Raw genomic sequence first — 57,671 nt, 5'->3', positions numbered from 1 at the left:
GCTATCTCTTTGACCACTTCTGGATCAATTCCATAGCCCATGTTGCCCATCAAGGCTTCACCGCTCAGTTTAAGTAAAACCCGTCGGTAATTCGTTCCCATGAAGTTACGCTTTATCGAAAAAGTTGCAATTGCCTCCAATTTAAGATAACAGTACTGTGACTATCTATGTCTAGTTGCGCCAAATCAATGAGGTTCCAATCGGCTCTGTTTCTGGCAGCATAATTGCTTGATTTTTGAATAAACAGGCGATCGCATTTCGCAAATATTCTTCGCTCATAGCTGATGGGGCTTGGGGGTGGCTGTCAATTTTACCCTTATAGCGCAGCACACCATTACTATCGATCAAAAACGCCATTGGAGTTTTAATCGCGCCAAAACTCCGCGTCACATCTTGAGTAGAATCCCACAGGTAAGGAAAATTTAGCTGATGATGTTTGGCAAAAGCTTTCATATGTTCAAAGCTTTCTGTCGGGTATCGGTTAACATCACAGCCATTCATGCCAATCAGGGTAAAACCACTCCCCGAAAATTCCGCTTGAATTTTTTTGAGCTTGTCTAAATAGAAACTGACATAAGGACAGTGGTTGCACATAAAAACAACGCCAACTGCACGGTACATCTCTAAATAACGTCTAAGATGATGTACTCGCTCGTCAATTCCTGGCAGTTCAAAATCCGGAGCGTAGCCGCCAACAGGGGTATCAATTGTTTCTAGTATATTCATCGCCGCCATCCAGAAGGAACTAGGAACAAAAATCTAGGTGAATTTCAGCGTCATTTTTTTAGTGCCAACCACCTTCACGCCGATGCGAGATACCAAATGATTGTAGAGACATACGGAGAAACAGTAAATTGTAAAACTACTGAATATTGATCCGAAGTTAATTTTATTACAATATCCTATAAATAAGTAATTTTTCCAGATATCTAATAGCTTTAGATTACATAGTTTATTAAGAAAAATAAAACAGTCTTAATACTTATAATTTCAGTAAATAGAGTTACTAAGTTTGCTCTGTCTAGCAAAAGATATTTTGTCCAGTCTTTACAATAGGCTTTTACAATTTAAAATAAATTGCAGAAATTATTAATTTTTATTAACTTTTCTAAAAAAATAAATGGCAATGACTAATTCGACAACTACATTGACAGCAAAAACTTGGATGTGGCAAGGATTCCCTATTTCTTATCACACTCAAGGAACTACTGGGCCAGCAGTTGTTCTCGTACATGGTTTTGGAGCTTCTTGGTGGCACTGGCGTAAAAATATACCTATATTAGCGCAAAAAAACCGTGTTTTTGCAATAGATTTAATTGGCTTTGGTGGTTCTGCGAAGCCGCAACCAGGCGAAAAAATTGCCTACACTTTAGAAACTTGGGGACAGCAGGTAGCAGATTTTTGTCGTGAAGTTGTGGGTGGGCCAGCTTTTTTCGTCGGAAATTCCATTGGCTGTATTGTGGCGATGCAAGCTGCTGTGACTGCGCCAGATATGGCTTTAGGAGTTGCTTTGCTAAATTGCTCTTTGAGATTACTGCACGATCGCAAACGCGCAACCCTACCTTGGTCTCGTCGTGCTGGCGCACCAATTTTACAGCGTTTGTTATCTGTTAAACCGATTGGGCAATTCTTTTTTAAGCAACTGGCCCAACCAAAAACAGTGCGGAAAATCTTGCTACAAGCTTATGCTAATTCAGACACAGTTACCGACGAGTTAGTAGATATTCTGACTGCACCTGCAAAAGATCCTGGGGCGGTGGCTGTGTTTTTAGCTTTTACTTCTTACTCTACAGGCCCGTTACCAGAAGATTTGCTACCCATACTACCCTGTCCGGCAATTATTTTATGGGGAACAGCAGACCCTTGGGAGCCATTGCAGCTAGGTCGAGAGTTAGCTAATTACCCAACAGTAGAAAAGTTTATTCCCTTAGAAGGAGTGGGACATTGCCCGCAAGATGAAGCTCCTGAGCTAGTCAACCCAATTTTACAGGATTGGATTGAGGAGCGAGCAGGGATAAGATAAAGAAAAAGAATGGGCGAATTCTATTCGCCCAAAACTTTTAAAACAACCTCTAAAAGGCTTGTGGTCTCACTATTGTTTCTTTTTCCTTTTGACCTTTTACTTTTGCCTTGTTGTACTAGTCTTTAATTACCCCCACAATCTTCTACCAGATTTACCTTTTAATTTTTCATGAGCATCTTTTAATAAAGCGGGAATCTGTAATTGTTCTGGACACCTTGGTAAACAATCACCACATTCTGTACATCTGCTAGCTTTCATTCCGGGGAACCAATGACCAGCATTTTCAAACATTCCATAACGATATTGACCATAGTCTGTCATGTCATATGCTACAGCCAGATTACGTAACCGTAATACTTCGGGAATATTAATATTTTCTGGGCAAGGTAAACAAGCATAGCACTGACTACAATTTTCAGTTTCTAAAACTTTTTTTTGATGATTTTCTAACTGTTGAAACACCAAAATTTCTGTTGATGTTAACTCACTAATACTGTCAGCTACTTTTAAAGGTTCAATTAATTCTTCTGGTTTGCTTGGCCCGATACTTAATGTAGTAATGCGGCTATCACTTAGCAAAAATCGATAGTTTAATGTCAAGGGTGAGTAGGGCTGACATAGGTCTTTAAGGGCTTGTGGCGGGTTGTAAAGTCGCCCTCCTTTGTCAGCCGGAGAAATGATAAATACACCCATATCTTTTTGAGCAGCGAGTTGAATTGCTGGGGCGTTGTGTTGAAAAAAATAATAGTAATGCAGATTGACAAATTCAAAAAAATCTGTATTGATTGCCGCCAAAATCAATTCTAATGGGCCGTGGGTGGAAAAGCCAACGTGCCGTACTCGACCATCAGTAATTGCTGCTTGTACAGCTTGCATACAGCCATTTTTAGCTTGCACCCACTGTAAATGCTCCCAATTATTTAAACCATGAATTCCCAAACAATCTAAATAATCTAGATGTAATCGTTCTAAAGATTCATCAATGAACCGACGCATACTATCAGCGTCAGAGGTGGGGGGAATTTTTGTGGTGATGTGCAGTTGGGAACGCGGGACAGATAAGCCGCTTTTCACCGCCAGACCAAAGTATTCTTCGCTTCTGCCGTAACCTCTGGCTGTTTCTATATGATTAATTCCTAGAGCTAAGGCTTGAGCGATGGTTTGCTGTGCATTTTCAGCATCAGCTAAGTAACGCATTGTCCCCAAAGAAAAAACAGAAAGGCGGAGATTGGTTTTTCCAAAGCGGCGGTATTGCATTAGTTAAAGTTCTAAAAATTCAGTGCTAGATTCTGAGTATAAATACAAGAAATAATGTCTATACTGAGAATGAAGTGCGAAAAAGAAAGAAAAATTTTTGCTAGTTTTATTTTTGGACTCTTTCTTTTTCATCACTCCGCACTCATGAATTAGTACTTTTCTAGCTATCGCCATTACCGAATCGCTTAATCAAATCTTCGGGACGGAGATTAGAGATAAATTCACGAAAGGCTTCTTGTTCTGCTTCGTCTGCATCCCGATCTACAGGGATTGAGGCATCAGCGATGACTTCTTCCATTACCCAAATAGGTGAATTTGTCCGCAGGGCAACTGCGATCGCATCGCTGGGACGTGCGTCAATTTCTTTTTTCACCTCGCCTTGCTGAACAATTAAGGCTGCATAAAATGTATCTTTCTGTAAGGAATGAATAATAACTTTTTCTAGGGTCATATTCCAAGCCTCTAGAATGTTGACAATCAAGTCATGGGTTAATGGTCTGGGTGGCTTTTGATTCTCTAGCGCACCCATAATTGCCCTTGCTTGTTCTTGACCAATGTAAATTGGTAAAGCGCGCCGATCTGACGCATCTTTCAAAAGTACAATTGGGCTACGAGTTATGGCATCTAATGCTATGCCAGCGACTTTCATTTCAATCATTGGCGAAGCCTCTACAATCCTGGGATAGCGTGAGACATGAGTAACATTTTATACTTTTTGTTGGGTCAAATGGAAAACGAATAAACATAGGCAGGTTCTCTATAATTGCTTCTATTAAACCCCTAACTTGCTGTGAAAACCAGAGTAAGTTAAAGGAGTCTACCTAGACAATAACCTTATTAAACAAGTATGCCTTGAGAAAGATATAAATGTGTGATCCACCTTATAATAAAAGGAGTCAGAAATTATACTCAAAATATCTTGCATTCTTGTCAGAAATACCAGTTGATTTTAGTCAGAATTAGGCAATAAATAGAAATAGTTTCAAAGAACAGCCGTGTTTACAGGATTAATCCAAACTTTAGGAACGATAAAACCCTTAGGGGGTGATTCTTGGCAAGTTACTTGTTTGAGTCAGCCATCTAATGTAATTATGCAGGATTTAGCCTACGGTGACAGCATTGCCGTAGATGGGGTTTGTCTGACAGTTGAAGAAATTTTAAAAGACGGGTTTATTGCCACTGCTTCTCCAGAAACTCTGCGCCGTACTACTCTAGGGCTAGAGGAAACACAACAAAGATATGTCAACCTAGAAGCTTCGCTGCGAGTGGGTAGCAAAGTCGGCGGTCATTTTGTCATGGGACATGTAGATGGTGTAGGTCGATTATTAACCGCTCAACAGACGGCGACTTCTTGGGAAATGACTTTTACTGCACCTGAAGCGATCGCGCGGTACATTGTCCCTAAAGGTAGCATTGCGGTAAATGGTATTAGTCTGACTGTTGCTGCCTACGAGCCAGAACTTTCACAGTTTACGGTGGCTGTCATTCCCCTTACCTATGCTGACACCAATCTGCGCTATCTTGTCTCTGGTAGTTGGGTGAATTTAGAAGGGGATATTCTTGGCAAATATGTAGAAAAATTTCTTTACCCTGGTAAACATCCAGCAACATCGACAGATGATGACGGATTTAATGAGATTACACCCACATTTTTAGCAGAACACGGATATTTGTAAAATTCTGAATGATGAAGTATGAAGTCTGAAAGGTAAATTTCAGACTTCATATTTTTTAAGGTACTTGGGCTGTACGTAGGGGATTTAACAATTGGTTAAGACCAGCTTGTAATTCTCCATTGGGGTCAACTGCCACCCATCCATCTTGTGTGAGGCGGCGGGCTTCAAAGTGTAGGTGTGGCCCTGTAGAATTACCTGTGCTACCAACTCGTCCAATCATCATCCCTGGTTCGACGATTTGGCCTGGTTGCACAAAGATTTCCGACATATGCCCATAAAGAGTTTGCTGTGTCGAACTATGATTGAGGATGACTGTTAAACCATATCCACCAACCCAGCCAGCAGTTTCTACTTGACCTTTAGCAGCTGCCAAAATTGGTGTACCCATAGGCGCACCTAAATCTGTACCAGCGTGGAAGCGACGATTACCTGTGATGGGATGTATTCGCCAACCAAACAAGGAAGTAATGGGCGCAGGTACAGCCAAGGGATACATGATTCCTGAGGTACTACCACTATAAGCGATCGCACCGCTAAAAGGTATTTGGGGTAAAACTGATGCTAGGGGAATATCGTAAGCCACAATACCAGGGCGAGGAGCCAAATTCCCCTCAATCATCGGCGGAGGTAAAGTACCTGCACTAGGGGCAACAGGAGTTGCACTGACTTTTGTCGTGACAAACTCGCTAGGGCTGGGGATAAATCGATTCGGACGAAAAGCCGTCTTGACTTCACCACCAGAAACAACACGAGGAGCGCGCCAGTTAGTTTCATTACTAGTGCTAGCCAAAGGCCTAATTGGTTGGACGTTGGCTAACTGAGTATTTTGACTTTTCTTGAGCCAATTTGGGGCTGATTTGCTTTCAGAGTTAGCTACGCGTTGATTCGAGGTAGGCTGGCTTTGCTCACAAAAACTAGTTGATATGACTTGTCCTGAGGGCAAAATTGTGCGGCAACCACTAGTCCGATTTGTCAAGATGACAGAATCGGGTGCTTTGTAGGTATTGGTGGTTGATGTGCCGTAATCGTTCGGGTCAATGTAGGCATTGTTGTAATCTGTTGTTGACCCACCATTAACCGCGCCCACAGAGGTATGATTATTTGCTGGTTGAGCAACTTCTGGCAGCTTTTCGGGTGTGACGCGAGGCACAACAGGTTTGGCTACTTCAATTTTTGGTTCTTCTCGAACGCTGGCAGTTGGCTGAGAAACTTCCAGTTTGGGTTTGGCTGTGCGGACGCTAACTGGTTTTTTTGGCAAAGTTTCAGCACTGCTGCGCCTGGGAGTGAAAACTGGCTCAACAGCTGTTTCTGTTTGGGGTTGAGACTGCCTCAGTGGCTCTTGTGATTGGGCAACTTGGGGCTTGCGGAGTCTTTGTGTGAGGTTAGCGCGGCGTTGCGAAAATTCTGGTTGCGCCTTTGGTGCTTCAGGGATAACAATATCTTTTTTTATGTAATTTGTTCTGCCTGTGGGTTGGGAGTTTTCCACAGGCACAATGTTATCTATTGATGTATCTGTTTGGGCAAACACGAAGCCACCACTGAGCAGGCTAACGCTACTCAGTAAGCAGAGACTCTGGGCTGGCAGGGTAGATACAAAACGTTTTTTTGCTAAACCTTGCTGCTTAGAGTTTTGATCAGGATTATGGGCAGATGTATTGCGCTGCGTCATTGTTTCTCTCAGTTATTTTAAATTTGCCTAAAGAGATGATGCCAGTGGTTTGTCTTGCCCAAAGAGCGAATTTAATAACAAACCTATAATGGGACAGAAGAATTACGGTATCCCAAACTGATTGTACCGGGTTCAATATAAAGTTCTGTTGTTTTTATGTCTGTTGTATCATAAGTTTCCAGAGAAACACGTAAATTACCCTGAGAATTAACGCCGACTACAGTGCCTGCCAAATCATTGATGTATACTTTGTCACCTAGATTAGAAAGAAATTCCAGATAGCGAGACAAGAGTATGTTTACTCCTTCTTGAGCAAGGCACTCCATACCGGATTCTATTCCCCGTAAAACGGCCCAAGTGAGAATTTCTAGACAAGAAATCGGTTTGGTAGCGTAGGAGGCTTGCCACATTTCTAAATTTATTCCCGTTTCGGGTACGGGGTTTGTCCAGTTAATGCCAACTCCAATTACTGCTTGGGTAATATATCCATGATGGATTTTGGTTTCTGTCAGAATGCCGCCTAATTTGCGGCCATTGATGACGAGATCGTTGGGCCATTTAATCCCTACATTTACACCTAGCTGATGCAGTTGGGATGCAATGCCCCAAGCACTTGCAAGAGTTAGTTGATAACTGGCACTAGCTTCTAGTTTAGGCGCGATCGCTACTGAAAGGTATAATCCCCCAGTATGAGAAATCCACTGTCTGCCCCACTGTCCTCTACCCGCAGTTTGTTGTTTGGCAATGACTACAGACCAAGGTTTTGCTCCCTCGGCGAGCATTTTCCAAAGTGTTTGGTTAGTGGAAGGAACGCTGTCAAATACATGTAGCGAAAACGGAGAATTTTCCCTGTTTGTTGCTTTTTTTAGGGCTATTTCAAATTTTTGGCAATCAAATTCCACAGACATTAACCCAAATCCCGTTGTTCAAGTTAGCATTAATTGGTTGATTTTGATAAAAGGGACTAGGGGCTAGAGATGAGAGGCAGAAAATATTTTTTCCTGCCTAATTCCTCAAACCCAATATTCAATACCCTCTAATTAGGTTTAGTTTGAAGATGTACACTTGGCACTGGCGCAATTGGGAAGGACTGCCATACCTTACTTGTAGTCTTTTAGAAAATTGGCAACACGGCTTTTTTACTCATCAGTTCTGGCCGCGATCTCCTCAAGATTTAACACAAGTGCTGCACCCAGAAGCATCAGCTTATCGCTTGAAGCAGGTACATGGTAATACAGTTCTGACTCCGCAAGAAGTTGAATCGCAAATCAGCGAAATCGCCGGAGATGAAGAATCTGCTTTTGCCTTAGCTGATGGTTTAATTACCGAACAACCTTTACAAGCGGTGTGGGTAGCCAGTGCAGATTGTACACCTGTATTAATTGGGGATGTGCGAACCGGACAGGTAGCTGCATTACACGCGGGTTGGCGGGGTACAGCCGCGAAAATTGTCCCGCAAGCTTTCGCCCGATTACAAGCCCAAGGTAGCCAACTAGAAGACTTGAGAATTGCAATGGGGCCAGCGATCGCTGGTGAAGTTTACCAAGTTTCTGTTGAGGTAGCTGCGGAAATCGGATGCAGTATTCTACCATATAATGACGCACAAAAAACTGTCCAGGCGTTACATGAATTACCCAATTCTCCCTTATTAGCCGACCCAGAACCAGGAAAGGTGAGAGTTGATGTGCGGCGAGTGAATGCTTTGCAAATGGAAAACTTAGGAATTAGTGTTGAACAAATTGCGATCGCACCTTATTGTACTTACCAAACTCCAGAGCATTTCTTCTCTTACCGCCGAGAACAACAGAAAAAAGTTCAATGGTCAGGAATTGTCAGTAATTAGTTTTAGGTTTTTATTACTGGATAGTTAGCATAAATGCTTATTTTTCTCGCGCAAAGACGCAAAGGCGCAAAGCAAAGCTCGCAAATAAGAATTTGACAAACGCTTCTATTCTCTAAAAGAGAAACTTAGAGAATAGAAAGCCTTTTTAATTATTCATTTAACTTTATTTAATTGGACTATACAGTTTAATTTTATTTCACTATTTCCAGCGTTAATATTCCGTTTGGTTTATTAACAATTAATTGCATAATATCTAGCCACAATACTCGCAAAACTGTATCAGGAATTTCATCCCCGATATGGACAGGAATTGTAAATTCAATCCCGTCGATAATAACTATGCCTTCGTAGATATCAAATAGTGCATTTCCTCTGGCTGTCTGCATTTCAATCTGTGCTGCTATTAATGGCCACGCCAATACTTCCCTGAGTATTAATAGCTAACCATCCATCTGTAAAACCAGTATCGAGTAAAGCTTCAACAGTAAAGCTCTCATCATTATTAGCAACAAGCTGAATTTCAAATAATAGCTCACCATTATTTCCAAATGAACCTGCAATCATAATCTACCGCAGGTTCCTGTTTCATTTAATCTAAAAATGGTGAGTTTTACTTCGTGAGTTATGCCATAAATTTCACGGATTTTTTGTGTTATTCCTAAAAGAGTTGGATCAATTATGTACTGTTCTGTTTCAGGCTCAATCGCAATATGCCAGTTATAATATGTCTCGATGAGATTTGGACGTAATCGCTCAAAGATATGACGACAACGCACAGCAAGAGCATCTCTTTGTTCTCGATGGTGGTGGATGTCTTCAGGTATTAATTTTGATTCTGGTAAAATGCGGGTGCGTTTTGGCTGTGATACCTGTGTCATATTGATTTATCCGCGCTCGTCTAATTTTGTTATGGCGTAACTCTAAAGAATTTTTAATTTATAATTATTGTAAATTTTTATCATTTACTTTTTATTTATGAATTCACTATATAAAATTTATCTGAAACTTTCATTAACATATAGCTAATACTCATAAAATGCTAATATTTAACTCAAAGCTTCAATCAACAATTCGCGGTGCATTAAGGCTCTATCTACTAAAGATTGAATTTTTTCTGATGATAATGCTTCGCCATTGGCGTAATGTTCAACCCAAGTTTTACTAATTACATTTACATCATCTGGTAAATCAACTAAATCCCAACCAGGTATGGCTAAATCTTCCATCAAGCGATTGACTTTTGGGTCATAACTTAAAGCAAAACAGCGACAACCTTCAGCAGCAGCCATAATTAAACTGTGCAGGCGCATTCCTATCGCCATGTCTACACCACGATACACACCTTTTAAAAGTTGTGGATCTTCTAAACACAATATTTGGCTAACTTCGGGTAAATAAGGTTGGATTGTTTGAGCAATACCTAAATCTTCACTTTTTTGAAATGGCAGTAGTAAAATAAATGCTTGAGTAGCTTTTTGAAAATCAACTAATGCCTTGGTTAGGTTAGCTAGACGGGTGTCGGTAAGTTGAGGATGCGATCGCAATGTTACAGCTACCCTCGGCGCAGGTAAATCTGCTAGTCCTGGTACGGGTTTACCTTGCAACGCCCAAACCGGATCAGGTGCAATAATATGCGGAATTTGCCAATTTGATAATAAAGCAGCACTGGCGCGATCGCGTACACTAACTTTGGTGCAGCCTGCAAAGTTGCGTCTGGCTAACCACTGAGTTTGCGGACGCACCAAGGGGCCAATACCTTGCGCCCAAGCAATGGTTTTTAAACCCATTGTTTGCGCCAATGTCATTAATCCACCATAATACAAAGGGCTAATTGTACTAGTAACATCTTGAATTAAACTACCACCGCCCCAAATAAAAGCATCACAGGAACGCATTGCTTTCATTACAGGTAGCATCGCCATCCGGTTGTGAGTTTCTACATTGTAGCGATTGTGTGTTTCTTCGGGATTACCAGACAGCACTACAGGCGTAACATGAGATGGCAACATTTGTAAAAGCGTCGCCAGTAAAGCTTCATCGCCACCATTACCTTTGCCGTAATATCCAGATAATAACGCCCGCATATTTCCCATCTTGAGATTTTGGATTTAAGATTATCAACTTTTCCTCAGCGTTCCTAGGATGTCAGCCATCTGGGACACAAAAGATGAATTTCCTTGTGGGAAGATGAAATGAGTGCTGAAGAACGAGAGTTCATAGCATTCTTTACCAGCCCCTTTCATACTTCACACTTCATACTTCAGCCTTTCTTTATGCACGTCCTATCAATTCCCACTTGGATTATTCATATTTCTAGCGTTATTGAGTGGATTGCCGCGATTTGGTTAATCTGGACTTACGGTGAACTCACTGGTAATCGTAGTTGGTGGGGATTGTCCCTAGCCATGTTACCAGCTTTAGTTAGTGCTATGTGTGCTTGCACCTGGCATTATTTTGACAATGCTGAATCTTTAGAATGGCTGGTAACGCTGCAAGCTACTATGACTTTAGTTGGTAATTTTACGTTATGGGCAGCTGCGGTGTGGATTTGGCGTTCTGCTAAGTCTGCCAAAAATGCTTCTAATTCTATTGCAGTTCCATCTATTAAATCAGAACGATGATTTCAAAAGAAACCCTGTTTGCCCTTTCTCTATTTCCCTATTTGGGTTTCTTGTGGTTTATTAGCCGCAGTCAGCAAATGCCGCGTTTAGCACTGTATGGATTTTACGGTACGCTGGTGTTTGTTGGCGTTACCATCCCCGCAGGTATTTACGCCAAAGTTCATTATGGAGAGTCTCTGGCAAATGTTGACTGGTTACATGGTGGTGCGGAAGTATTTTTAACGTTAGCCAACATCTTGATTGTGATTGGTTTTCGCCAAGCGGTGAAGGAGAAGCTAGAGGCTAGGGACTAGAGGCGAGTATTTTTACTCAACACTCACACTTCGACTTCTCCTGTTGGAGACGCTGCGCGAACGCTCAGTGAACAGCACTCAGCACTCAGCACGAGCTAAACGCCCCGCTACCGCTAACAGCACTCAGCACTTTTAAAAAGGAAAGTTAAATGGACGTAATTCCAGCAATTGATTTATTAGAAGGTCGATGTGTGCGATTGTATCAGGGAGACTATGAGCGATCGCAAGTTTTTAGTGAAAATCCGGTTGATGTGGCTAAACAATGGGTAGATGAAGGTGCAACTCGCTTGCATTTAGTAGATTTAGATGGAGCAAAAGCAGGTAAAGTAGTAAACTTGAAAGCTATTGCAGCGATCGCTCAAGCAATATCCGTACCGATTGAAGTTGGTGGTGGTTTGCGCGATCGCTCTAGTGTGCAGCAAGTGTTTAACTTGGGTGTACAATGGGCCATCTTGGGAACTGTCGCCGTCGAACAACCGCAGCTAGTCCAAGAACTCTGTCAAGAATTTCCCCAGCAGATTATTATCGGCATTGATGCGCGCAATGGCAAAGTAGCCACCCGTGGTTGGTTAGAAACCTCGGAAGTTTTGGCAACGCAACTGGCTGTGCGAATGCAAGAGTTAGGTGCAGCTGCTATTATCTACACTGATATTCACCGTGATGGCACTTTGAGTGGCCCCAATATTGAAGCGTTGCGCGAACTTGCCAATGCTATTTCTATTCCTGTCATTGCTTCTGGTGGTGTGAGTTCTGTGACTGATTTGTTGAGTTTGTTAGCTTTAGAACCACAAGGTGTCACAGGTGCAATTGTGGGACGTGCTTTGTATACTGGCGATATTTTACTCAAAGAAGCACTGCGAGCGATCGGGCCGGGACGCATTCAAGATATTCCCCCAAATCTTGGCTTTTCATCCTTCGCCTAAAATTGGCTGTATCCAAAATCGCGGCTAAATCAATAGGTTGTCTAAATTTAGCCGCAGATAATTTCCGGAATAGTTATTTCTACTGCTGTAGTTCAAATAGTAAAGATTTTACAAACAGTGAGTATATTTTTATGTCTCGTCCAACACCCCCCAAAAAAGGTAAGCCATTGAAAACAGAACCAGGTTTGGTTCAGCCTATCAATAGAAATGACAAAACTGATAAATCACAAACCAATCAACCTGATCAGATGAAATAACTAAGCAAATTTAATCAATATCAAATAACATTTACAATATTTTCTCATATTTTTACAGTAATGGGTTTCTTCTGTAACAGAGGCGCGAACAAAATAGCGTCTCTTTTTATTTGTACTTGTAAATTTTTTAACTAATTTCTGGATTAAGTAATATCCTTGTTGTATATCAACTTATAGTTAATTACTGAAGTCTCATGTCTAACCAACAACCAAACTCCAAGCCCCAACCTAATCAACAATCCAACACAACTAGCACTAATCGCAAAAAACCTCTGAATAATGGTAAACCAAATAAAACAGACCACTAATTCTCAGCATTAGCATGAGCTTATACAACAGTGGGTTAAGTGCCAAATTACATCTAAATATCAGCACCTAACCCACCTGAAAATATTGAATTAAACCTAACTATTTATTTTTTACCTGGCTTTTGGCCTGTTCTAAGGCTATTTCTTTAATTGCTTGGTATGAGTTCACATTTGCAGTCCCTTCAATTGCTTTAACTGCTAAATCTTGAACTTGTTGTAATGCAGATTCTAGTTGTTTAGACAAGTTTTGTATTCGCGTTTCTTGATTAGTAATAGTCTGTTCTAAAGATTGTAATCTCTGCTCATAAAATCGCTTTTGTCCTTCTACCTCTTTAGCATATAAGTCTGCTTTCACTTTTGCTTGATAGTGGGCAATACCTTTGCCTTCTTCTGTCGCTTTTTTCATAGCAGCTTCCTTCTCTTTTGGGAAAGCCTCTACTTTAGCTTTTGCTTCTTCAAATTGCTTTTCTCTTTCAGCAATTTGCTTTTCTCGTTCCGCCCACTGTTTTTCTGTTGCTGCTTGCGATTCTTCTAATTGTTTATATAATCCTTTTTGTGTTTGTTCATATTCATCTGCTGCCAATTTTCGTTGGAGTTCTAAATCATATTTATACTCTGCTGTATCTCTTTGGCGTGATTTATTTAAGTTCTCATTGCGTTCTTTAATTGTCTTTTTATATTCTTCTTGTTCTTTTTGCCAAACAATGCGTTGTTCGAGAATTTCTTGAGATAAAACTTCATAGCGTTGACTATATTCTTCTTGATATGCCTTAGAATTATCGTCATAGGCTGTAATCAGTGTATCTAAGGTATCGTCAGCAATCTCTAAGTTATGTAATTGTTTTAATTCGGTAATTTCAGTTTCTACATCTTTTCTAATTTCTCCTAATTTAGAAGCTTGGGTAGTTAACTGTTCTGATAATTCATTTGCCGCACTACCAAAACCCAATTGAATTTTAGCTAAACTTTCAATTGTATAGTTCATTTTTTGCTGGATAGTAGCTGGCTTATTCATAGTTGTAGTTGGTTCTACCTTGGGCTTATCTTTATTAACAGTCTGGCTATCTTTTTGTATTTGAGTTAGTTGAGTTTTTAATCCTGCGCTTTCTTTAGCTAACTCTTCATACGCTTGCAAAATTTCAGCTTTTGTATTTTTATCGGTAAGTTTTTTACCAGCCACACGCAACCTCCAAATATTTCAAATTAGTCAGATATAGCAATCTTCAAATAGTGGCGAACATATCTACTACCTGTTCCCACTCTTCTATTGAAAATTCCACCAGGATTGCTATTTAAATTTATTTAGCAGCAGAATTGCCAAAGGCTCTCATAGCCAAATCTTGTGCTTGTTTTAAGGTTGTTTGTAATTGCGTAGAAATGCTTTCTATTTGTTCTGCTTGCTTCTTAATTGTTTCTTCTAAACCTTGAATTTTTAATTCATAGCTTTGTTTGGTTGCTTCCCATTCCTTTTCAAATAAATCAGCTTCAATTTTGGCTTTTTGGCTAGTATCTTTAATGGCTTCTTCTCTAGCTTTCTTCACTGCTTCTTCTAACTCCGCAGGGAAGGATGCCACTTTTTGCTGATATTCTGTAAATAAAGCTTGATTGCTAGTTAAGATTTGTTCTCGTTCTATCCAGTCTTTTGCTTTTTGTTGAGTTTTTTCTTGAATTTCTCTTTGTAAGTTACGTTGCTTGGCTTCGTAAGCATCTGTATTAAGTTTGCGTGTGGTTTCTAACTTATATTGATATTCTTCCTGCTCTTGCTGACGTTCTTTAGCAGTGGCATCATTGTAGATTTTTACAGCTTCTTCATGCTCAGATTCTTCTTTTTGCCATTCTTTCCGCTTGACAACAATTTCTTTATCAATTGCGTCTTTTTTACTGGTTATATCTTGTTCCAGTATTTTTAATTTTTCTTGATGTTCTTGAGTGAGTATATCTAAAATATCTGCTACAATTCTGATCCTTTTAAGTTCTTGCAGATGTTGTGTTTCAATGTCTATGGCTCGGTTTAATTCATCTAATTTGGAATTTTCTTTAGCTAATTTTTCTGATAGGGAATTAACAACACTACCAAATTCTAGTTGTAAGTCTGCTAAACCTTTAACAATGCTATCAACGGTGTAGGCAGAAGCCGCAGTTAAAATTTCTTGGTTTTTTGCTTTTTCTGCTCCTTCTTGTTTAGTGGCAATTTTTGATTCTATTTTTTTTCGCTCTGCTAAAATTTGCTGAAATGCTTGTACTAGTTGCTGTTGGCTTTCTTTAACTGCAACTGAAGTCATACTCAAACTCCCTTAATGATTTAATGAATTTAACAGGTAGCAAGACATACCCGTGGCTACCCTATGCAGACATCAGCGTAACCTCTAGAACATTGGTTTTTGTTCAGTACAACTACTAAAGTGAAGAAATACTAAAGCTTGAGTCAGTCGTAAATTCAACGTACTCAATTTCTAGGTATGGTTTGTATTTGTAAGTTTAATAGTATTTTTGTACTATAAATATACTAAAGTCAATCTGCTATTGTCAATAGCAAATGCAATGTATTTCTAAGGATGAGCGTAAAAACCAAATAAAAGTTGGTTTTATGCTTGATATTCAGCCAAAAGAATCAAAAAGCAGTCTAGTAAGTAAGATAGTTGGTTAAAATTTTTATGTCTAAAATTTTTGCAAATGTGCAGCCACTTTGATTTATAATCTAGATACTACTGTCATATATGTTACTTTTTGCAAATTAATTTGCTCCAGCGCAACCATAAATGCACCGCAAAGTTAGATAATTGACTCAATTCTCATATTGATACAAGCACAGGGCAGACTTTTGTGATATCAATGTACACCAGTGAATCGACCAAGTATTCTGCTAGAGCAGATATCGGACACACTAACCAGATTCTAGTGGTAGAAGACGAAGAGTTAATCCAAGAGATGCTAGCTGTAGCATTGGAAGAAGAAGGTTATGGGGTGGTAACAGCACCAGATGGACGGGCGGCTGTTGAGTATCTCAAAAGTTTTGAACCGAATTCAGGCGAATTTCCCTTTGATTTGATTATTCTTGATTTGATGTTGCCGCAAATCAATGGGCTAGATATCTGCCGCTTGCTGCGTCATCAAGGTAATCCAGTGCCAATTTTGATGTTAAGTGCCAAGGGTAGTGAAACCGATCGCGTGTTAGGTTTAGAAGTTGGCGCAGATGACTATCTCACCAAACCCTTTAGTATGCGGGAATTAGTGGCACGCTGTCGGGCTTTGTTGCGTAGACAACGTTTAAGTACTTTACAGCAGCTACCAGTTCTCAAATATAAAGATGTGACCTTAAATCCTCAAGAATGTCGCGTGTTAGTGCGGGGTCAAGAAGTGAATCTTTCACCGAAAGAATTTCGCTTGTTGGAATTGTTTATGAGTTATGCGCGGCGAGTTTGGTCGCGGGAACAATTGCTAGATCAAGTTTGGGGGCCAGATTTTGTTGGCGATAGCAAAACTGTGGATGTTCACATCCGCTGGTTGCGTGAGAAGTTAGAGTTAGACCCCAGCCACCCTGAATATATTGTGACTGTAAGAGGATTTGGCTATCGTTTCGGATAATTTGTGAAGATAGTTGTTAGTTTTGATTAATCACGACGCAACTAACAACTCTGACTCACATGGTCTTATTGGGATTTATTTTGGGTTTGGCGGTAGGTATCGGGTTTTGGATTTGGCAACAAGTTCAACTAAACCGTTACCTAGGACGAGTTTTACAACCATTATCTGACTCTGCTAAGGTAACTTTGCCACTGTTACCACGGGTGCGTCAGGAAATCTCAACATTAAAACAGCAGCGTCAGGATTTGCAAAAATCCCTGCAAACTTACCAAGACATATTGGATTTTGCACCAATGGGATATTTACAGGTTGATGAAGAAAATCAACTGCTGTGGTGCAATCAACAAGCGCGGGAAATTTTATATCTGCAAAGATGGCAACCAGGACAGGTGCGTTTGTTGCTAGAGTTGGTGCGTTCTTATGAATTGGATCGATTGATTGAGCAAACACGCGATCGCCAAAAACCTCAAACTAAAGAATGGCTATTTCATCCTTCTTGTGATAATGCAGCAGAATTACCGACAATTAAATCCTTAGCTTTACGCGCTTCGGGTTTGCCTTTACCCAATGGCCAAGTCGGAGTTTTTCTGGAAAATCGCCAACCACTGTTAGATATGAATCAGGAACGCGATCGCTCTTTTTCTGATTTAGCCCACGAACTAAGAACACCTTTAACTTCGATTCGGTTGGTGGTCGAAACTTTACAACATCGCCTAGAACCGCCCCTAAGCCGTTGGGTTGACCGTTTGATGCAAGAAGTGGATAGATTAATTAGCTTGGTTCAAGGCTGGTTAGAACTGACGCAAATCGAAGCTAACCCGAATATGCAGTTGCAACTTGAACCAGTGGAAGTGCGATCGCTCATCGCCTCAGTTTGGGAAACTTTAGAACCATTAGCGCAACGACAACACTTATCTCTTAGCTATTCTGGCCCAGAAGACATTTGGGTAAAAGCAGATAAAGCACGCATTTATCAAGTTTTTCTCAATTTACTAGACAATAGCATTAAGTACAGTTGTCCTAATACAAACATTCGCGTAGAAGCAAAAATTAGATTTCCCGAAGAGAACCATCAACATATTTCTATCCCTTCCATCTTAGAAATAAATTTAATTGATTCGGGTACAGGTTTTTCCGAAGCAGATTTACCCCATGTTTTTGAGCGATTTTATCGAGGAGACAAGGCCCGGACACATTCTGCCTTAACAGAAACTAATTCTTTAGGATCAATTGTGGGTAATGGTTTAGGTTTAGCGATTGTCAGGCAAATTCTTTTAGCGCATAGCGGTTCAATTAAAGCCATGAACCATCCAGATACTGGTGGGGCTTGGATGCAGGTGATACTTCCCGAAGTTGTGGCGAACTCTCAAAGCCAAGACTATAGTTAATAGTATCTTCAGTTTTGAGAATACCAGTGTGGAAGCTGTCTTTTATAATTCCAATCCCGACAGTTCTCAGTTAACACGCGCCATCAGGCGTTTAGAACGGGATGTTTTACGAATGGGTGCTTTGGTAGAACAATCTTGTCGCCTTAGCCACCAAGCTTTATTTGCCCGTAACCTAACTGCTGCTGAAGAACTCCCCCGATTAGATAAAAAAATCGATCGCTTTTATAGACAGATAGAATCAGACTGTACAACAATTATGACCCAAGCACCAACAGCCCAAGATTTGCGCTGTTTGAGTGCTTTTATGCAATTAGTACGAGATTTAGAACGTATTGGTGATTATGCCAAAGATTTAGGCAAAATTGCAGTCAAACTTTTTCCTTATCCGCCTCATGCATCTTTGCCAGAAATTGAAGTGATGTCGCACCATGCACAAGCAATGTTAGCGACTAGCTTAGTAGCTTTGGCAGATTTAGATGAAGCCGGCGGACGCGGAATTAAACATTTAGATGATGCTGTCGATAATGCTTACGATCGCCTTTATCAAACCTTAGCCCAACAACGAGATGTTCCTGGTGTGGTAGAGCCAATTATCTTGCTAGCTTTAGCAATTCGTTGTTTAGAGCGTATGGCAGATCACGCGACAAATATTGGTCAGAGAGTTGCATATATTGTGACTGGCCAACGCAGTTAAATCCTCGGTAAAAGTCTTGGAAAATCCAACTTATTCATTGTTACCAAATACAGCTTTGCCCATATTTTTTGTCAGTTATGAAATAGATTTGTCAGAGCATTTTTTGTGACTAAATCCCAATTTAAAAATCGAGAATGGTACATCTATACACGCCATTCTCGATTTTTTATTTTTCATCAAACTTCTGCGAATATAAATATAACTAGGACTTACGCAAAATATCTCTCAAACTCTCATTTCTCCGTGAACTCTGCGCCTCTGTGGTAGCCTGCGGCAAGCCGCTATCGCGTCTACGATTTTCAGTAGCTTGTGCGTAAGTCCTGATAACCCAATACGGTTCAGTTAAGAGAATAGTAGGTTGGGTGTAGCGATAGCGTAACCCAACAAAGTATGCCTGAATGTTGGGTTCCGTTCCTCCACCCAACCTACACCAGTCTAAGTTGTTGCCTTAACTTAACTGTATTGAAATATAACCCGACTTTTTAAAGAAGTCGGGTATCTGATTTTCCAAAAGTAGAAAGTTAAAAATTGCTTAACTAAGTTAGATTTCACTAAAATTTAACCTAATCTTAATTTTACATATTTAGAGTGTCTAAAAGCACAATAAAAACTGCTGTAATCAGCAAGCTGATGTAATCAAATAATGAGTATCAAGCGTCGAGATTTCTTACTGTTAATGGGTAGTAGCGTCAGTGCATTAGCACTAAGTAATCTTGTAGGGTGCGAACAAAATAGTACGACGCAAACAACCAGCAAATCAAAAGTTATAGGGTCAAAGTTTTCATTTACACCAATTAAAGGCCCAATTCCCTTAGAAACAGCCGGACTGAATCTAGAAGAACAACAAGCTCAATATAGCTCCTATGAAGTAGCAGATGATGTTGTATTACCCGAAGGATTTAAATATCAAGTAATTGCGGCTTGGGGCGATCAAGTCGGTGATTCGCGGTTTGGTTACAACAACGATTATTTATCTTTTATCCCGACAGCAGAAAAAACTGGTTATTTGACAGTTAATTTTGAGTACATCAGTGCTGTTCCTTGGGTGGAAACATATCAGCAAGTTATTGGTAAATCGTTGCCATTTACTGAAGTGAAGGTCGCTTTGGAAATGGCAGAATCAGGCAAAAATGAAATTAATGCTTATGCTTTGCCAGAAACTAATCCTCTCAAAGCGCAAATTCGAGAAATTTGCCAAGAAGCATTATTAGACCAAGGTTTAGGGGTAATTTCGCTGCGTCAAACAGGCGATGGTAATTGGGAAAGAACCAACTCTACAGCAGATAGACGTATTAGTGGCATATCTGGGTTAAGCGATGGGCGTTATTTGCAAGCGACTGGCCCGGCTGTGGCGGTATTTCGCAAGCAACAGGGACAGGGTTATATAGATAATTTAGCCGATCGCATTATTGGGACTTTCGCTAATTGTGCCGGGGGGACAACGCCTTGGGGTACGGTTTTAAGTGCAGAAGAAAACTTTCAAGCCCAAGTACCAGAACCGGTTCACGCTGATGGGACAGCATTTGACCCTGAGACACTGCCTTTTGCCTTTGGTGAGGAAGAACTTTTCGGACAAGGTAATGTGTTTGGTTTAGCAGGGAATAAATATGGTTGGATTGTGGAAATTGATCCGGCGAACCCCAAAGACCAGGGAACTAAACACACTTGGTTAGGACGTTATCGCCATGAAGCTGTAGGTGTGCGCGTCGCTGCAGGAAAACCCCTAGCTTTTTATTCAGGATGCGATCGCCGGGGTGGACATATCTATAAATTTGTTAGTAGAGATCCAGTCACAAATCCCCAAGATAAAGCTAATTCTCAGTTGTTGCAACAGGGAATGCTATATGCAGCCAAATTTAATCCTGATGGTACGGGTAGTTGGATAGCCCTCAAAGCCGAAACGCCAGTTAATCCCGATGTTCCTAGTCAAATCGGTGGTAATATCATCCTCTTACCCTTGGGGCCACAACCTGAAAAAGCAGACTCCAAAGCAGCTTATTTACAAGTTACCAAAGATGAGGCGATCGCCCAATTTAAACAAAAATATCGCACCATCGGCGATTTATATCTAGGTAACGCCGACGAAAAGCAAGGCGCAATTTTAATTGATGCCCACTACGCCGCTAATGCTGCTGGTGCTACCTGCACAGCACGTCCAGAAGATACAGAAATTGCCCCCAATGGTGATTTATACATCAGCTTTACCTCTGGGACACCTGATAAACAAGGTGGTGCTGATTTACGCATCTTTAAAAGTGCCAAAGGGGAAGCGCCCTATGAATATGGCTGGGTGATGCGCCTAACAGAAGATAATAACGACCCAGCAGCAATGAATTTTCGTTGGCAAATGTTAGCTACAGGTGGTGAACCAGCCGCAGGTGGAATGGGTTTTGCTAACCCAGATAATTTATTCCTCGACCCTCAAGGTGATGTCTGGATGGTGACAGATATTTCTACCACAAAACTAAATAATCCTGTCGCTAGCCGCAATGCAACAGCAGGTAAATCTGTCAGTTTATCTGGTGTGTTTGGTAATAATTCTATGTGGTTTATTCCTACTAGTGGTGCAGATGCAGGTAAAGCCTTTTTATTTGCGATCGCACCAATGGAATGCGAAGCGACTGGCCCTTGTTTTACAACCGATCAACAAACTTTGTTTTTATCCATACAACACCCAGGAGAAACAAATGGTGCGAGAAAAAGCCAAGCTTTAGAAATGAGACAATATTTAATTACTGCTACTACAGGCGAAGAATTTTGGCAAACCCGCAAAGTTCCTGTGGGTTCTAATTGGCCTGATAACAAGCCTGATTCCCCGCCAAAACCAGCGGTGATTGCGATCGCCAAGGCTTAAATCAATCTCGAATTACTGACAATTAACATTCAAATTTTTAATTAGTTATATCAAATAAAATCTATTAATTATTCGCTCCAATTTATCAAGCAATTAGCTGTAAAAAAAGCAATAAATTCTTTTAAATGATTAGCATAATTGTGGCGATCGCTGACAAAATAATTCAAATTTCCACTAGATACCATAGAATTCATAATGGCTACCAGCAGCTTGACACCGACATTATCACCTGCACCTCTGAGCGAACAACAATCAATCAAAATATTTGCTCGCAAAGAAACAATTCCTGTCCGTAACGATATATTATGGCGTATAGAGCGCGGTGCAGTTCGCACTCTCACTTGGGCGGAAGATGGAACATTCATCACTTTGGGTTATTGGGGGCCAGGAGATTTGATTGGGACTGCGTTAACTAAAGTTCAACCATACCAAATTGAGTGCTTGACAAGCGTCGAAGCTAGTATTATCCCCTCTTACATTTGGCATCAGAATATTAATGCTTTATTCACGCACATCCAACAAACAGAAGAGCTTTTAAGTATAGTTCATCTCAAACCAATTTCTTTAAGACTATGGAAATTTTTAGTTTGGTTGGGTGACAAATTTGGGCGTAATCTAGAACAAGGTAAAGTCATCGACTTAAGCATCACCCACCAAGAAATTGCTGAAGTTTTAAACACCACCAGAGTCACTATTACTAGACTCTTACAGCAATTTGAAGAAGAAGGTGTCTTGTTGAGATCCAAGCGGCAAATTATTCTGCGATTACCAAATAAATTTACCAAAAAAATATAGAAGAAAATTCTAATTATTTACTTGTGTAAATAGCATCAAGTCTGATATATTAATAACTGTGTTTATGTGTATATTCTCTGAAGAAAAATAACGAATATATCCATAATTTACACTAACGGGTGTGAGTGAGAGTTAAATCATGAATAAATCTTTCTGGAATGTTTTAAAAGTAAGTCCAGTACTTTTTGCTGCGACTTTATTCGCTGCCAACAGTGCCTTAGCATCGGAAGTTAACGAACAAGTAACCAACGTTGCTCAGTTGTCTCAAGCATCTGACAGCATGGCACAGGTGACATCTGTTTCACAGTTTTCTGATGTACAACCTACAGACTGGGCATTCCAAGCTTTACAGTCTTTAGTAGAGCGTTACGGTTGTATTGCAGGTTATCCCAACGCCACATATCGAGGCAACCGCGCTTTAACTCGCTATGAGTTTGCGGCTGGTTTGAATGCTTGTTTAGACAGAGTTAACGAACTGATTGCCACAGCAACCGCTGACTTAGTAACCAAAGAAGATTTGGCGACTTTACAACGCTTGCAAGAAGAATTTTCCGCAGAACTCGCAACCCTACGCGGTCGTGTAGATGCTTTAGAAGCGCGGACGGCTGAATTAGAAGCTAATCAATTTTCTACCACCACCAAGTTAGTTGGGGAAGCAATTTTCGATGTTTCTCAGGCTTTTGGCGATCGCGTAGCAGTTGGTGGTAATGCTAATCCAACTAGAGATTTAGATGCCAACACTACTTTTGACGACCGGGTACGTTTAAATTTATTGAGTAGCTTCACAGGCAAAGATCAGTTGCAAGTCCGCTTACAAGCTGGCAACATCGTCAACAATGCTAGCGTAACTGGAACCAACATGACCCGTTTGGCTTATGCCGATTTTACAGGTACAAGCGGCAACGAAGTTCAAATCGATAAAATTAACTACGCTTTCAATCTGAGTGATGCAGTTCGCATCAAAATTGATGCTAACGGTGCTGAGTTATACGAAAACACCAATGTTTTCAACCCAGATTTTAGAAGTAGTGGTACTGGTGCTATTTCACGTTATGGACGTTTCAGCCCCATCTATCGTCAAGGTTCTGGCGGTGCGGGTTTAACAGTTACCTTTAATCCTAAAGGTACTTTTAGCTTGACAGGAGCTTATCTAGCACCTAAAGCCAGTTCGCCGAATGATGGTTTTGGTGTCTTTGATGGTGACTATGCAGCCTTTGGGCAAATCGAATTTAAACCTAGCAAACAACTGAATATCGGTATAGCCTACGCCCATACCTACGACGGTGGAACTACTTCACCTACTGGTCTGGCTAGTAATAACGTAAACTTTACAGGCAGTACAGGTAGTGCATTTGCAATTAGCCCCTTTGGTACGACTACTGCCACCACAGGGAATCACTACGGTGTTCAAGCTACCTTCCAACCCAATTCTAAATTTACCGTTGGCGGTTGGTTTGGTTATTCCAATGCCATAGCAGAATCTGGTGTCAACAGAGGTAGAGATGCAGATGTGATCTACTGGGCAGCAAGTTTAGGCATCAAAGACTTTGGTAAAGAAGGTAACGTATTAGGCATTTTGTTTGGTCAGCCACCAAAAGTAACCGACAATGATGATGCAGCGCGTGAAGACCGAAATGATGCTTATCACCTCGAAGCTCTCTACAAAGTCAAGGTAAGCAACAATATTCAAGTTACACCTGGTGTGTTAGTGATCTTCAACCCCGAACATAACGACAACAACGATACTGTCTACGTTGGTACACTCCGTACCACCTTCACTTTCTAAGAGTGCTGAGTAATATGAAAGCACTTAGTAAGTGACATGAAATAAACAAAAACCCACCAGTTGGTGGGTTTTTGTTTATGCGCGAAGATCATCTTGGTCTGGTTGAGTGGTCAAATCTGATGGAGGTCGATCAGTACTCCATGCCCACCAAACACAACCACAATGGCAATGGTAAAACTCTTGCCATTTGCGACGATGTTCTTCTGAGATTACAGGCGATCGCCGATTGAGCCAAACCTGTAATGCTTCTAAGCTACTAGAACGACAGTTAGGACAGCAGAATTCATAGGCGTGAATTGCCTTACTTGTCCATTCAGGTGGGACGGGAGCAAAAGCGTCCATGTAGTTTACAATTTAATCTCAGTACCTACAAGCAGGACATAAGCCCGAATTAATATATATCTGTTTGGCTAATATTTTGATAAATTCATCTGTTTTTTTTACAACTCTTAATTATGGAGCCAAGCCTGGAAATTCGGCGGTTATTAGATGTGATGCCTGCTTCTGGGAGAATGACAACCAAAATAGTTAGTAAACCAGAACAAGCCAAGGTCATTGATGCGGCTTTTCCCTTACCGTGGAATCAAGATAGACCAATCTACATTAACTTTGATTTGTGGAGTCGCCTATCTAAACCACAGCGAGATTTACTGCTGTTACAGAAAGTTAGTGCTTTAACAGGGGTGCGGTGGTTTAAGCCGGATATTTATCAAGGTGTAGTGCTATTGGGATTGTTGGCTGGATTGGTAGAATCATCTCAATCAGATGTAGTTGGTGTGGCGGTGGCTGCTGGGTTAAGTGCGATCGCATTTTGGCGGATTTGGCGTAAGAATCAATCACCAGAATCAGAGTTAAATGCAGATGTAGCCGCGATTAAAATAGCCCAACGCCGGGGTTATGCCGAAACCGAAGCCGCCCAAAATTTATTATCTGCAATTGAAACTGTAGCTAAAATAGAGGGGCATTCTGGGTTAAATTTTACTGAATTAATTCGTTGTCAGAATTTGAAGGCGATCGCACTTTTATCGCCTGTGGGTATCCCAGACAACTACAACAATTAAATTCTACTTATTTAGCAATCATCCAGTTTAAAACATTCTGTGTAATGGCTTGAGCATCCGCATTCAATAAAGCAGGACGTAATTGCGGTGCATTGTAATCATCTAATCCCCAACTCCACTGCATTGAACCAGTTGCAAATACAGTTGCACCAGAATCAGCAGTGTAAATTGTCATGTCAGAATATCGCTTACCACCCTTATATTTATAAGGTGAATGAGCAACACGAATAGTATTATTGGGAGCATAACGAAACATCCGATCAACTTCATACCCCAATAATCCTTGCAGACGTATTTCTTTTAATGAAGATTGATGATTTTGCTTTAACGAGACTTTAGGATCATCAAGTTGTGTACCAGAAATTAACCAAGTTGGGGCAGATTTATTAATCACAATATCAGCATTGACTTGAAAAGTTTCATACATCACTCCAATCATTGCTTCTTCTGGATTACTTACAGGTTTGCTCCGCCATAAAGTTGTGACTAAAAAATCATTATCTGGATTATTATCTCGATTAAATGGATCTAAAGCGGCATTTTCTTTATATGCAGCTATAACTCGATTTAATTCTTGGGTAATTAAGCTTGGTTCAAAGCGAATTTGCCAATAACAAGTATTAGAAGAAAAAAAGCCTAAACTAACTCCATTATCTCTGGCAGCTTCTACATTTTGCCGCATATTGAATGACCAATATTCGTCATGTCCTACAGAGAGAAATACTTTATGTAACAAAAGTATTGGCTTGCTACTCTCAACATCTAGATAATTATTATGAGTATCAATATCGGTAATATAGCTGACATCATACCCTGAGCGTTCTAGCCATCTCAACATATTGTATTCCCAGCCAGCACTAGAAGTTCGGCGTTTTGGTTGAAAATTAGTGAGAAATTCGCCTGCACCAACTCCATAACTTGCAGCTAAATTAGGGCTAGCTGCATAAGGACGATTAAAGGAAACTTTGTCAGCTTGTTTACCACGACTATTCCATCGATAAAGAGACATTCCCCCCCAATTGTTATAGGCTTGGTAAGTCGTGACACTCAATTGAAAGAGAATATTTGTAGGACGACTATCATCACGAACCACAAAAATAATATAACTTTGCTTACCACTTTTACCCGCAGTTAATTTCACTAAATATACTCCGCTAGCCCATTGTGTGGAATCTTTAGGGTTGTTGGGAATTTTTAAAGTGTATGGATCTCGCCAATTACATTCAATCAGTCCAGTATCTTGATTAACAATAGGAGGTGCTTGTTTGAAACCTACTCGCTTAATGGCAGCTGCCATTTGCCTTCCACCTGCACCATCATACCAACCCATCCGAAAAATTTCCATTGTATAGGTTGGGTCTTTAGTACTCACAAATAGCCTAATTTCTTCACCACGATTTACACTAGTCAAAGAAGCATAGCCTTCAATTTCTCTTTTAGTTGCAGGATGAGTTAACTGCCAATCTGTAGTACCGCGTTTACGATTTTCAATAATAATCGGATTATTATCTTGCTGGATTGGATAAATATTTGTGGCAGAATTGTAGGGAGTAAAGAAGAATAAAGTGATGGTAAATAGTAGTAGAGTCAGCAATGACTGAACAACAAATATTCTGCGTTTTCTTGAGAAAATCATATTGTTCTTAGTACTTTTAAGAGGGAACAAGCAATAGACAATAGGGAAATCCCCATAATTAAAATTATGGGGGTAGAAGTAGACATATTGTTGCTAATTCAAGCGGCTAAAAAAAAATTTTAACGACAATGATAAATTTTGTACTCGTAACCATTAACTGCTGCTAATGATTGAGTATCAGCTAGGCATTTTTCTGCTTCTGCTGCTATGGGTGCGTGGAAATTGACTAACCACAAGTCAAAGGGTTTTGGTAGGGTCTGAAGAATATTGTTGAGGGTAGTAGTAGAAGTATGGGGATTTCTATCTTGATGGGCGAGAATAAATTGCAGTGATGGTGAGGATGAATCTTGGAGTTTCCATTCTCTTGCTATCCCCATCATTTCACCAATTTGGACATGGGTAATTTGAGTTGTTGCAATGACTACCCGAACTTGGGATGTGTTGTTAACCAGTTGTAAAAATAGGTCAGGGCGATAGTATTTTTGATAACCCAAATTACAAATTACAGTTATCGCACTACAAAATCCCATCAGCCAAACTATTGCTACAGCTTTTTTGCCATTATTTGGAGAATGCCAGCTAACGGCTAAACTTGCGCCTAATAAAACTATAACTGCTGGAAAGTAAACAAAGTTATAGCGAGCGCCCCTAGTTAAATCAATTCCGAGAAAATAAGTAAAGACAAAAAATAAAGCGATCGCACTTAAAATAAATCCACTTAAAATCTGAGTTTCTGGTTGCTTTAGTTGAACTTTTATCCCCCGAATTAATTTAGGTAAAAACCAGATAAAGAAAATCAACATTACCAACCCAGATAATATCACAATTGCTATCTGTGGTGATTCTATTGGTAATAAAAAAAGCATTGTCACCCAAGCAGCAAAGGCTTGAAAAAGTGGGCTAATCCACTCTAAACCCTGACGCGGTTGTTGTATCCAATCGGTTAATTTATCACCATAGCTATTGTGTAAAAATATTGGTAGCCAAACTACACCAGAGACAACAGTACCAACAACTGCAGCGTAAATTCGCAACCACGGAGGCGATAAAAAAGTGCGTTGTCGCCAAGCTAAAAAAATTAAAACTAAGGCTTGGCTACATAAAGTCAGAACAAAAAAGTAATGACTAGCAATACCACAAGCGTTAATGACAACCCAAGCTAATGTTGTGGCGATGGGTATTTGAGTACGGTTTTGAATGTGACGTGTAGCGATGACAAAGCAAGCAACAGAAGCAATTACCCACAAAATCGCCAAAGTGTAATGACGTGCTTCTTGTGCCAAAAAGATAGCATAAGGTGATACTGCCATGATGGCAGCCGCTAAATGTGCAATCAAGCGAGAACGAAAAGTTAACCACCCTAAACCATAAATTGCGGGAATTGATGCTGCACCTAAGATTGCCGCAAGCGATCGCGCCCCCCATAATGAAACTAGGCCTTGTTGTGTCGGAAATAACTGCATCCACCAATGGGCTAAGAAAAAATAAAGTGGTGGATGATTAGTTTCATAGCTTAAGTGCGCCCAAACATCAGAAATGCTAGCCGTTGGTTGTGGTTGTAGTGGTTGTAATAGAATATCAGGTGCGATCGCCTGATCTAGAGGAACTGGTAAAAAACTATTCCCCAAACTAAACACTAAGGTCGAAAATTCGTCAGTCCAAGGGGGTTTAGCCGTTAAATTAGTCAAACGCAAACCCAAACCTATCAAAAACCAAACCAGTAATAGCAAAGGATGAAACCAGGGTTGATTGATAACAGGCTGCCAATTTTCCGACATCTGTTTTGGGATAGAATTTTCATCTGCTAAAGGTACGCGGCGGTTCCCAAAGGCAGAGAAAAACAAGGTTGTCTGTTGAAAAAATTTCGATGCACTCCCAAACAAAACTTTCATAGCCGCGTCATTTACAAATCAACTCTTGCTATTTTGACTTGAATTGTAAATTTAAGTTCGCCTATTTCACATCAGTCACACGCCAACTCAATTTTAAATTGACCCAAAAATTCCAGACAGTAGCAACTGCGATCGCAACTAAGTTAGCAATATAACGGTTAGGAATCACAAAATTAAACACTAAATTTAACACCAAAACATTGATAACTAAACCAGCCAAGCAGATAATATTAAACTTCAAAAATCTCTTCAAGCGGTGATGCCATTCTTTCTGCTGCATCGATACATCAGCAAATGTCCAAGCATCATTCCACAAAAAATTATTGAAAATCGCAATTTCACCAGCAATAATCTTACTGCGCGTTAAGGGTAAAGCTAAGGTGCTTGGGTCACTCAGCAAATAAAGTATTGCCATATCGACAAATACACCGCTTAGTCCTACCAAGCCAAAGCGGAGAAATCGACGTATCGGAAAACCCATGTTTTGATTCACTCGTCCTAAAATTCCTGTGGATAAACGCAACCGCAATAAATGGTGAATGTACTCTACATATTGCTTCCACGTAACTTTGCTTTCACCCTCTTGACGTTCGCAAAAGACATAACCCACCTCCGCAATTCTTTCTATACTGCCTCTACCGATGACCTCTAAAAGAATTTTGTAACCTACAGGATTAAGTGTGACACCTGCAATACAATCGCGCCGCACCATAAAATAACCACTCATCGGGTCAGAAACTCTCCCCACAACCCCTGGTAATAAAATTAACCCCAAAACTTGCGCGCCACGAGACAAAAAACGCCTAATAGCACTCCAACTACTGACACCACCACCGTCAACATGACGGCTAGCTACCGCCAAGTCTGCACCTTGTTCAATGCTGCGTAACAACTGCCCCAACACTTCGGGCGGATGCTGCAAATCACCATCTATTACACCTAAAACTCTTCCTCTAGCTACTTGCCAGCCACGGATAACAGCAGAAGACAGCCCTCGTTCATTTTGGCGACGCATCACCCGCAATTGATGGTATTCTGCCATCAGAGATTGCGCTACTTCCCAAGTGCGGTCAGGACTATCATCATCGACCACAATCAGTTCGTAATCTCCTGGAAGATATTCATCTAGCAGCCTACTTAGTATTTGAATCACATTTTGAATGTTTTCACGCTCTTTATAAGTAGGAATGATCAACGAAAAATGTATAGTTTCGCCATTGACACCCGCACCAGTAGGAGGAGAATCAGGAATCTGCAAAATATCAGATTGGACTGTTAACAGTGAGTTGCTTTGACTATTAGGCATTGAACAGAATCCGTTTAATTATAATCCCAACTTTTATTCACAGGAAGGAAAAGCGAGTTCTAATTTACCGCAATTTTTACAGTACTTGCCAACATTAATTGAGATTTTATCTAAAATTCAGCCAAAAATAATAGGACTTACGCAAGAACCCTCTCGAACTCTTATAACTTCGTGTCCTTTGCGGTTCGTTTTTTCATAATTTTGCGTAAGTCCTGAATAAATGATGTTGGTTTTTTATTGAAAGTTTAACCTAAAAATCTTAGATTATTGAATAGCGAGGAAAAAGGATTAATTTGTATTTATTAATCAAATTGTTAATGCTATGTTTGTTATTTTATCATTTATCGCCTTAATAACTATTTATACTCTAGTTCATAAAGAGAATGTAGATTGGCGAGGGTCTATTGCGGCAACGGCTCTGATTTGGGGAATACTAATCACTGGGATTACAGAATTACTCAGCCTGATGCAATCAATTAACTTTGTTAGTTTCCTGGGAATCTGGGGGTTGATTGATATCATTTTGGGTTTGATGGTTTTTAAATTAAAAGCTAAAGTACTGCAAAAAAATACTAACTGGCAATTTAAATTTCATCTCCCAACCGAAAAGTCAATGTCTTGGCTAATCGGCGGCACAATTTTTATCATTGCAGTTGTTGGATTAATTGCCATCATTTCACCGCCTAATAATTGGGATTCAATGGACTATCACATGAGTCGTGTTGTTCATTGGATGCAAAATCATAGCATTGCTCATTATCCTACAAGTTACACACCCCAGTTATATCAAAGCCCTTGGTCAGAATATGCAATTTTGCATTTGCAAATTTTAAGTGGTGGTGATTATTTTGCCAATTTAGTTCAATGGTTGAGCATGGTTGGCAGCATTATTATAGTGTCATTAATCGCCAAACAATTAGGAGCGAAATTACGCGGTCAGGTTTTTAGTGCTGTTGTAGCTGCAACTATTCCTATGGGAATTTTGCAAGCATCTAGCACCCAAAATGATTATGTTGTAGCGTTTTGGATAGTTTGTCTTGCTTACTATACGCTGCTAGTTACACAAGCAGGTAAACAAATCAGTTGGGCTAATTGTTTCTATATCGGTAGTAGTGTAGGATTAGCTATTTTAACTAAGGGAACGGCTTATTTTTATGTATTTCCCTTTGTTGTTTGGTTATTGATGGCTTATATTAAACGTCTACGTTGGCAAGTATGGCAGCCTGTCTTAATCATAGGCTTTATTAGCTTATTACTAAACATTGGGCATTATTTACGTAACTATGATTTATTTGCTTCGGTTTTAGGCGAACCAAGTATATATGAAAATGATAATTTAGGAATTAACGTCTTAATTTCTAATGTAATAAGAAATTTATCTCTACATTTAGGTACACCTTTGGGATTTTTTAATGGCAACCTCAATAAATTAATCCAAGTAATACATATATTTTTAGGACTTGATGTTGCAGATACACGCACCACTTTTTCAAGAAACTTTTTTGTACCAGGAGGTTGGTCAACACTTGGCTTAACTGGTAATGAAAATAGTGCTGGTAATTTATTTCATGTATTATTCTTTTGCTTAACCAGTTTCGTTTTTGCTGGTAAAAAGTCACTTCGCAAGCAAAGATATATTTTTGCTTACTATGTTACTGTTATATGCACATTTTTATTGTTTTGTTATGTAATTAAGTGGCAAGCTTGGAATAGCCGTTTACATTTACCTTTTTTTGTATTAATATCGCCATTTATAGGTTTAGTTCTGGCTGAAATCAAAAATAAAAAAGTAGCGATCGCCTTACTCACGCTCTTACTTTGTTCATCTTTAACTTGGGTATTTTTTAATAGATATAGACCAATCATCAGTAGTCATAGTATTTTTCAACTCAGCAGAACAGAACAATATTTCAGCAATCGACCCTATCTCAAAAATACCTATATCCAAGCAGTAGAATTTTTAAACGCCAATAAATGCTCTAACATTGGCTTATTATTAGGCAACGACCCGTGGGAATATCCTTTTTGGGTACTGGCACAGCACAACCAAAACCCAGTAAAATTTCAACATATTAATGTAACTAATGTTTCTGCTAAAAAATCGTTAGAACCGCCTTTTCAAAATTTTGCACCTTGCGGAATTTTGGTAATGCAAACCAAAAAAAGTAAGCTAGAAAAACGCGAAAATATTCTATTTAAAGACAAAAGTTATACTAAAGCTTGGGATTCAGCTGATGTTGGTGTATTTCTCAAACAATGAAAAGTGCTGAGTTAAAAGACCACCCACGATTGGGCGTAGGAGTCAAGACGCTTGCTTCCTTCAGAGTTCAAGCTCTGTCCAACGTCGTTTTCCCCTACACCCTACCCCCTGCACCCTACACCCTATTAGTGACACAATGAGAAAAGGAATCATCTAGTTGTTTGGGATTTATTGTGACGACAATTACTGTTGACACAGTTTTAGAACGTGCCTTGATGGGTTACGATTTATCTCCTCAAGAAGGAGTAATGTTGTTAAAGCAAACTGACCCCGAAGCGATCGCTGCCATTCGTGGCACAGCCGATCAACTCCGCTATAATCAAGCAGGCGATACTGTAACTTATATAATCAACCGCAATATTAACTTTACTAACATTTGCGAACAGCACTGTAGCTTTTGTGCATTCCGGCGAGATGAGGGTGATACAGGTGCTTATTGGTTGGACTGGGGGCAAATTTTAGAAAAATCCCAAGATGCAGTCGGACGGGGGGCGACGGAAATCTGTATGCAAGGCGGATTAAACCCCCAAGCGCAGATTGACAGTAAATCTTTGCCTTATTACATCAAATTAGTCGAAACTATCAAGCAAGCATTTCCTAACCTCCATTTACACGCCTTCTCTCCCCAAGAAGTGCAGTTCATTGCCAGAGTTGACGGGCTAGATTATGCTACTGTGATTGCAGCTTTGCGAGATGCTGGTGTTGGTTCTATGCCAGGTACAGCCGCCGAAGTGTTGGATGATGAAGTGAGACGGGTGTTGTGTCCTGAAAAAATTGACACCGCCACTTGGTTAGAAATTGTCAGTACCGCCCATAAATTAGGTTTACCCACCACTAGCACTATGCTATCGGGACATATTGAAACCCCCGAGCAGCAAATTGGACATTTAGAAAAATTGCGATCGCTACAACAAAAAGCAATCAAACAAAACTATCCAGCACACATCACAGAATTTATCTTATTACCCTTCGTCGGTCAAGAAGCCCCAAAATCCTTACGCCGTCGGGTTGGGCGCGACCAACCAGTGTTAGCAGATGCTTTGCTATTAGGGGCTATAGCCCGGATTTATTTAGGTAATTGGATTTCTAACCATCAACCTAGTTGGGTCAAGTTAGGTTTAGCTGGGGCGACAGAAGCATTAAATTGGGGCTGCAACGACATCGGCGGTACGTTGATGGAAGAACACATCACCACAATGGCTGGTGCTGTGGGTGGTACTTGTATGGAAGTCGAAAGTTTACAAACTGCGATCGCATCTCTAAAACGACCTTACCAACAAAGAGATACACTTTATCAAAAAGTGTAAAGAGTTACGTATAAACTATAAATTTCTGTGTTGATTTTATCTTTTATCAATCATCATTCATTCTTCTCATGATCCCCTAGATACCAATCCAAGATAGGATGGACGTTGATTTACGTGTAGTTTCAGATAATGCTTATGAAACGCTATTGGTCGCGTCTGCTTGCTTTGGTTTTGGTTTTAGCCATCGGTTTAATCGGCTGTTCTAGTCCTGATAGTTTGACAGGGGACTATCGCCAAGACACATTGACTGTAGTCAGTACCCTCAGAAAAGCCCTAGAACTATCTGAAGATTCACCAGATAGAACAGCAATTCAAGCAGAAGCGCGTCAAAAAATAAATGATTTTTCCGCCCGTTATCAAAGGGCTGGCTCTATTTCTACTTCAAGTTCCTTTACAACCATGCGTACAGCACTCAATTCCCTGGCGGGACACTACAGTTCTTACCCAAACCGTCCAGTTCCCCAAAAACTGAAAAATCGCCTAGAACAAGAGTTTAAACAGGTAGAATCAGCCCTAAATCGTGGTGCTTAAATACCATTATCCTTGGCTGGAAATTGAGAGTCCAAAGTTGCCATATTGGACTCTTAATTTCGTTCAATCTCAGCTTCAGATTTCAAATTTACAATTTGAACTTTCAAAAAATTAAAAATTTAGCAACAGTAATTGGGGTTTGGTAGTCTCTAAAAAATAGGCTTCCAAGCCCTTATTTTTGGACTATAACATTTTATACACCCTTTCCCAATTCAGATCAATTGGGTTAACACTCAATTTGTACATCTACCTTTTCGCATGGCTCACCCTCCCTTAACCCTGGTTAGAACCAAATTATTGTGGCAAAGCTTTTTAGCTGTTGTTTTTAGCAGTAGTCTTTTGATGCCTAACTTGATCAACCAACCTGTACAGGCGCAAATCAATGGATATTGTCAGTTATCAACAGCAGCAAGCCAAACAAAAGAAAAGTTGCGTTTGTCAGCACTCAGTGGTAGTCAAGAGGCGCAAAAACGCTACCAACAGTTAATAAAACAGCACGCACAAGAGTTAAGAGCTTGCCGTAGCAAGAATTGGCCAAATATTCAAGCTGTTTGGTTACGCCTGTATCCCTGTGATATTGAACCAGGGACAATAGACCAAATTATGGATCGTATGGTCAATCGTGGCTATAACCAAATTTATATAGAAACATTTTATGACGGGCAGGTATTATTACCTGCAAAAGATAACTCCACTGTTTGGCCTTCTATCATCCGTACCCCAGGCGCAGAGAATATTGATTTACTCTCGTTAGCAATTCAAAAAGGAAGAGAACGAGGGTTAAAAGTTTATGCTTGGATGTTCACAGCAAATTTTGGTTATACTTACGCCCAGCGTGCAGATAGAGAAAGTGCGATCGCACGTAATGGTAAAGGCCAAACAAGTTTATATGTTGTAGATAACAGTTCCCAGGTATTTATTGACCCCTACAATATGCAGGCCAAGCGCGACTACTTCCAAATGGTACAGCAAGTACTACGTCGTCGCCCTGATGGCATACTATTTGATTACGTGCGCTACCCCCGGCAAACAGGCAGCGATTCTATCGCCACCAAAGTTTCGGATTTATGGCTATTTACACCCGCAACTCAAGAAGCTTTATTTAGTCGCGCTTTAAACTCTAAAGGTTTAGATTTGATGCGGCGGTTTCTGAGCCAAGGATACATTACAGTAGCAGATATAGACCAAGTTGATAAACTGTATCCCCAAGAAGGGGAACCAATGTGGCAAGGACGTATCCCACCAACACAACAAAAAGCTCTGCTCCCGGCAACGGACAGGCAACCACTTTTACAATTTGAATTGTGGCAGTTAATGGTTGCCCACGCCATGCAAGGTATTCTTGATTTTGTCGCCGTTGCTAGTTACCCAGCACAGCAGTTAAAAATTCCCTCTGGCGTAGTTTTTTTCCCCGATGGCAACCAAATGGTAGGACAAGGCTATGATTCGCGCTTGCAACCTTGGGATAGATTTCCCAGTACGATGGAGTGGCATCCAATGGCCTATGCAACTTGTAATGACGTTGGCTGCATTGCAGAGCAAGTACAACGCGTTATCAGTATGGCAAAACCAGGTACAAAGATTATTCCAGCCTTAGCAGGCACATGGGGACAATCAGTTAGCAATCGCCCATCCCTAGAAGCCCAAATGCAAGCATTACGCAAATTCGCGCCCCAATTGAAAGGCGTTAGTCATTTTGCTTATTCTTGGCAATATCCTGAACATGATGGCGATCGCAAATTCTGTCGTCTTCGTTAAAAAATAAGGTAGGGAAATCCTGCCTTATAACTTTATTTCTGTCTAATATCTTTTGGGTAAACAACTGTTTGCCCACTCTACAAATTTGCTAAATACCTTAATTTGTAACTGGAAGCGGATCTTAGTCAAGCTTGCTTTCTTCGCCTCTCCAAATTCTGTTGATGTAATTCGGGAAAGTTTTCTAAGTCCTCTATAGACTGCGGGGCTGGGAAAATAACAGCGTCTTCAGAAGTAAATCTCTTTAAAAAAGTTTGAAAAGCTTCATCATCCTCTCTATGGTCGAGAATATACTGCCGTAATTCTGCACGGGACATTTTTGTAAAGTCTGGTTTACTCATAGATACCTCCACTTCCCGTTTGGATAAATTATCATCTCGTTTTCTTCACCAGCAAGAATTACAATATTTTTTGTTCGTTCATCTATTCTCACCAAAAATACTGGTAAATACATTTTTGTAGCCCAACAACTTAAGATAAATGATGTCTTTAATTGTTCTACAGTAGGCATCTCTAAATTTTTTAGAATTATTTATAACTGGCTAGTTACTTCGTCTCCATCCAGTTTTCACCCGCACGTACCTCTACTAATAAAGGCACACTCAAAGACACAGCTTCTTCCATTACAGATTTAATTTGTACTTGTAATTCTTCCCACTCGTGAGGTGGAACTTCAAATACTAATTCATCGTGAACTTGCAACAACAAACGTGCTTGATATTGCTTTAATACCTCATGCAATCTCACCATTGCAATTTTGATAATATCAGCACTAGAACCTTGAATTGGCGCATTAGCCGCTGCTCTTAATAATCCAGCATCGTAAGCACCTAAACCTTTCAATTTACTCAATTCAATATCTTCAGGTTTATTACCTTTTAACTTGCGTAAACTATTGCTAGTGAATTCAAAATATCGCCGCCGACCGAGAATAGTTTCTACATATCCTTGAGCGATCGCTTGTTTTTTAACTCCCTCTAAATAGGCAAAAACTTGAGAATAGCGCTCGTTAAATCGCTTAATAAATTCGTTAGCAATATTTCTATCTATTCCTGTTGAGCGCGAAAATCTTACCGAACCCATACCATAAATCACACCAAAATTAATCGTTTTCGCAATTCTTCTTTCATCTGGTGTAATATCATCTTTTTCAAACACCAACCTAGCCGTAACTGTATGAATATCTTCATTTTGTTGATATGCTTTCACTAAAACAGGTTCTTGGCTTAAATGTGCCAAAATTCTTAACTCAATTTGTGAGTAATCAGCAGCCACCATTAACCAACCTGTTTGTGGTAAAAATGCCTTGCGAATTTGCCGACTAAAAGCCGTCCTAATGGGAATATTTTGCAAATTCGGATTAGAAGAAGATAATCGACCAGTTGATGTTGTAGTTTGGTTAAAATCTGTATGGACTCGCTGAGTATCTTGACGTACTAGTGCAGGCAAAGCATCTACATAAGTAGACTTTAATTTTGATAACGTGCGGTATTCAATTATGGCTTCAATAAATTTATTATCTTCATAAACCTGTTGGAGCTTTTCTAAAGTTGCAGCATCTGTTGAATAACCAGTTTGAATTTTTCGAGAATATTTTGTATCTAATCCCAGCTTTTCAAACAATATTTGACTCAATTTTTTTGGCGAACCTAAATTGAATTTTTCTCCAGCTATTTCAGTTGCAGCTTCTTCCCATCTTTTTAAATCTATTTCCAGTTGTTGTGAAAGTTCTTTCAGATAACTCGAATCAATACGCACACCTGTATATTCCATCTCTGATAGAACTGCTTCTACAGGCTGTTCTACAGTTGTTAATAAATTAGATAAAGCTGGTTGTTTATCTAGTTCTTCTCGCAACTTAGCTACTAATTGCCATGTAGCATTAACTTGTAAACAACAATAATTTGCTACAGCTAAGATACCTATATCAGCAATAGTTTTGCCTTTAGGTACTAAATCGACATAATTTTGAATAGTTAACCCCAAGTAGCGCAAAGACAAATCAGCTAAATTATGGCTTGTATCAGGATTTAAAACATAACTAGCTAACATCGGGTCAAATACAACCCCTGCTAAGTCAATTCCTTGACAGCGAAAAACTAAACGGTCAAACTTACCATTTTGAAATGTTTTAGGATAATCAGCACTTTCTAAAATTGGACGTAATGCGGCCAGTGCTAATTCCTTATCTAAATTTTCGCCATTTTTATGTGCTAAAGGAATATAAGCTGATTCATCAGGTTCCGTTCCCCAACAACAACCAATTCCTACTAAATCAGCATCTCGTGGTTCTAAATCACTCGTTTCTGTATCCCAAGCCACAGGCTGTGCTGCGTCAGTAAATGTTTTTAACAAACTCACCAACTCAGTAAGTTTATTTTCGGTATCAATTATTCTTGGTTGAATTTCTAAAACAGGTTGCTGTTGAAATGCGGCTGTATCAGCAGCAGTAAAAAATGATAAATCAGCGTCTTCATTTTCATTATCGAATGTCTCTGTACTTTCTTTAGATTCAGAAGTTTCTTCTACTGTGCCACCAAATTTCTGCTGAAGTTCGTTGACTTTCTTTAAAAAAGTAGTGAATTCTAGTTTCTCTAAAATAGGAGTGAGGACAGTTGTATCAAATCCTGTTAATTTACAATTTTCTAAATCAACTTCTAGCGGTACATCTACAACTATTCTTGCCAAATACTGGGATTTTTTGGCATCCTCTTCACCTTCGGCTAATTTTTTTTGAGTTGCACCTTTGATTTTATCTAGTGCAGCATAAATATTTTCTAAAGAACCATAGGTACTCAACAGTTGAACTGCTGTTTTATCCCCTATTCCTCTAACTCCTGGAATGTTATCTGATTTATCACCGCAAAGAGCTTTATAATCAACAATTTGGTTTGGTAATACGCCTAATTTTTCTTTAACTTCTTCTGTACTAAATTCGGTGATGCTATTTGTGGCGCGTTTGAGCGCATCTGGACTAAAATTTAAAACTGTGATTTCTTTATCTGGGTCAATTAGTTGAAATAAATCACGATCGCCTGTGAGAATCTTCACTTTATATCCAGATGCTGTGGCTTTTTGCGATAAAGTTCCCAACACATCATCAGCTTCGTAACCAGGCGCAGTAAAAATTTTTAGGTTCAACCCTGCGAGTAATTCCTGCAAATTCTTTAAATCAGGGACAAAATCTTCTGGTGTCCCCGGACGATCAGCTTTGTAAGTATCGTCAGCTTCGTGGCGAAAAGTTGGTAAACCCAAATCAAACGCGATCGCCATTGCGTGTGGCTGCTGTGTCGCCATGACTTCCAATAAAGACTTCAAGAAGCCAAAACATACACTTGTAGGTATTCCCGTCTTGGTACGTAATCCCCCGTCTCGTCCTTTAGCGAAAGCAAAGTAAGAACGAAAAGCTAATGAATGTCCATCTACTAAGATGAACGTGGGACGTGTTGTGGTTATAGAAGTAGAAGTTTCAGACATAGCCTTATTGTAGCCAGAAGCTCTCACCACCGAGAGTGGGTAATTTTAATGCTTGTTCAGCATACCAAGTAAGTCTACATTGCCCATCCACCTATTTAATGTATAGATAATTCTCTATACTGCTGTATATCTACGCAACTTATTGCAAATCAAGACTCAGTAGCAGAAATAGGGCGTTTTTTGTCTAAATTACTTCCATTACTTATCTCAACTGAACAATTTATCCTTAACAAAACTTTATCTAAACTATTGCAAGCCTTGTTTATCGACGTATTTTCGTCATTAAAGCTTTAAACAAAGTTACGTAGTTTTATCAAGACTGTCAGCAAAATTTCAGAGTTAGAAATAGGTTAGCAATCGTTTGATCATCCAGTTTGAGAAAATCATTTCCCATGACAACAAAACTATTTCACACTCTAGCAGCTGCTACAACTTTGGCAGGGGTTATTGCAACAGCTGGAACCGCCAGTGCTGCTTCTTTGAGCTATTCGTACAACACAGGTGGTTACGACACTGCTGACTTTGATAAGACTTTCAACGTTAAAAAATTTGATTCGTCTTTAGGAACACTGAAAAAAGTAACTGTGAGTTTTCTGGCTGATATAACTGGAAGTGGCGGTATAGAAAACAAAGGCAGCAAATCAATTACACCAACACTGACACTTGATGGAATATTAACTTTACAAGCAGATGGTTTAACTCCAGACCCACTTTTTGAACTCAATCCGACAAAAACCTCAAAGTTCTCGCTCGATAAATATGATGGTATAGATGATTATGCGGGAACTTCAGGTGTAAAATTTGATGGACTCACTGCTTCAGAATCAGGCAGTAAAGTTTTTAGTGATCTATCTTCTTTGAACGTATTCACTGGCAAAGGTACTTTAAACTTTTTGCTCTCTGCTACGGCTGAATCAGGACTAAAATCTTCAGGTAACTATAGTTCATTGCTCACAACTCTTGCCAAGGGAAGTTTTGATGTTACCTACGAATACGATCCTAAAGCAACTCCCGAACCTTCTGCGCTCGTTGCTATGGGTTTAGTTGCAGGGTTTGGCATCATGTCCAACCGCAAAAAACAATGGCTTAAAACTGCAAAATCATAAACTCGGTGTAATGGGTGATTTATTAAGCACAAAATATCACCTAAACCTTAAGAGTGTCTGTTAAATAAGATAAATAGCAATACAAAAAGCCAGATTTTAAACATTCTGGTTTTTTATTTTGTCTAAAAAATTTATTAATTATTTCCGGCTTTCTAGTAGTAATCAACAAAAAAGCAAACTATCTGAAGCTGAATATTCCCCACGGTTTCCTTTATCCTGTTAACCTCTTATTTACTAGGAGTTGAAACCTTGGGGATTTATGTATCAAGCATCTGTGGCTGAATCAGCATCTACCGAAAATCAAGCTACCACGAAAGATATTAAGTTATTAGTTTTAGATATAGATGGCACGATCGCCGGCAAATCTAATACTTTAAGCAAACCCGTCAAACAAGCGATCGCAGCAGCAAAAGCTCAAGGTATTCATGTCGCAATCGCTACAGGTCGGATGTATCGTTCTGCTTTGCGCTTTCACCAAGAAATTGGCTCGACTCTACCTTTAGCCGCTTATCAAGGAGCGTGGATTCAAGACCCAGCTAATCAAAAAATCCATCAGCATTTGCCTGTGAGTCGAGAAATAGCTTACCAATTACTGGACTATTTTGAACAACCACAGTGGAGATCGCTTCTTTCGATTCACTTCTACATCAATGACGAACTGTATGTGCGAGAGATAACCAGAGAAACCAAAATTTATGCACAAAGGTCTGGAATTAAGCCAATTGCTGTCGGAGATTTACGTAAAGTATTAACAGAGTATGAACCGACCAAGGTTTTAGCTTTGTGCGATGACACAGAGGTAATTCACCAGTTACTTGGTAATTTACGTCAACAGTACACACCCGCAGAACTTTACTTAACAACCTCTGTGGCTACTTTTTTTGAAGCTACAAATGCCTCTGTCAACAAGGGTGCGGCTGTACGTTATTTCGCTGAAGAACTCCTCGGTTTACAAAGAAATAATGTGATGGCAATTGGCGATAATTTCAATGACTTAGAAATGCTGGAATATGCTGGTATTGGCGTGGCGATGGGAGATGCACCACAAGATGTACAAGCGATCGCTCAATGGGTTGCGCCTAATGTAGAGAAAGATGGAGCCGCAGTAGCGATCAAAAAATTTTTACTATCTTAAAAAACTATGTTGAATATTATCTGAGGTATGAAATCAGAAAGAACACCGACGACTGGCCGTGTTTCGTCTCGGTGTTCTTGCTGGTTCGCTCCTCACACAAGTGAAATTCTAGTCGAAGTACTCTCAAGCGTCAATGCTTGTGAGCAAAATTGTTAGATTTCGTATTAGAAACACCACTGACGAATAACCTGTTAATTACTACCGACATTCAAATAAATTTGATTTGGCTGCAAAGCTTTACCTAAAAAATCATCCTAAACATCAAGAGTTTACAGTTCTAAAGGCGCAGAACTCACTAGTTTTTCTAATAGTAAAAACCGCAACAAACGCCCAGTAGCCATGACTAAACCTAGTCTAGCTTGAGCTAGTTCTGGTGAAGCAATTTTTACCTCACCCCAAATTCGGCATTGAGAAAAAAAATTCTCCAAAGCCTGACTTAATTCCCTGGCTGCTTTTTGCCAATTCATTTTCTTACTAGCATCAGAACACATCAAATCATCTACTATTTGTACCAATATAGCTATTAAATATGTTTCAGCAGGTTGATTGAGTCGGAGTTGATTGTCTTGGGTTAACCACGGTATAGGCTGGGGAAACTCTAGCTGCCACAATTCTGGATAATGAAGTGATGTTGTCGTCAATTTCAGCAATTCTTCCCGATGAGCCAATAACACCCATGAACAACAGCGCGCATGAGCATATTGAATAGTAAATAAGTTTGCCAGATTCTCAGAGGCGAGATTCTGTCTTGAAGGCTCGCTGATGATAATCTTGCCATCGTTTTCTGTTTGGGCGATCGCTAAATTTTCTAGCCAAGTTGCCAAGTAGGATTGGGTTAGTTCTAAATAAATCCAACCAGGAGGAACAATTTTGACATTAAAAACGTCGCCACCGAGTGCTAATAGCTGACAAGCAATACCATCAGCTATCTCCATAGTCATGGAATTATGAGATTTGGATAAATGTTGTGCTACCCCTGAGATATATAAAATTTTGCTATTATCTCTACCTTTATACAGAGGTATTTTTTTTAATTTTATGCTTTCCTCTTTAGTATCCTGAGTATAAGCATTTACCGCTTCCACTAAACTGCTGTATAATAACCTTTTTAGTGATGTGTATTTGCTTACTAGTAGCCAACTATGCACTTAGTCTCAATATAGGTAGCTTTGTATTACTTAATAAACCTCTACGTGTCATCTTCCCTAGGGAATAGGTTTAATCTATATAAAGAAAAATGAGAAGAGGATAAAATTTAATGAATATTCGATGAATAGTAAGTAAACTTTACTACCATCATTGTACAGTAAGAAGTATAACAAAAGAGTAGGGGCAAAATTGCTTTACTACTCTTTGGATGGCTGACGCTGTTAGGCGTTAAGCCTACCCGTCAACACAAAGACACTCCTTGCACCTTGTTTTTAACGTCTTTGTCTTCAGCCGAACGCTCTTTGTTACCTATGCAATCTCCATCCTCCTTTTCTGAGGCATCACGCCCTTTTTTGACTTGGCAACGGATTCTTGATTGGGCTCAAGAACACTACCGCTGCCGCACCTTTAGCAAAGATGAACGCATTCCAGCTAGACCTGGTTTGCTGTATTTAGTGCAAAGAGGTGCAATCCGTATGGTAGGCACTGCTCAAGTGAGTGCTACTGCCAGTCAGTTAACATCTCGGCGCATCAATAGAACTCCAGAAGAAGCCTTCTTGGGTTTTGTGGGAGCGGGACAACCATTTGAAATCGTGGCTCAGTCACCATTCACGCTTCAGGCATACGCGCACGTCGATCAAACTGCGGTGCTGTGGATGTACTGGCATGATTTAGATAATTGGCCTCACTTCCGTCGTGAAGTTATGGATGCCTTTAGGTACCAGCATCAACGTAAGTTACTTTGGCTGAGTGCCTTGGGTCAAAGACGTACAATCGACAGACTCTTAGGATTCCTCACCTTGTTGATTGAGGAATATGGCGAACCGGCAATGAGTGAAACTGATCCCGATGTCATTCGTGGTTATTGTCTACCTTTCCCTCTAACTCATGCCCAAATTGGTAGTGCGATCGGTTCGACTCGTGTTACTGTGACTCGCTTAATGGGTAAGTTACGTCAACGTGGCTTAATCCTGACTCAAGGGGATAATCTCATTTGCTTACCAGCAGAATCAATTAATAGAGCCAGCTAAGGCGTGTTTAGATTGCCTGTAATGGCATTTGTCAAATCTTGACCCCGATCAGTCATCAGTAAGTTGGCGCAGCAACACCTTCTTGCTGTTGGGTTTAACCAATCTGTTTGACCACCACAAACAGATTGTGTGTAATCGGGTACTTTGCTAGAAGAAAAAGTCTCTGCGTAAAGTTCGCTTTTTGACAAAATCTTCACAAACAAGCAGTTGTGTGTGCCTCAACAAAGTTTGGTAATCTTGAGGCAAAAGCGTGCGTGGATTCTCTTAAAAATCTCACCCAATTGGAGAAAATTTGGTGATTTAAAGTATTGCCTAATACTTCTGAAACGAAATTGTCTGTTTTGTCGTATCAGTGGTGTATTAAAGTATTCATTGTAAAATTGGAGCCAGCCACCAGGCTCCAATTGTCATTTTTGAATGTGTTGCAGCAGCAAACACACAATAGGCAAATCTGTTGAGTATCCAAATTAAATAATAGTTTGAGTAGTTATCGCAATCTGACAAATCCTGCTTTTGCGATTAATTCTTGACCTTGGTCTGTGAGCAGTAGATTTGCGTAGGCTTCTCCCGCTTGCTCGTCACTTTGACCATTTTGCTTAATAATCACAAATAAACGTCGAGTAATCGGATATTGACCGCTTTGAAATACATCAGTATTAATTTGGTTACGCTGTTGCGGGCATTTTTCTGAAGGAATATAAGGTTCTTTGTAAGGCAAAATCAGTTTTTCCGGTTCTCGTCCCAAAGCTAAGGGCTTGACATTACACTGACCGATAATTTCTGGAGCAGAGGCGTAGTAAATTCCACCCCGATTTTTAGCTAATTCTTTGATGGCTTGTGTGGTAGTCGGGATAAATTGCACGCTACTACTAAATTTCTCTCCCGTTAACACATTGTCTTCAAAAAATTCGATTGTGCCGCTATCTTCTAAGTGACGAGAATAGGGTGTTATCGGTAATTTTGGTCCGCCTAGCTGTTCCCAGTTGGTGATTTTGCCTGTATAGATGTCTTTTAGCTGAGAAACTGTGAGTCCAGAAATTTTCAGATTAGGGTTAACCGCGATCGCAATGCCATCAATGGCGACAGGAACCTCTTTCAGTGAAAATCCCAGTTGTTTTGCTTCTTCGTTTTCTTCGGGTTTAATCGCTCTGGAAGATTGAGAAAAAGCTAACTGACCAGCTAGTAACATCTTAATTCCTGTAGTAGAACCAGGTGTAGCTTGAGCAGGATTGGTGTAACGTAGCTGAAATCTCGGCCAAACAATTTGTATTGCTGAATCTACTTCTGTACGGATAGGGGCCCAGGTGGTGCTACCACCATAACTAAATAATCCTGAAGGAACTTTTGTTACTTGAGAAAAGGTATCACTATTTGGCGTTTCTACCTGAGCTTTAGTCAAAGGATCGCCTTTCAGGCGATAACTATTAGAAAACCACCATAACAAACCACCAACTAGTCCAATTGTAATTGCTAGCGTTAGAACCAAGATGGTAGTTTCATTAGTTCTATTTTGTTGTGACATAGTTGGTTATCTATTGTTACGCCTTAAAAGAAATTTCTCATTTTGTGAGTAACTAAAGGTTAAAGATTAATTAAACTTTAATTTACTTGTGTTAATTATTTAGCTAATTTAAACTCATAACGAGTAGGGAAACTTTTTTATTTCTAGGCTGGAAATAGATTGAACACTGCCAATTAAAAAATTGAAGAGAGAATTTTATAAATTAGACGAAAAAGTGTTGTCAAGGCAATAGCAATTAAGCTAGCCGTAGTTGATAATAATACTACTTGAAAAATACCCAAACCTGCCTGCAAAGAGGGGAAAAAAATAATAGCAGCCAATGTGATAGCGGCAATAAATAATAGGCTTTTTTGCCGAATCCAGCGTTGAGTCTGAGCGAAAATCAGTATACCTAAAATCACAATTGTTGTTGTAATTGTCACAATAGGTGAGATGACTAAACTTAAAATGGCGATCGCAATTAATGTACCTTCAAATCCACTAAAGGCTGCACCTGTTAATAATTCCCAGGTAGAAAAATTTAATTTTGCTGATTTTAGTTGTGAAGGAAGTTGTGTATTGGTGGGTAAGACTGTTTGGGGAATTAAGCGACGATAAAGCTCGACCAGTACCTGCTCGGCAGATTGAAAGCGTTGATTAACCGCAGGTAAAAGCATTTTATCTAAAATATCAGCTAAGAATGGGTTAAGGGTGACTTGCGATCGCCAAATCCACTGGTTACTGAGAGGGTCGATTAACTGAGTTGCTGGCTGACCTGTGAGTAAAGTGAGAACCGTGACTGCTAAAGCGTATAAATCTGTACAAGGAAATACGCGATTTCCATTGACTTGCTCCGGTGGAGCAAATCCCATTGAGTAAATACCTGTAGAAGAATTAATCGCACTAGCAGCAGCATTTGTCACTTGTTTGACTGCACCAAAATCAAGAAGATAGAGTTTACCATCTTGTCGGCGCATAATATTAGAAGGCTTGATATCTCGGTGAATAATGCCTTTATTGTGGACAAATTTTAGGATTTTGAGGATTTCTTGTAATACGTATACAGCTTCGGTTTCGGAAAATGTTCCTTTTTTAGATAATTCTTCTTCCAGATTATGTCCATCAATATATTCTTGTACTAAATAAAAAAACTGGTCTTCGTGATTTATATGATTAAAGCTAGAAATTGTTACTGGAAAAAAAGCATATAAATCTGGTATTTGCTCGTGTTCGCTACCAATTTGTGCTAATACTTCTGCTTCCCTTTCAAACAGCTGTTGTGCTATTTTTAGCTGATTTGGACTGACATTTCCTGCTGGTTGAAACTGTTTGATTACACAGTAACGCATTCCCGGAATCCGGCGATCGCGTGCCAGAAAAGCCGATGCAAATCCTCCACGCCCTAACAATTTGATGGTCATGTATCTACCATCAAGTATTAGAGGCATTCCGCAGGTAGCACAATATTTTTGTTGCGTTGTTTTTAGGGTTGTAACATCATCCAAATCCGCAAAATAATTTTTTGGACGCGGACAACGTGGACGAGTGCAATAAACTTCCATGTTGGTTTTTAGTCATTAGTCATTAGGAAAAAACCAAGGACGAAGAACAAAGCACAAAGCCAAGCCAGTAACACAGAAAGGCTCTGCCGACTTAGGCGAAGCCTTCCTGCGAGCGTCACTGGCATTGAGTGGAGGATTCCTCCACTCAGAACTTTGTAACAGAGGACTAATGACTATAGTATTAGCCTTCGTCAGAGTTGGTTGCTGCTACATCTAATGTATTGATTACTAGCTTTTTTTGCGACAATTTTAACAGGTCTTGATTCCAGCCAGGAGTAGCAAATTGCGGCAGAATTTCCTGACTAAATGCTTCTGCTGCTTTGGATCTATACCGGTTGGGATTAAAAATCAGCCACAGTGTCCTTTTGACAATCACGCCATCAATGGGGGAGCTGTGTAGTACACCCATTTGTAATTCTTTGGCGATAGCGGACGTGGAAACAAAAGCTGCTCCTAAACCTGATTGCACAGCATTTTTGATTGCTTCGATGGAATTTAATTCCATTTCAATCTTGAAACGTCTGGTATCAATTTCGCAGCGTGCTAGCACTTGGTCAATCACCTTGCGAATTGTTGATTGTGAATCCAAGGCAATAAATTGTAGTTTATATAGGTCTTCTTTTTGAATTGTTTCCTGTTTGGCAAAGGGATGAAACACTGGCAGAATGAGTGCTAGTTCATCTTCAGCATAAGGAATAATTTCTAAAGATTCTGCTAGTTCTCCGGGAATCTCACCACCAATAATCGCCAGATCGACTTGTCCATTAGCTACACTCCAAGCAGTTCGACGTGTCGAATGTACGTGGAGTTGGACTGCCACATCTGGATATTTTTGGCGAAACATCCCAATCATTCTGGGTAATAGATAAGTTCCGGTGGTTTGTGAAGCACCGACAATCAATGTCCCACCTTGGAGATTTTGTAAATCTTCAATGGCACGACAGGTTTCTTGACACAGACTCAGTATTTTTTCACCGTAACTTAAAAGTAGATGCCCTGCTTCGGTTAATTGTGCGCGACGGCCACCACGGTCGAATAGGGGGACATCCAGCTGCCGTTCCAGGTTCTGCACTTGCAAACTAACGGCAGGTTGGGAGACGTAAAGACTATCAGCAGCGCGCTTGAAGCTCCCTTCTACAGCGATCGCTTTCAGAATACGTAACTGATCTAAAGTGAAAGGAAGGTCAGACATAAGGCTCAACCCACAAACTTGAAAGGAGCGGCTTTCGCAATAAATCTGCTTTCACCGCTTAAAAGTGAGAGTAATTTATTGCAAACTTGGAGACTTTAATCGAAAAAGACAGTACAACAACATCTTTACTAAAGTCCCCTGTTGAATACTTTGTGTTATTGGTTGTACTGGATTAATTTTTCTTTAAATAACTTCATCCATGTATACGATGCCGAATCCTTGGTTTACTCCCAGTCATTTTGTCATGTTGGGGTTACAATTTGCTTTTGCGATCGCCCATAGCGGCGGGGCCGCTTTACGTCCTTGGGCTGAGAAGCGTATAGGAGCAAGGCTTTATCGCATTTTGTTTGCATTAGTTAGTTTACCTTTGGCTGTAATTCTAATTACTTACTTTTTTAATCACCGCTATGATGGCTGGCAAATTTGGCAGTTACAGGGGTTGCCTGGAGTCAAGGCGATAGTTTGGGTTTTATCAGCCATTTCATTTTTGTTTTTGTATCCTGCCACCTTCAATCTACTAGAAATTGCTGCTATTCAAAAGCCCCAAGTCCATTTGTATGAAACAGGGATTATGAGAATTACTCGACATCCACAGATGGTGGGGCAAATTATTTGGTGTGTCGCTCACAGTTTGTGGTTAGGTACTAGCTTTACGTTAGTCACCTCGATGGGATTAGTTTTACACCACCTATTCGGAGTTTGGCATGGCGATCGCCGCTTATGCCAACGCTACGGTGAAGCTTTTACAGAAGTAAAACAAAGAACATCCATCATTCCCTTTAAAGCAATTATTGATGGTCGTCAATCTATCTTATGGCAGGAATTTATACGTCCTGCTTATTTAGGAGTAGCAATTTTTGTAGTACTGTTGTGGTGGTCACATCCTCTGTTAATCGTGGGAACTAGTAAGCTAGGATGGTGATTTTTATCGATCCCCATATCAACAAAAAATTCGCGTAGTTGCTAATTTAAACTTATCAATTGCTACCGAATCAATGTACGATCTAATCAATTAGTTGTCAGTGGGAGTACACTCAGCCAAGTTAAGTCTTTGATAGTGGTATGTCGCAGGTCAACCAAGTTTTGGATTTTGGATTTCCGCTTTGGGATTGACCCTATCCACTTTTTTGTGTTTGTTCCAGATACAAGGAACAGGGTAGCAACCAAAAAATCTCAAATCTAAAATCTCACACGAGTTCACGGCAATCAGGATTTCAAAAATAAAAAAGCCACCGCGATTTTCGTGCTGGCTTTTTTGTCAGAGTTAAAATCAAAACGGAAGTAGTTGTGTCATCATCTTCATCCTGAAAGCTTCTATTAGGTGCTGACTGGGTTGCCAGTTCTCCTTGCTGATAGCTAGTTTGATATTAAAACCCTATAATTTTCGAGGCATCATGGTGTTGTCGGTTAGTGAGCGGACATTTACTCAAGAAGTTTTAGAATCTCCAATACCTGTTTTAGTTAATTTTGAAGCACCTTGGTGCGGCTTATGCCGCATTATTCACCCTTTATTACTGCAATTTAAATCTCAATGTGGGGATCAAATAAAATTAGTCGGAGTAAATGCTGACGAAAATTTTAAACTTTCTAACACTTATCGACTAAAGTCACTACCCACATTACTTTTAGTAGAGAACGGCACAATCCGTCATCGCTTAGAAGGTTTTCGTGGCAGAGACGATTTACGTATGGCTTTAGAAGAAATCAAACTTACCTATACCAATCATTCAAAAATATACAATCAAATGGCAGATTTAGAATGTCGAACTGCATAGATTAATTTAAAAGTCAATAGTCAATAGTTGAAATTAATTGCTATTGACCATTGACTTTTGACTATGCACTTGGTGAAATCATTTAGCAAATCTAAAACCATGCTTAATTACCCCGCCTAATTGCCTTTAGGTGGGGTATTTTATCGTCAGGGGTGTGTGTCACAATTATTAACAGTTCCAACCTGGACAGTTGCCTGCGGAGGACAGCCGCCGCAAAACTGTCCTAAGCTAGTCAAGAATTCTAAAAGTACGCGTCAGTGATGGAAGCAATCTATGAATATGCCTGGCTGATTCCGGTTTTGCCGCTTTTAGGGGCAATGCTGGTCGGTTTGGGATTAATTTCGATCAATCAGGTGACTAACCGCCTGCGACAGCTCAACGCTGTGTTGATTATCTCCTTAATGGGAGCAGCGATGGGTTTGTCGTTTGCCTTGCTGTGGAGCCAAATTCAAGGACACCCAACTTATCTAAGAACTTTGGAGTGGGCCGCAGCCGGAAATTTTCATCTGAGCATGGGCTACACTATTGACCACCTGACAGCCCTGATGCTGGTAATTGTGACAACCGTAGCCTTTTTAGTCATGGTCTACACTGATGGCTATATGGCTCATGATCCTGGATATGTAAGGTTTTACGCCTATTTGAGCTTATTTGGCTCTTCGATGTTGGGTCTGGTGGTCAGTCCTAACTTGGTGCAAATTTATATATTCTGGGAACTAGTAGGTATGTGTTCTTACTTGCTGGTCGGCTTTTGGTACGATCGCAAGTCAGCCGCAGATGCCTGTCAAAAAGCATTTGTCACCAACCGTGTTGGTGACTTTGGTCTGTTATTGGGTATTTTGGGGCTGTTTTGGGCAACAGGCAGCTTCGAGTTTGATATTATGGGCGATCGCCTCGCTCAACTAGTGCAAGCAGGTACAGTGAGCAATTTCCTCGCCATTCTGTTTGCGATTTTAGTCTTCTTAGGCCCCGTTGCCAAATCAGCGCAATTCCCTTTGCACGTCTGGCTACCAGACGCGATGGAAGGGCCAACCCCCATTTCTGCCTTAATCCACGCCGCCACAATGGTGGCGGCGGGTGTGTTCTTAATCGCGCGGATGTACCCTGTTTTTGAACATGTTCCCGCAGCGATGAATGTGATTGCCTTTACTGGTGCATTTACAGCATTTTTAGGGGCGACAATTGCGATTACGCAAAACGACATCAAAAAAGGCTTGGCTTACTCCACCATTTCCCAATTGGGTTACATGGTGATGGCGATGGGAGTGGGTGCTTACAGTGCTGGTTTGTTTCACCTCATGACTCACGCCTATTTCAAGGCGATGCTGTTCTTGGGTTCCGGTTCTGTGATTCACGGAATGGAAGGAGTCGTTGGCCATGACCCTGCATTAGCCCAAGATATGCGGCTGATGGGTAAACTGCGAAAATATATGCCAGTTACCGCCACAACTTTCTTAATTGGTTGCTTGGCAATTTCTGGTGTTCCTCCTTTTGCTGGTTTCTGGTCAAAAGACGAAATTCTCGGTAAAGCTTTTGCGGCGAATCCCTTTTTGTGGATAGTTGGCTGGCTAACTGCGGGTATCACTGCCTTTTATATGTTCAGAATGTATTTCATGACATTTGAAGGCAAATTCCGGGGTACTGACGAGAAAATCAAAGACAAGCTTAAAAAAGCCTCTACAATCATCCTGGAACTGGAAGCAGCTGAACCAGCCCCCAATTTTGGCCCTGGGGCGATGAAACATGGTGAACTAGCTGCCACAGGAGACCATCATGGTTCCCACGGTCATCACAGCGATACTCCTCATGAGTCACCGTGGACGATGACCTTGCCATTAGTTGTCTTGGCTGTGCCTTCGATTTTAGTTGGTTTGCTAGGGACTCCCTTTGCTAACTACTTTGAGGAATTTATTTACTCACCCAACGAAACTCTTACCGAAGTTATAGAAAAAGCCGCCGAATTCGAGCCGACGGAATTTTATATTATGGCGGGGGCTTCTGTCGGAATTTCCTTGATTGGGATTACCTTGGCTTCCTTGATGTACTTGCGTGGGAAAATTGACCCAGGTGCGATCGCTGAGAAAATCAAACCCCTGTATGAGCTATCCCTCAACAAGTGGTACTTTGATGACATTTACCATCGCGTCTTCGTCCTTGGCTTGCGTCGTCTAGCTAGACAAGTCATGGAAGTGGACTTCCGCGTTGTTGATGGTGCTGTTAACTTGACCGGATTTTTCACCCTAGTCAGCGGCGAAGGGTTGAAATATTTAGAAAACGGTCGCGTTCAATTCTATGCATTGATTGTGTTTGGTGCAGTTTTAGGCTTGGTGATCGTTTTTGGTATCACCTGATTTTTCTAGGGGTGGGCAGATGTCCGCCCCTAAATTTTTTCCGAGTCTTAATGAGACTCTGTTTTGAGAGACAAAATGATCAACCAAATCAAGGGGGTAAGAAGTACATTGACAAAGACTTCTTACCCCCTAGAAGTATTCAAAGAATTCCGCGCTCAGTTCAAGATTTTGATTTAATAATTAAAATTGATTTTTAACTGAATAATCATCATTAATATTGATGTTATTGGTTTAATTTAATCTCTCTGCCCTAGCAAATTTCTGATGCACCGCTAGCCACTAAGCTTACTTCAACTAAATTGAATTATCTCTGAATGTAGGATTATGCGTAATCAAGGAGTGCTATTGATTTTAGTTGCCAATTAACTTGAATTGCCGATTAGATGATTTTCTAGTTTACTACAAGCGTGAATTACTAAGGCTGAATTGGGAAATATTAATAATAAGAACACCAGAAGCTAGTGCTTTCGCACAATAGCTTCTAATTTGTTTGGAGATGAATAATTATGTTTCCTGAATCTATGGATAAAGAGTTACAAAACTTTTACCAGCCCAGAGATCAGCTGATAGTAGATTTACAGAATACACAGCAAGCACTTCAAGCAACGCAAAATCAATTGTTTTTCTTGATTGAGCATCATCCTTTAGGAATAATTCAGTGGAACACGGCCTTTGAGGTTATCAACTGGAATCCCACAGCCGAAAGTATTTTTGGTTATAGTAAACAAGAAGCACTGAATCGTCATGTAAGCGAACTAATTATCCCTAACGAAGCGAAAGACAATCTCAACCAATTAATATCTACATTCCTCAAGCAACAACAAGCAACTCGCTGCATTCATGAAAATTTTACGAAAGAAGGCAAAATTATTACTTGCGAGTGGCATTATACTCCGTTGATTGATTTTCAAGGAAATCTAACTGGTTTTTTGTCAATTATTGAAGACATTACACATCATAAAAATACACATATTACGGCTTATCAAAAAGCAGAAATAGCTCTAAAAAAATCTCTAAAAGAAGCAGCAGATATCAAATTTGCGTTAGACCAATCATCGATTGTTGCTGTCACAAATAATCAAGGCATTATTGAATATGTCAATGATAAGTTTTGCCAAATCTCGCAATATAACCCAGAAGAACTAATTGGTAAAACCCATAGAATTATCAATTCTGGCTATCACTCTCCAGCCTTTTTTCAAGAAATGTGGCAAACTATTAGCCAAGGAGACGTCTGGAAAGGCGAAGTCAAAAATCTGGCGAAAGATGGTACTTATTATTGGGTGGATACAACTATTGTGCCATTACTAGATGCTCAAGGTAAACCTCAACAATATGTCGCTATTCGCAATGATATTACTGCTCGCAAACAAGCAGAAATAACTTTAAAAAAATCTCTAAAAGAAGTCGCAGATATTAAATTTGCTTTAGACCAATCATCGATTGTCGCTATAACCAACAATCAAGGCATTATTGAATATGTCAATGATAAATTTTGTCAAATCTCGCAATATAACCCAGAAGAACTAATTGGTAAAACCCATAGAATCATCAATTCTGGCTATCACTCTCCAGCCTTTTTTCAAGAAATGTGGCGAACTATTAGTCAGGGACAAGTTTGGAAAGGTGAAGTGAACAATTTGGCGAAAGATGGTACTTATTATTGGGTGGATACAACTATTGTGCCATTATTAGATGCTCAAGGTAAACCTCAACAATATGTCGCTATTCGCAATGACATTACTGCGCGCAAACAAGCAGAAGCCCAACTGAGCAACAAAGCCAAAGAACTTGAGCAAGCTTTAAAAGAATTGCAATATACTCAATTACAGCTGATTCAAAGCGAGAAAATGTCTTCTCTAGGTCAACTAGTAGCAGGTGTAGCTCACGAAATTAATAACCCAGTTAACTTTATTTTTGGTAATCTCAAACACGCCTATCAATATGCTCAAAATTTGCTGAAAATTCTCAAGCTTTACCAATATCATTATCCAGAAGCAGCCTTAGAGATTAAAGCAGCAGCAGAAGATATTGACTTAGAATTTTTAGTGGAAGATTTGCCAAAACTTTATTCTTCCATGACGCTGGGAGCAAGCCGCATTCGAGAAATTGTGACTTCGCTACGTACATTTTCCCGTTTGGATGAGTCTGATTTAAAATTTACTGATATACATGAGGGGATTGAAAGCACTTTAATGCTTTTAGAGCATCGGCTGACATCGAAAACAAACAGACCCAATATTTTAGTTATCAAAGAATATTGTAATTTACCTTTAGTTGAATGTTATGCTGGGCAGCTTAACCAAGTATTTATGAATATTTTGCTGAATGCTATTGATGCTATCGAAGAAAATTATCAGCAGCAAACACCAACTATTTATATTCGTACAGAAATGCCTAACCCCAAACAAGTCAAAATCAGTATTATCGATAATGGTTTTGGGATGTCAGATAAAGTCAAGCAAAAAATATTTGATCCCTTTTATACCAATAAACCTGTAGGTAAAGGAACTGGGATGGGTTTGTCTATTAGTTACCAAATTATTACTAACAGACATCGAGGGTCTTTAGAATGTATTTCCTCTTTAGGACAGGGGGCGGAATTTATCATTACAATTCCCATTCATTTAACGCAAGAGCATTGAATTTGCCAGGGGTAAATAAAAAATAATTACTAATTGTAGTGATTGGAGCGATCGCAGTCCTAAAATTTTCGGTAAATCACAGGCTGAAAGCGGGTATTCTCACCGATACTGAGTCACCGCTAAAGTTAAAAGATACTACCAAAACCACCAATGGGGATTGTTCACTTAATTAAATCAACCTAACAAGGAATGCCAAATCCCCAAAAAGCTGCTACTTAATAGCTAGGGCTTCCTTGATAAACATGATTTTGATTGTAGACAAATTGTGATGAATACAGCTAATTTCCCGTGGCTGACGACAATTATCCTCTTGCCGATTGCGGCATCACTCTTGATTCCGATTATCCCGGATAAAGATGGTAAAACAGTGCGTTGGTATTCCCTGATTGTCGGGTTGATAGACTTCGCGCTGATTGTCTACGCCTTTTACACCGGGTACGACTTCTCCAACCCAGATTTGCAGCTAGTTGAAAGTTATGCCTGGGTTCCACAACTAGATTTGAAGTGGTCAGTAGGGGCAGATGGCTTATCTATGCCCCTAATTATTTTGACCGGATTTATTACTACCCTAGCGACTTTAGCAGCGTGGCCTGTGACCCTCAAGCCCAGGCTGTTTTACTTTTTAATCCTGGCGATGTATGGCGGACAGATTGCCGTATTTGCTGTCCAGGATATGCTGCTATTTTTCTTGGTGTGGGAACTGGAATTGATTCCGGTTTACCTACTGTTGGCAATTTGGGGTGGTAAAAAGCGGCAATACGCAGCGACCAAGTTTATTTTGTACACTGCTGGCGGTTCGCTGTTTATTTTGGTCGGCGCGTTGACGATGGCCTTTTATGGCGATACAGTCACCTTTGATATGCACTCTCTCGGTCTCAAAGATTACGCCCTCAATTTCCAACTGTTACTCTATGCTGGCTTTTTGATTGCCTACGCCGTCAAATTACCCATCATTCCCCTGCATACTTGGCTACCTGATGCCCACGGTGAAGCTACAGCACCTGTGCATATGTTACTAGCAGGTATTCTCTTGAAAATGGGCGGTTATGCCTTGATTCGGATGAATGCCCAAATGTTACCAGATGCCCATGCTTATTTTGCCCCGGTTCTCGTCATCTTAGGGGTAGTTAACATCATCTATGCCGCCTTAACATCCTTTGCCCAGCGCAACCTCAAGCGCAAAATTGCCTACTCCTCAATTTCCCACATGGGCTTTGTAACTATCGGTATCGCTTCCTTCACCGATTTAGGCTTGAGTGGCGCAGTTCTACAAATGGTTTCACACGGCTTAATTGGGGCGAGTTTGTTCTTCTTGGTAGGTGCAACTTACGATCGCACACACACCCTGATGCTAGATGAAATGGGTGGGGTTGGTAAGCGAATGCAGAAAATTTTTGCTATGTTTACCGCCTGTTCAATGGCTTCTTTAGCATTGCCAGGAATGAGTGGTTTCGTTGCAGAATTAATGGTATTTGTGGGTTTTGCCACTAGCGATGCTTATAGCTCTACCTTTAAAGTCATCGTGGTATTTTTGATGGCAGTTGGTGTGATTTTAACGCCAATTTATTTGCTATCAATGTTGCGGGAAATATTCTACGGCAAAGAAAACGAAGAATTGGTTTCTCACCAAAAACTTATCGATGCCGAACCCCGCGAAGTCTTTATCATTGCTTGTTTGCTAGTACCAATTATTGGTATTGGTTTCTATCCCAAATTGCTGACGCAAATTTACGACTCTACAACCGTACAATTGACAGCTAGATTGCGCGATTCTGTGCCGACGTTAGCACAGAAAAAAGAAGAAGCACCAAAGCTTTCATTGAATGCGCCAACAATTGGTAATTAGTCAGAGATTTGTAAATAAAATTCATTTTTTTAGGCGGGTTTTATACTCGCCTTTTTTGTATACAGCTAATTCTTAGACTCGATAAAGCTTTTAATAATGCCTAAAATTTTCCCCACCTCATTTAAATTTCTATAGTAAATTGACTGTATGGTACTTGACAAAAATTATCTCACCTAAATTTAATTGTGGCTCAGTTTGATTCTCACTAAAACTAAATTATTAATTTAGATATTAAAACTTTGCGATATCTACATACATCAAAATTCCATTATTTTCTAAAATCTTTCTAGAAATTGCATCTACTAATACCACTCATGTTAAACTACAACCCGTTACACTGTTTACCATCTTCCGAAGAGCTACCAGACTCAGAGGATACACCTGTGGATAATGAACTACAAGATTTAATTCCCAGCTTGCTAAAATCGACACTCGCTTTTGCATGGTCTGAGCGTTGGGATTGGTTTTTTGGGGTGAAGATGGGAATTTATTATGACCCGAAAAAAGCTGCGATCGCGCCTGATGCTTTTCTCAGCGTAGGAGTTAAACGCTTTATTGATGGCGACCTACGCCTGAGTTATGTGATGTGGGAAGAACAACAACCACCAGTCTTAGCACTAGAGGTCGTTTCTCAAATCAGTCATGGCGAATATAGTACCAAAAAAGAATTTTACGCTAAAGAATTAGGTGTTTTATACTACATTATCTACAAACCTCTGCGTAAGAAAAAGCCACCTCTGGAAGTTTATCAATTAAAAGATGGCGAATATTTTTTAATACCAGGAAACCCCATTTGGCTACCAGAAATTGGTTTAGGAATTGGTAGAGAACGAGGAATTTATCAAGGTATTGCACGAGAATGGTTGTATTGGTATAACGAGCAAGGACAAAGGTTACTTACCCCAGAAGAACGTATTTACGAAATGGAAGAACAGTTGAATTTTGAGCGACAGTTACGTATCCAAACAGAACAAAAAATGCAATTACTGGCTGAACAATTAAAAGCTTTAGGTGTGGAACCTGAAAGTTTAACCTAGAAATTGCGCCATCTTGTTGAATTGACAAACTACTCTTAGAGGATGTTTGGAAAGTATTAAACGAATCAATTAAGCCAGTCTTCTCAGCATTAACCGAATCATTGCAACTTGCACAAATGTTTCATGGGTCTGCGGTAAAATCTC

The 57,671-nt window shown here is 40.0% G+C and carries 51 protein-coding genes (1 of these 51 running past the window's edge); 27 read left to right on the top strand and 24 right to left on the bottom strand.

Going from position 1 to position 57,671, the window contains the following annotated elements; all coding sequences use genetic code 11:
• Both pyrH and H6G69_RS28600 read right to left on the bottom strand, forming a co-directional pair.
• Positions 1 to 101: the beginning of a UMP kinase gene (pyrH, locus tag H6G69_RS28605; RefSeq protein ID WP_190692502.1), read on the bottom strand. Its footprint begins 628 nt before the window's first position; the window shows 101 of its 729 coding nt (coding positions 1-101); the start codon lies at positions 99 to 101; its stop codon lies off the left edge, out of view.
• Between the two features lie 70 nt (positions 102 to 171).
• Entirely contained in the window at positions 172 to 726 is a 555-nt protein-coding gene (locus tag H6G69_RS28600) for a thioredoxin family protein (RefSeq protein ID WP_190692501.1), read from the bottom strand.
• A gap of 400 nt (positions 727 to 1,126) precedes the next feature.
• On the opposite strand from H6G69_RS28600, the gene H6G69_RS28595 reads away from it, so the two are divergent.
• Entirely contained in the window at positions 1,127 to 2,023 is an 897-nt protein-coding gene (locus H6G69_RS28595; RefSeq protein WP_190692500.1) for an alpha/beta fold hydrolase, read from the top strand.
• A 126-nt stretch (positions 2,024 to 2,149) separates the two neighbouring features.
• On the opposite strand, the gene H6G69_RS28590 is transcribed toward H6G69_RS28595, so the two are convergent.
• Both H6G69_RS28590 and H6G69_RS28585 read right to left on the bottom strand, forming a co-directional pair.
• Complete coding sequence (locus H6G69_RS28590; RefSeq protein WP_190692499.1) at positions 2,150 to 3,280, bottom strand: aldo/keto reductase; 1,131 nt, start codon at positions 3,278 to 3,280, stop codon at positions 2,150 to 2,152.
• Between the two features lie 160 nt (positions 3,281 to 3,440).
• Positions 3,441 to 3,938: a bifunctional nuclease family protein gene (locus H6G69_RS28585; RefSeq protein WP_190692498.1), complete on the bottom strand. Its 498-nt coding sequence runs from the start codon at positions 3,936 to 3,938 to the stop codon at positions 3,441 to 3,443.
• Between the two features lie 337 nt (positions 3,939 to 4,275).
• Here H6G69_RS28585 and H6G69_RS28580 point away from each other — a divergent pair, with 337 nt between their 5' ends.
• Entirely contained in the window at positions 4,276 to 4,956 is a 681-nt protein-coding gene (locus H6G69_RS28580) for a riboflavin synthase (protein ID WP_190692497.1), read from the top strand.
• Positions 4,957 to 5,011: 55 nt separating this feature from the next.
• Here the strand turns inward: H6G69_RS28580 and H6G69_RS28575 are convergent, their stop codons facing one another.
• Both H6G69_RS28575 and H6G69_RS28570 read right to left on the bottom strand, forming a co-directional pair.
• Positions 5,012 to 6,625 carry a peptidoglycan DD-metalloendopeptidase family protein gene (locus H6G69_RS28575; RefSeq protein ID WP_190692496.1) on the bottom strand — a complete coding sequence of 538 codons (1,614 nt, stop codon included), beginning with the start codon at positions 6,623 to 6,625 and terminating at the stop codon, positions 5,012 to 5,014.
• 83 nt (positions 6,626 to 6,708) lie between these two features.
• On the bottom strand, positions 6,709 to 7,533 hold the full coding sequence (locus tag H6G69_RS28570; protein WP_190692495.1) for a biotin--[acetyl-CoA-carboxylase] ligase: 825 nt from the start codon (positions 7,531 to 7,533) through the stop codon (positions 6,709 to 6,711).
• 149 nt (positions 7,534 to 7,682) lie between these two features.
• Here H6G69_RS28570 and pgeF point away from each other — a divergent pair, with 149 nt between their 5' ends.
• Positions 7,683 to 8,468 (top strand): peptidoglycan editing factor PgeF, encoded by a 786-nt coding sequence (gene pgeF, locus H6G69_RS28565; RefSeq protein WP_190692494.1) that lies wholly within the window; start codon positions 7,683 to 7,685, stop codon positions 8,466 to 8,468.
• Positions 8,469 to 8,659: 191 nt separating this feature from the next.
• On the opposite strand, the gene H6G69_RS34200 is transcribed toward pgeF, so the two are convergent.
• The 4 genes from H6G69_RS34200 to csaB all read right to left on the bottom strand — a co-directional run bounded on the left by H6G69_RS34200 (position 8,660) and on the right by csaB (position 10,552).
• Complete coding sequence (locus tag H6G69_RS34200; protein WP_242072220.1) at positions 8,660 to 8,854, bottom strand: hypothetical protein; 195 nt, start codon at positions 8,852 to 8,854, stop codon at positions 8,660 to 8,662.
• Position 8,855: 1 nt separating this feature from the next.
• Complete coding sequence (locus tag H6G69_RS34195) at positions 8,856 to 9,032, bottom strand: hypothetical protein (RefSeq protein ID WP_242072219.1); 177 nt, start codon at positions 9,030 to 9,032, stop codon at positions 8,856 to 8,858.
• On the bottom strand, positions 9,029 to 9,346 hold the full coding sequence (locus tag H6G69_RS28555) for a hypothetical protein (protein ID WP_190692493.1): 318 nt from the start codon (positions 9,344 to 9,346) through the stop codon (positions 9,029 to 9,031). The genes H6G69_RS34195 and H6G69_RS28555 overlap by 4 nt, the downstream gene beginning before the upstream one ends.
• Positions 9,347 to 9,514: 168 nt before the next feature.
• Positions 9,515 to 10,552: a polysaccharide pyruvyl transferase CsaB gene (csaB, locus tag H6G69_RS28550; protein ID WP_190692492.1), complete on the bottom strand. Its 1,038-nt coding sequence runs from the start codon at positions 10,550 to 10,552 to the stop codon at positions 9,515 to 9,517.
• 189 nt (positions 10,553 to 10,741) lie between these two features.
• Between csaB and H6G69_RS28545 the strand changes: the two genes are divergently transcribed.
• The 4 genes from H6G69_RS28545 (at position 10,742) to H6G69_RS34555 (ending at position 12,562) form a co-directional block, all read left to right on the top strand.
• Positions 10,742 to 11,089 (top strand): DUF2499 domain-containing protein, encoded by a 348-nt coding sequence (locus tag H6G69_RS28545; protein WP_190692507.1) that lies wholly within the window; start codon positions 10,742 to 10,744, stop codon positions 11,087 to 11,089.
• On the top strand, positions 11,086 to 11,382 hold the full coding sequence (locus tag H6G69_RS28540; protein WP_190692491.1) for a DUF3593 domain-containing protein: 297 nt from the start codon (positions 11,086 to 11,088) through the stop codon (positions 11,380 to 11,382). Before H6G69_RS28545 ends, H6G69_RS28540 begins: the two co-directional genes overlap by 4 nt.
• Positions 11,383 to 11,531: 149 nt before the next feature.
• Entirely contained in the window at positions 11,532 to 12,305 is a 774-nt protein-coding gene (gene hisA / locus H6G69_RS28535; RefSeq protein ID WP_190692490.1) for a 1-(5-phosphoribosyl)-5-[(5-phosphoribosylamino)methylideneamino]imidazole-4-carboxamide isomerase, read from the top strand.
• 131 nt (positions 12,306 to 12,436) lie between these two features.
• On the top strand, positions 12,437 to 12,562 hold the full coding sequence (locus H6G69_RS34555) for a hypothetical protein (RefSeq protein WP_277883487.1): 126 nt from the start codon (positions 12,437 to 12,439) through the stop codon (positions 12,560 to 12,562).
• A 408-nt stretch (positions 12,563 to 12,970) separates the two neighbouring features.
• On the opposite strand, the gene H6G69_RS28530 is transcribed toward H6G69_RS34555, so the two are convergent.
• Positions 12,971 to 14,050 (bottom strand): hypothetical protein, encoded by a 1,080-nt coding sequence (locus H6G69_RS28530; protein ID WP_190692489.1) that lies wholly within the window; start codon positions 14,048 to 14,050, stop codon positions 12,971 to 12,973.
• Between the two features lie 118 nt (positions 14,051 to 14,168).
• A complete protein-coding gene (locus H6G69_RS28525) occupies positions 14,169 to 15,152 on the bottom strand; it encodes a hypothetical protein (protein WP_190692488.1) in 984 nt (327 codons plus the stop codon).
• A 550-nt stretch (positions 15,153 to 15,702) separates the two neighbouring features.
• On the opposite strand from H6G69_RS28525, the gene H6G69_RS28520 reads away from it, so the two are divergent.
• The 4 genes from H6G69_RS28520 (at position 15,703) to H6G69_RS28505 (ending at position 21,391) form a co-directional block, all read left to right on the top strand.
• Complete coding sequence (locus H6G69_RS28520; RefSeq protein ID WP_190692487.1) at positions 15,703 to 16,455, top strand: winged helix-turn-helix domain-containing protein; 753 nt, start codon at positions 15,703 to 15,705, stop codon at positions 16,453 to 16,455.
• A 59-nt stretch (positions 16,456 to 16,514) separates the two neighbouring features.
• Complete coding sequence (locus tag H6G69_RS28515) at positions 16,515 to 17,843, top strand: PAS domain-containing sensor histidine kinase (protein WP_190692486.1); 1,329 nt, start codon at positions 16,515 to 16,517, stop codon at positions 17,841 to 17,843.
• Positions 17,844 to 17,871: 28 nt separating this feature from the next.
• Entirely contained in the window at positions 17,872 to 18,537 is a 666-nt protein-coding gene (phoU, locus tag H6G69_RS28510) for a phosphate signaling complex protein PhoU (RefSeq protein ID WP_190692485.1), read from the top strand.
• 643 nt (positions 18,538 to 19,180) lie between these two features.
• Entirely contained in the window at positions 19,181 to 21,391 is a 2,211-nt protein-coding gene (locus H6G69_RS28505) for a PhoX family phosphatase (protein WP_190692484.1), read from the top strand.
• Between the two features lie 68 nt (positions 21,392 to 21,459).
• Here the strand turns inward: H6G69_RS28505 and H6G69_RS34550 are convergent, their stop codons facing one another.
• Complete coding sequence (locus H6G69_RS34550) at positions 21,460 to 21,585, bottom strand: hypothetical protein (RefSeq protein WP_277883486.1); 126 nt, start codon at positions 21,583 to 21,585, stop codon at positions 21,460 to 21,462.
• A 1-nt stretch (position 21,586) separates the two neighbouring features.
• Between H6G69_RS34550 and H6G69_RS28500 the strand changes: the two genes are divergently transcribed.
• Both H6G69_RS28500 and H6G69_RS28495 read left to right on the top strand, forming a co-directional pair.
• Positions 21,587 to 22,186: a Crp/Fnr family transcriptional regulator gene (locus tag H6G69_RS28500; protein WP_190692483.1), complete on the top strand. Its 600-nt coding sequence runs from the start codon at positions 21,587 to 21,589 to the stop codon at positions 22,184 to 22,186.
• 139 nt (positions 22,187 to 22,325) lie between these two features.
• On the top strand, positions 22,326 to 23,972 hold the full coding sequence (locus tag H6G69_RS28495) for an iron uptake porin (RefSeq protein WP_190692482.1): 1,647 nt from the start codon (positions 22,326 to 22,328) through the stop codon (positions 23,970 to 23,972).
• Between the two features lie 75 nt (positions 23,973 to 24,047).
• Here H6G69_RS28495 and H6G69_RS28490 read toward each other — a convergent pair whose 3' ends face one another.
• Positions 24,048 to 24,314, bottom strand: coding sequence for a hypothetical protein (locus H6G69_RS28490; protein WP_190692481.1), 267 nt, complete (start codon positions 24,312 to 24,314; stop codon positions 24,048 to 24,050).
• Between the two features lie 113 nt (positions 24,315 to 24,427).
• On the opposite strand from H6G69_RS28490, the gene H6G69_RS28485 reads away from it, so the two are divergent.
• Positions 24,428 to 25,033: a DUF3318 domain-containing protein gene (locus tag H6G69_RS28485; RefSeq protein ID WP_190692480.1), complete on the top strand. Its 606-nt coding sequence runs from the start codon at positions 24,428 to 24,430 to the stop codon at positions 25,031 to 25,033.
• A 7-nt stretch (positions 25,034 to 25,040) separates the two neighbouring features.
• Here H6G69_RS28485 and H6G69_RS28480 read toward each other — a convergent pair whose 3' ends face one another.
• The 3 genes from H6G69_RS28480 to H6G69_RS28470 form a co-directional block, all read right to left on the bottom strand.
• Entirely contained in the window at positions 25,041 to 26,669 is a 1,629-nt protein-coding gene (locus H6G69_RS28480) for a N,N-dimethylformamidase beta subunit family domain-containing protein (protein ID WP_190692479.1), read from the bottom strand.
• Positions 26,670 to 26,788: 119 nt separating this feature from the next.
• Positions 26,789 to 28,447: a glycosyltransferase gene (locus H6G69_RS28475; RefSeq protein WP_190692506.1), complete on the bottom strand. Its 1,659-nt coding sequence runs from the start codon at positions 28,445 to 28,447 to the stop codon at positions 26,789 to 26,791.
• A gap of 175 nt (positions 28,448 to 28,622) precedes the next feature.
• Complete coding sequence (locus tag H6G69_RS28470; RefSeq protein WP_190692478.1) at positions 28,623 to 29,867, bottom strand: glycosyltransferase; 1,245 nt, start codon at positions 29,865 to 29,867, stop codon at positions 28,623 to 28,625.
• A gap of 322 nt (positions 29,868 to 30,189) precedes the next feature.
• Here H6G69_RS28470 and H6G69_RS28465 point away from each other — a divergent pair, with 322 nt between their 5' ends.
• From H6G69_RS28465 to H6G69_RS28450, 4 genes are all read left to right on the top strand, one after another.
• Complete coding sequence (locus H6G69_RS28465; protein WP_190692477.1) at positions 30,190 to 32,127, top strand: glycosyltransferase family 39 protein; 1,938 nt, start codon at positions 30,190 to 30,192, stop codon at positions 32,125 to 32,127.
• Between the two features lie 173 nt (positions 32,128 to 32,300).
• A complete protein-coding gene (cofH, locus tag H6G69_RS28460; protein WP_190692476.1) occupies positions 32,301 to 33,434 on the top strand; it encodes a 7,8-didemethyl-8-hydroxy-5-deazariboflavin synthase subunit CofH in 1,134 nt (377 codons plus the stop codon).
• A 135-nt stretch (positions 33,435 to 33,569) separates the two neighbouring features.
• Positions 33,570 to 33,965 carry a photosystem II protein Psb27 gene (gene psb27, locus H6G69_RS28455; RefSeq protein ID WP_190692475.1) on the top strand — a complete coding sequence of 132 codons (396 nt, stop codon included), beginning with the start codon at positions 33,570 to 33,572 and terminating at the stop codon, positions 33,963 to 33,965.
• Between the two features lie 258 nt (positions 33,966 to 34,223).
• Positions 34,224 to 35,723, top strand: a complete 1,500-nt coding sequence (locus tag H6G69_RS28450) for a family 10 glycosylhydrolase (RefSeq protein WP_190692474.1) — start codon at positions 34,224 to 34,226, stop codon at positions 35,721 to 35,723.
• A 125-nt stretch (positions 35,724 to 35,848) separates the two neighbouring features.
• On the opposite strand, the gene H6G69_RS28445 is transcribed toward H6G69_RS28450, so the two are convergent.
• From H6G69_RS28445 to polA, 3 genes are read right to left on the bottom strand one after another with little or no spacing between them, the layout of a single operon-like run.
• The gene (locus tag H6G69_RS28445) at positions 35,849 to 36,061 is read right to left on the bottom strand and encodes a DUF6887 family protein (RefSeq protein ID WP_190692473.1); all 213 of its coding nucleotides are present in this window, start codon (positions 36,059 to 36,061) and stop codon (positions 35,849 to 35,851) included.
• On the bottom strand, positions 36,058 to 36,231 hold the full coding sequence (locus H6G69_RS34880; RefSeq protein WP_397327016.1) for a DUF6888 family protein: 174 nt from the start codon (positions 36,229 to 36,231) through the stop codon (positions 36,058 to 36,060). Before H6G69_RS34880 ends, H6G69_RS28445 begins: the two co-directional genes overlap by 4 nt.
• A gap of 35 nt (positions 36,232 to 36,266) precedes the next feature.
• Entirely contained in the window at positions 36,267 to 39,197 is a 2,931-nt protein-coding gene (gene polA / locus H6G69_RS28440; protein ID WP_190692472.1) for a DNA polymerase I, read from the bottom strand.
• Between the two features lie 392 nt (positions 39,198 to 39,589).
• Here polA and H6G69_RS28435 point away from each other — a divergent pair, with 392 nt between their 5' ends.
• Positions 39,590 to 40,303, top strand: a complete 714-nt coding sequence (locus tag H6G69_RS28435) for a choice-of-anchor E domain-containing protein (protein WP_190692471.1) — start codon at positions 39,590 to 39,592, stop codon at positions 40,301 to 40,303.
• Between the two features lie 259 nt (positions 40,304 to 40,562).
• On the top strand, positions 40,563 to 41,438 hold the full coding sequence (locus H6G69_RS28430) for a Cof-type HAD-IIB family hydrolase (RefSeq protein ID WP_190692470.1): 876 nt from the start codon (positions 40,563 to 40,565) through the stop codon (positions 41,436 to 41,438).
• Positions 41,439 to 41,707: 269 nt separating this feature from the next.
• Here the strand turns inward: H6G69_RS28430 and H6G69_RS28425 are convergent, their stop codons facing one another.
• Entirely contained in the window at positions 41,708 to 42,379 is a 672-nt protein-coding gene (locus H6G69_RS28425; RefSeq protein ID WP_242072217.1) for a DALR anticodon-binding domain-containing protein, read from the bottom strand.
• Positions 42,380 to 42,898: 519 nt separating this feature from the next.
• Between H6G69_RS28425 and H6G69_RS28420 the strand changes: the two genes are divergently transcribed.
• Positions 42,899 to 43,618 (top strand): Crp/Fnr family transcriptional regulator, encoded by a 720-nt coding sequence (locus H6G69_RS28420; protein WP_015114387.1) that lies wholly within the window; start codon positions 42,899 to 42,901, stop codon positions 43,616 to 43,618.
• A 487-nt stretch (positions 43,619 to 44,105) separates the two neighbouring features.
• Here the strand turns inward: H6G69_RS28420 and H6G69_RS28415 are convergent, their stop codons facing one another.
• From H6G69_RS28415 to H6G69_RS28405, 3 genes are all read right to left on the bottom strand, one after another.
• The gene (locus H6G69_RS28415) at positions 44,106 to 45,140 is read right to left on the bottom strand and encodes a PstS family phosphate ABC transporter substrate-binding protein (RefSeq protein ID WP_190692468.1); all 1,035 of its coding nucleotides are present in this window, start codon (positions 45,138 to 45,140) and stop codon (positions 44,106 to 44,108) included.
• Positions 45,141 to 45,313: 173 nt separating this feature from the next.
• Entirely contained in the window at positions 45,314 to 46,681 is a 1,368-nt protein-coding gene (locus H6G69_RS28410; RefSeq protein ID WP_190692467.1) for a serine/threonine-protein kinase, read from the bottom strand.
• A gap of 181 nt (positions 46,682 to 46,862) precedes the next feature.
• On the bottom strand, positions 46,863 to 47,873 hold the full coding sequence (locus H6G69_RS28405; RefSeq protein WP_190692466.1) for a LysR family transcriptional regulator: 1,011 nt from the start codon (positions 47,871 to 47,873) through the stop codon (positions 46,863 to 46,865).
• 208 nt (positions 47,874 to 48,081) lie between these two features.
• Between H6G69_RS28405 and H6G69_RS28400 the strand changes: the two genes are divergently transcribed.
• From H6G69_RS28400 to H6G69_RS28375, 6 genes are all read left to right on the top strand, one after another.
• On the top strand, positions 48,082 to 48,795 hold the full coding sequence (locus H6G69_RS28400) for an NnrU family protein (protein ID WP_190692465.1): 714 nt from the start codon (positions 48,082 to 48,084) through the stop codon (positions 48,793 to 48,795).
• Between the two features lie 472 nt (positions 48,796 to 49,267).
• The gene (locus H6G69_RS28395) at positions 49,268 to 49,648 is read left to right on the top strand and encodes a co-chaperone YbbN (RefSeq protein ID WP_190692464.1); all 381 of its coding nucleotides are present in this window, start codon (positions 49,268 to 49,270) and stop codon (positions 49,646 to 49,648) included.
• A gap of 260 nt (positions 49,649 to 49,908) precedes the next feature.
• Complete coding sequence (locus H6G69_RS28390) at positions 49,909 to 51,999, top strand: NAD(P)H-quinone oxidoreductase subunit 5 (protein WP_190692463.1); 2,091 nt, start codon at positions 49,909 to 49,911, stop codon at positions 51,997 to 51,999.
• A 506-nt stretch (positions 52,000 to 52,505) separates the two neighbouring features.
• Positions 52,506 to 54,644: a PAS domain S-box protein gene (locus tag H6G69_RS28385; RefSeq protein ID WP_242072216.1), complete on the top strand. Its 2,139-nt coding sequence runs from the start codon at positions 52,506 to 52,508 to the stop codon at positions 54,642 to 54,644.
• 268 nt (positions 54,645 to 54,912) lie between these two features.
• The gene (gene ndhD1 / locus H6G69_RS28380) at positions 54,913 to 56,490 is read left to right on the top strand and encodes a photosynthetic/respiratory NAD(P)H-quinone oxidoreductase subunit D1 (protein ID WP_190692462.1); all 1,578 of its coding nucleotides are present in this window, start codon (positions 54,913 to 54,915) and stop codon (positions 56,488 to 56,490) included.
• A gap of 314 nt (positions 56,491 to 56,804) precedes the next feature.
• On the top strand, positions 56,805 to 57,527 hold the full coding sequence (locus tag H6G69_RS28375; RefSeq protein WP_190692461.1) for a Uma2 family endonuclease: 723 nt from the start codon (positions 56,805 to 56,807) through the stop codon (positions 57,525 to 57,527).
• Positions 57,528 to 57,671 lie beyond the last annotated feature (144 nt).

Origin of the sequence: Nostoc sp. FACHB-110 (assembly GCF_014697425.1) — a bacterium.
GTDB lineage: Bacteria > Cyanobacteriota > Cyanobacteriia > Cyanobacteriales > Nostocaceae > Nostoc_B.
Note: the sequence above shows the minus strand (reverse complement) of the source record. Positions and strands in the feature narration are given on the sequence as shown.

Bases quoted from the DNA above. Each gene is read 5' to 3' on its own strand.
- H6G69_RS28600 (WP_190692501.1), bottom strand. From the start codon at position 726: ATGAATATACTAGAAACAATTGATACCCCTGTTGGCGGCTACGCTCCG.
- H6G69_RS28595 (WP_190692500.1), top strand. From the start codon at position 1,127: ATGACTAATTCGACAACTACATTGACAGCAAAAACTTGGATGTGGCAA.
- H6G69_RS28590 (WP_190692499.1), bottom strand. From the start codon at position 3,280: ATGCAATACCGCCGCTTTGGAAAAACCAATCTCCGCCTTTCTGTTTTT.
- H6G69_RS28585 (WP_190692498.1), bottom strand. From the start codon at position 3,938: ATGATTGAAATGAAAGTCGCTGGCATAGCATTAGATGCCATAACTCGT.
- H6G69_RS28575 (WP_190692496.1), bottom strand. From the start codon at position 6,625: ATGACGCAGCGCAATACATCTGCCCATAATCCTGATCAAAACTCTAAG.
- H6G69_RS28570 (WP_190692495.1), bottom strand. From the start codon at position 7,533: ATGTCTGTGGAATTTGATTGCCAAAAATTTGAAATAGCCCTAAAAAAA.
- pgeF (WP_190692494.1), top strand. From the start codon at position 7,683: ATGTACACTTGGCACTGGCGCAATTGGGAAGGACTGCCATACCTTACT.
- H6G69_RS34200 (WP_242072220.1), bottom strand. From the start codon at position 8,854: ATGCAGACAGCCAGAGGAAATGCACTATTTGATATCTACGAAGGCATA.
- H6G69_RS34195 (WP_242072219.1), bottom strand. From the start codon at position 9,032: ATGATTGCAGGTTCATTTGGAAATAATGGTGAGCTATTATTTGAAATT.
- H6G69_RS28555 (WP_190692493.1), bottom strand. From the start codon at position 9,346: ATGACACAGGTATCACAGCCAAAACGCACCCGCATTTTACCAGAATCA.
- csaB (WP_190692492.1), bottom strand. From the start codon at position 10,552: ATGCGGGCGTTATTATCTGGATATTACGGCAAAGGTAATGGTGGCGAT.
- H6G69_RS28545 (WP_190692507.1), top strand. From the start codon at position 10,742: ATGCACGTCCTATCAATTCCCACTTGGATTATTCATATTTCTAGCGTT.
- H6G69_RS28540 (WP_190692491.1), top strand. From the start codon at position 11,086: ATGATTTCAAAAGAAACCCTGTTTGCCCTTTCTCTATTTCCCTATTTG.
- hisA (WP_190692490.1), top strand. From the start codon at position 11,532: ATGGACGTAATTCCAGCAATTGATTTATTAGAAGGTCGATGTGTGCGA.
- H6G69_RS34555 (WP_277883487.1), top strand. From the start codon at position 12,437: ATGTCTCGTCCAACACCCCCCAAAAAAGGTAAGCCATTGAAAACAGAA.
- H6G69_RS28525 (WP_190692488.1), bottom strand. From the start codon at position 15,152: ATGACTTCAGTTGCAGTTAAAGAAAGCCAACAGCAACTAGTACAAGCA.
- H6G69_RS28520 (WP_190692487.1), top strand. From the start codon at position 15,703: ATGTACACCAGTGAATCGACCAAGTATTCTGCTAGAGCAGATATCGGA.
- H6G69_RS28515 (WP_190692486.1), top strand. From the start codon at position 16,515: ATGGTCTTATTGGGATTTATTTTGGGTTTGGCGGTAGGTATCGGGTTT.
- H6G69_RS28505 (WP_190692484.1), top strand. From the start codon at position 19,181: ATGAGTATCAAGCGTCGAGATTTCTTACTGTTAATGGGTAGTAGCGTC.
- H6G69_RS34550 (WP_277883486.1), bottom strand. From the start codon at position 21,585: ATGAATTCTATGGTATCTAGTGGAAATTTGAATTATTTTGTCAGCGAT.
- H6G69_RS28500 (WP_190692483.1), top strand. From the start codon at position 21,587: ATGGCTACCAGCAGCTTGACACCGACATTATCACCTGCACCTCTGAGC.
- H6G69_RS28495 (WP_190692482.1), top strand. From the start codon at position 22,326: ATGAATAAATCTTTCTGGAATGTTTTAAAAGTAAGTCCAGTACTTTTT.
- H6G69_RS28490 (WP_190692481.1), bottom strand. From the start codon at position 24,314: ATGGACGCTTTTGCTCCCGTCCCACCTGAATGGACAAGTAAGGCAATT.
- H6G69_RS28485 (WP_190692480.1), top strand. From the start codon at position 24,428: ATGGAGCCAAGCCTGGAAATTCGGCGGTTATTAGATGTGATGCCTGCT.
- H6G69_RS28480 (WP_190692479.1), bottom strand. From the start codon at position 26,669: ATGATTTTCTCAAGAAAACGCAGAATATTTGTTGTTCAGTCATTGCTG.
- H6G69_RS28475 (WP_190692506.1), bottom strand. From the start codon at position 28,447: ATGTCGGAAAATTGGCAGCCTGTTATCAATCAACCCTGGTTTCATCCT.
- H6G69_RS28470 (WP_190692478.1), bottom strand. From the start codon at position 29,867: ATGCCTAATAGTCAAAGCAACTCACTGTTAACAGTCCAATCTGATATT.
- H6G69_RS28465 (WP_190692477.1), top strand. From the start codon at position 30,190: ATGTTTGTTATTTTATCATTTATCGCCTTAATAACTATTTATACTCTA.
- psb27 (WP_190692475.1), top strand. From the start codon at position 33,570: ATGAAACGCTATTGGTCGCGTCTGCTTGCTTTGGTTTTGGTTTTAGCC.
- H6G69_RS28450 (WP_190692474.1), top strand. From the start codon at position 34,224: ATGGCTCACCCTCCCTTAACCCTGGTTAGAACCAAATTATTGTGGCAA.
- H6G69_RS28445 (WP_190692473.1), bottom strand. From the start codon at position 36,061: ATGAGTAAACCAGACTTTACAAAAATGTCCCGTGCAGAATTACGGCAG.
- H6G69_RS34880 (WP_397327016.1), bottom strand. From the start codon at position 36,231: ATGCCTACTGTAGAACAATTAAAGACATCATTTATCTTAAGTTGTTGG.
- polA (WP_190692472.1), bottom strand. From the start codon at position 39,197: ATGTCTGAAACTTCTACTTCTATAACCACAACACGTCCCACGTTCATC.
- H6G69_RS28435 (WP_190692471.1), top strand. From the start codon at position 39,590: ATGACAACAAAACTATTTCACACTCTAGCAGCTGCTACAACTTTGGCA.
- H6G69_RS28430 (WP_190692470.1), top strand. From the start codon at position 40,563: ATGTATCAAGCATCTGTGGCTGAATCAGCATCTACCGAAAATCAAGCT.
- H6G69_RS28425 (WP_242072217.1), bottom strand. From the start codon at position 42,379: ATGACTATGGAGATAGCTGATGGTATTGCTTGTCAGCTATTAGCACTC.
- H6G69_RS28420 (WP_015114387.1), top strand. From the start codon at position 42,899: ATGCAATCTCCATCCTCCTTTTCTGAGGCATCACGCCCTTTTTTGACT.
- H6G69_RS28415 (WP_190692468.1), bottom strand. From the start codon at position 45,140: ATGTCACAACAAAATAGAACTAATGAAACTACCATCTTGGTTCTAACG.
- H6G69_RS28410 (WP_190692467.1), bottom strand. From the start codon at position 46,681: ATGGAAGTTTATTGCACTCGTCCACGTTGTCCGCGTCCAAAAAATTAT.
- H6G69_RS28405 (WP_190692466.1), bottom strand. From the start codon at position 47,873: ATGTCTGACCTTCCTTTCACTTTAGATCAGTTACGTATTCTGAAAGCG.
- H6G69_RS28400 (WP_190692465.1), top strand. From the start codon at position 48,082: ATGCCGAATCCTTGGTTTACTCCCAGTCATTTTGTCATGTTGGGGTTA.
- H6G69_RS28395 (WP_190692464.1), top strand. From the start codon at position 49,268: ATGGTGTTGTCGGTTAGTGAGCGGACATTTACTCAAGAAGTTTTAGAA.
- H6G69_RS28390 (WP_190692463.1), top strand. From the start codon at position 49,909: ATGGAAGCAATCTATGAATATGCCTGGCTGATTCCGGTTTTGCCGCTT.
- H6G69_RS28385 (WP_242072216.1), top strand. From the start codon at position 52,506: ATGTTTCCTGAATCTATGGATAAAGAGTTACAAAACTTTTACCAGCCC.
- ndhD1 (WP_190692462.1), top strand. From the start codon at position 54,913: ATGAATACAGCTAATTTCCCGTGGCTGACGACAATTATCCTCTTGCCG.
- H6G69_RS28375 (WP_190692461.1), top strand. From the start codon at position 56,805: ATGTTAAACTACAACCCGTTACACTGTTTACCATCTTCCGAAGAGCTA.